Genomic DNA, 54875 nt, shown 5'->3' with positions numbered 1-54875 from the left:
GGGCTTGTTCCTTCGCTGGCCGGTCCTCGTGCCCGCGCGTGGGGACAGGGGGTGCCAGGGTCGCCATCACTTCACCTCGGTCTCGTAGAACACCCAGCGCCGGGTGGTGCGGAAGGCGATCACCGTGAACACCATGATCACCAGGAACAGCAGCCAGGAGATCGCCGAGGCGTAGCCCATGCGGTAGTAGCTGAACGCCTGGTCGAACAGGAGCGGCACCATGGTCTGGGCCGCGTCGTAGCCCGCGGGGTTCTTGCCCTTGGGGATGAGGATGTAGACCTGCGAGAAGATCTGGAACGCGTTGATCAGGCCCATGATCAGGTTGAAGAAGATGATGGGCGTCAGGTGCGGCAGCGTGATGCTCCAGAACTGCCGCGTCGCGCTCGCGCCGTCGACCTCGGCCGCCTCGTACAGCTCACGTGGGATGCCCTTCATCGCGGCGAGCAGCAGTACGGTCGAGGCGCCCGCGCCCCACGCCGACATCAGGATCAGGGCGGGCTTGACCCAGGGGCCGTCGAGCAGCCAGTCGGGGCCCGAGACTCCGAACAGGCCGAGGAAGTCGTTGATCGGGCCGCTCGGCGCGAGCACCATCCGGAAGATCATCGCTGTGGCGACCAGGGGGATCAGCGTCGGCAGATAGATCAGGGTGCGGAACAACTTGCGGGCCCTGATCTGCTTGTTGAGCAGGTTCGCGAGCCAGAGCCCGAGGACCAGGCCCAGCGGGACCGAGATCGCCGCGTAGTAGAAGGTGTTCCACAGCGCCTTCCAGAACGCCGGGTCGTCGGTGAGGATCCTGACGTAGTTCTGGAAGCCGACCCACTTCGGCGGGGTGAAGGAGTCCCAGTCGGTCAGGGAGTAGTAGATCGACGCGATCATCGGCCCGAGCAGGAAGACCAGGAAGCCGATCACCCATGGGGAGATGAACAGGTAGAAGGAGAGCGCCTCACGGCGTCGGCGCTTGGAGAGCTTGGGCTTTCCTGAGGAGGGGGGCTTCTCCGCGGCCGTGGGAGCGGCCTTCGGGACGGTCGAGGTTGCCACAGCCGGTCATGCCCCGGACTTGATGAGGGACTCGAGGTCCTTCTGCACGGCGGTCAGCGCCTTCTTGGCGCTGCGTTCCTTGCCGAGCCAGAAGTCGGCGAGGCCCTTCGAGAACACGTCCTGCATCTCGTTCCACTCGGGGATGAACGGCGCCCGGAAGACGAACGCGCTCGACTCTGCGAACACGCCCATGTCGACGTCCGTCTTCATCCACGACGGTTTGAGGAAGGCCTGGCTCTTCTGCACCTCCAGGTTGGCCGGCACGTCCTGGCCGGAGGCGATGATCTCCGTCTGCGCCGCGGGGGAGGTGAGGAAGTCGATCGCCTTGAAGGCGTTGTCGCGCTGTTTGGAGGTGCGGGAGATCGCGAGTCCGCTGCCGAACGCCGACACGGCCTGCTTCTTGCCGCGCCACATGGGCGCGATGTCCCAGCCGAACTTCACCTTCGTCAGGCCCGACATGACCCAGAAGCCGTTGGCGTGGGTGGCGACCTTCTGGTTGGGGAAGGCCTGGTCGCCGCCGATGTCGGGGCCCATGTCGGCGTAGTCCGCCTTGCTCGGCACCACCTTGTGCTTGAAGACCAGGTCGCCCGCCCACTGGAGCGCCTCGACGACCTCGTCGCTGTCGACCGCGGGCCGGCCCTGGGCGTCGATGATGGTGCCGCCGTTCTGGTAGGCGAGGCTCCACCACTGCGGAAACCATTCGGCACCGCTGTATCCCCACACCTTGCCGGGGACCGTCAGCTCCTTGAACGCGTCGAGGGCGTCGTCCCAGGTCCAGTCCGCCGTGGGCGCCTTGATGCCCTTCTTGTCGAACATGTCCTTGTTGTAGAACACGGTGACCGCACCGGAGCGGTCCGGGATCGCATACAGCTTGTCCTCGTACGTGTAGAGCGAGCCGACCGGGCCGAACCGCTGCCCGGGGTCGAGCTTCGCCTGCTTGGCGAGGTCGTCGAGGGGCAGCAGCTGACCCTTGCTGGAGTACGTGTTGACGCTTTCGGCGACCTGCATGATGTCCGGCCCAGTGCCGCCGGCGATCATCGTCTGCACCTTCTGCGCGTAGGAGTCGTTCGGCACCAGCTGCAGCTTGACCTTCAGGTCCGGGTGCTTCTTGACCAGCAGGTCGATGCGGGCCTGGTACGTCTTGCGGTCGGGGTCGCCGCCCCACACCGTCATCACCAGCGGAGCGTCGGCCGCACCGGCGCCGGAGCCGCACGCCGTCAGCGTGATGACCCCCGCCGCGACTCCCAGCCCCAGAAATCCCCGACGAGAAAACCGCGCACTGTCAAGCGTCATGGCACTGCCCTTCCTTGAGACATGCACACGCCTTGAGGTCGCCCGGATGATCAGGCCGGACTTCGAATGGCGGTTAAAATAACCGTCGTTTTAAGTGGGCGACAAGACCTTGTTTCGTGTGGGTTCCGTTGTGACCTGGAGCTCAAGGCCGCACAAAAGCGGGCATCGACGGGGTTGTTGCAGGTGGACCGGCGGCGCCGGTGGGACGCCTTTCAGCCGGACAGGAACGAAACGATCGCCTCGTAGAGGCGCTCCGGCTGATCCAGGTGGACGTCGTGGGCGGCGTCGGAAATGCGGATCAACCGCGTGTGCGGGCGGCGGCTGAGCATCTCGGCCGGCTCGCCGGGACGCATCGTGCCGCGTTCGCCCTGGATGAGGAGGGTCGGGCAGGTGATGCGAGACCACTCCTCCCAGTAGGCGGTGGTGGCCAGTTCGGCGACCGAGTCGACGATGGTGGTGCGGTCGAAGGCCGGGTACCAGCCGTCGGCCCGCTGCTCCAGCGTCCTCGTCCAGGCCTCGTGACCGAGGAAGGATTCCGCCTCCTCGAGGGACCTGAACGGCGTCGGCCAGCTGTCCAGCCAGGTCGCGATCTGGGCGGGGAGACCAGGGGCCGGACCCGCCGGGCCCGCTTCGATCAGGATCAGGGATTTCACCAGGTGGGGGTGGGACGCGGCCAGCAGCATGGCCGTGTGGCCGCCCAGGGAATGGCCGAGGAGGGTCACCGGGGCCAGGTCCAGTTGCCGGATGAGGGCCACGGCGTCCTGGACGTGGGCCTCGCGGGTCGTGGTCGCCGGTGTGCGGGTGCTGGCGCCGTGGCCTCGGGCGTCGTACGTCACCACGCGGTGGCCGTCGGCGGACAGTTGCGCGGCGAGGGTGTCCCACTCGCCCTGGTGGCCGGCCAGACCGTGCAGGAGGAGGAAGGTGGACGCGGGGTTCCCGGCGGGGTGGTGGTCCGTGTGGGCGAGGTGCGTGCCGTCCGGGGTGGTGAGGGTGGTCGACGTCGTACGGGTCAAGGAGGCTCCTGGCGGCAGCGGGTCGGGCGCCGTGACGGCCACCGCCGGTCCATGACCTGGGCGGTGGCCGTCGTGTGTCTTCGGAAGACTACGGCGCCGGGGTCAGGTCCGCTCGGCCGAACAGGAGGGCGTAGCCGGTGGGGAGTTGGGCCAGGATGCGGGTGACCAGATCGTCGCCGATGAGGGGCGGCAGCGCGCTCAGGACCGAGCTGACGTCCCAGCGGGCCGTGGCCGGCGTCGCCCCAGGCGTGCGTGAGGCGACCTCGTCGACGAACCGTGCGGCCGTGAGGCGGTCTGTGGCCGGGATCTGGGAAGCGATCAGCCGGGCGGCCTCCGCGGGCAGGGCGCGTGCCAGGTCGACGCGTTCGTCGCCGGTGACGTGGGTGCCGAGGGCGGTCAGGACGGTACGGGTGACCTGTTCCGCCTTCGTCCGGGTGGGGTAGAGGCCCGACTCGCGGACCGCGTCGACCAGGTGGGGCCAGCCGTCGTCGGCCGCCGCGGCGGCGGTGTGAGGGGCGTGGCTCGTCGTCACACGGGGCACCGTCGGCGTGCTCATGTGCGGGGTTTTCCTCCGGGTGTGTGCGGGGGGGTGCGTGTGGGGGTGCCGCGCCGCCGGGAGCTCGTACCGGCGGCGCGGCGTTCCTGTGGGCGGTGCGGTGAGGTCAGCCGCTGATCTGCCTGGGCGCGTCGCCGCCCGTGATCTGGATGCGGCGGGGCTTGGCCTGCTCGGCCACCGGGATGCGCAGGGTCAGGACGCCGGCCTCGTAGGAGGCGTCGATGCGCTCCGTGTCGAGTGTGTCGCCGAGGAACAGCTGGCGCGTGAAGGTGCCGGTGGGGCGCTCGGCGACGAGGGGTTCCGCGCCCTCGGGGGCGGGGGACCTGCGCTCGGCTCGGACGTTCAGGACGTTGCGTTCGACGTCCAGCTCGATCGTCTCGGGGTCGATGCCGGGGAGGTCGAAGTGGACGAAGAAGTCGTCCCCGGAGCGGTAGGCGTCCATCGCCATCGCCGTGGGGCGATTGGTGGCGGGGCCGAAGACCTGCTGGGTGAGTCGGTCGAGCTCACGGAAGGGGTCCGTGCGCATGAGCATCACGGGTCACTCCTCTCTTCAGGTGCCGTGGGTGCGATGCCATACGGTCTGCGTCTTCTTATATAGCTCGGAGGAGGAAACTTGACAAGCCCAGGCTCAGGTTCGGGTTCCGAAAGTCTGCGGGCTAGCCTCGGGATCTTGAACAGGTGTACGACGCAGGAGGCAGGTATGGCGAAGGTTCCCAGTGCGGTGGTCGCTGCGAGCGGGCTCGTGGGCGGGTACGGCGTGGCCCGCTGGACCCGGCAGCGGCCGCTCGGCGGGGTCGTGCTCGCCGTGGCCGGTGCGGCGGCCGCCCGGCAGTGGCGGCAGCAGGCCGGCGGGGTGGCGGCGGGGGCGTTGTCGGCCGCGTACGTCGCCGCCTTCGCCGGGTCCCATCCGCTGGCGAAGAAGGTGGGGGCCTGGCCTGCCGTGTTCGGTGTGGCGGGGGCCGTGGGGCTGGCGTCGTGGGCGGTCGCGGACCGGCGCGGCTGACCGGCTGACCGGCTGACCGAGGTGAGGTGAAGCGGCTCGGCCGAGCCGCTTCACCTCGGTCGATCGTTTCACCTCGGCCGACGCGGCGACCTCATGTGATGGTTCGGCACAGCAAAGAACCCGGCCCTGTTTTCCAGGGCCGGGTTCTTGTCGGAGCGCCGGGCAGGCCTTGCACCTGCATTTCCCCACAGGAAGTGGGGCGTCTTTCCTTGGACCACCAACGCATCGTCCCGCTACCGGAGTTCCGGCGGCTGGACACAGATCAACTATAGCGCAGTTTCTGTCGGGGGTTCGCACGGCCGAAGCGGTCCGGCCACAGCTGGCCGTCATATCCCTTGTGATGCACGGGAGTTGGAGAAAGGGTGTGATCCAACTGTGAACTCCTGATCCATGGAGGAACATTCGTGCCGTCCCACACCCCACCGGTCCCGCGTGTCATACGACGGCGCGGGAGACTGGCCGTAGGAGCACTGGCCACCGCGCTGTTCGGGCAGTTGATCAGCGGGACCGCGGTCGCCGCGCCCTCGGCCGAGGACACGGCCGTGTCCCCCACCCCCGGCTTACCCGGCCGCATAGCCTGGGCGCCCTGTGAGCCGCCGTCCGTCGGGGGTGAGGGCGTCTTCGAGTGCGCCACGGTCAAGGTGCCCGTGGACTGGAAGCGGCCGAAGGGAACCACCCTCGACCTGGCCCTCGCCCGGCACCGGGCCACCGACCCCGCCCGCAGGATCGGTTCGCTGCTGGTCAACCCCGGTGGGCCGGGCGGCTCGGGCGTGGACTTCGCGTTCAGCGCCCCCAGCAGCTTCTCCCCCGAGCTGCTCGCGCGGTTCGACATCGTGGGCTTCGACCCGCGCGGTGTCGCCCGCAGCACCCCGGTGGTGTGCGACGAGGACCGGGTGATGACCCAGAACGCGTTGCTCTACCCGGACAGCGCCGCCTCCTTCGCCGCCCTCCGCAAGGCCAACCGCGCGCTCGGCGAGAGCTGCCGCGAACTGTCGGGCCCGCTCGCCGACCACATGGACACCGGGAGCGTCGTCCGCGACATGGAGGCGATCCGCGCCGGTCTCGGCGAGCGGCGGATCAGCTACTACGGCGTCTCCTACGGCACCGCGATCGGCCAGCAGTACGCCGAGCGCTACCCGCACCGCATCCGCGCGATGACGCTCGACTCCAACATGGACCACAGCCTGGGCCCGTGGGGCTTCCAGAAGACCGAGGCCGTCGGGGTGGAGCAGTCGTACGGCCAGTTCGCCGACTGGTGCGCCCGTACCGCGAGTTGCGCTCTGCACGGCCAAGACGCCCGGGCCGTGTTCACCTCGCTCTACAAGCGTGCGGAGGCCGGTGAACTGGTGGTGCCGGGGGACCCGCCGCAGACCATCACGCCCCAGGACCTCCAGTCCGTGGCCCTGGGCAGCATGTACGACCCGGCCGTCTGGTTCGGGTTCGCCCGGATGCTCGCCGACCTGGACGCCGGTGCCGCCGGGGCGGCGGCGCGGTTCGCGCGGACGTACGGGGAGCCGATGGAGTACCCGTTCAACTCGGTGATGTGCCAGGACTACGACTTCGGTGTGTCCTCCTACCGCACTCTGGCCCGTTTCGAGCGTGAACTGGGCCGGCTCGCGCCCGTGATGCGGCTCAGCCCGCTCGGCTGGACCGTCCAGAACGGCTGCCAGGACTGGCCGTCCGAGGTGCGCAACCCGCAGCGCCGGCTGGACGTCGAGGGAACTCCGCCGATCCTGATGACCAACAGCCGCTTCGACCCGGCCACCCCGTACTCCTGGGGCGCCAACGCGGCCCGGCAGATCGGGCGGGAGGCCGTGTTCCTCACGTACGACGGTGTGGGCCACGGCGACTACTGGCTGAGCCCGTGTGCGCGGGACGCCATCGACACCTACCTCGTGACCCTGAAGACGCCGCGCAAGGGCACGCACTGTCCGGCGGTGTGGCCGTCCGGGCCCTCCGCGCAGCGGCAGTCGCCCTCCGGCGGCCTGGTCAACCCGCTGCCGGAGCTGCTGGGTACGGGCACGTACGGGCGGGCCGGGTGACGCGGACCGGTCCGGCACGGACGTGAGCGCGGGCGGGACCGGCCCCGGTCGTCATGAACCGGAGCCTGTCCCGCCCGCCTCGGGCCGCTACACCGTCGTCTTCTGCTCCGCCGCCGTCAGCGGTGTGGCGATGTCCTCCAGGGAGCGGCGTTCCGCCTTCACCGCGAGGAGGGCCGCCACCAGGCCGGCCAGGCACATCAGCGTCGCGCCGATCGAGAAGGCCAGGACCGTGTCGCCGACGACGCCGGATTCCGTGAGCTTGGCGAACAGCAGCGGGCCGCTGATGCCGCCGGCCGCGGTGCCGATGGCGTAGAAGAACGCGATCGACATCGCCCGGGTCTCCATGGGGAAGACCTCGGAGACCGTCAGGTAGGCGCTGGACGCGCCGGCCGAGGCGAAGAACAGCACCGCGCACCAGCAGGCCGTCATCGTGGTCGCGCTCAGGGATCCCTGGTCGAAGAGCCAGGCCGTGCCGAACAGGAGCAGGCCGGACAGGATGTAGGTGCCGGAGATCATGATGCGGCGGCCGACCGTGTCGAAGAGCTTGCCGAGGAACAGCGGGCCGCAGAAGTTGCCGATGGCGATGACGGCGAAGTAGTAGCCGGTGTTGCCGCTCGGGACGTCGAAGAACGTCGTCAGGATCGCGCCGAAGCCGAAGGTGATCGCGTTGTAGAGGAACGCCTGGCCGATGAAGAGGGAGAAGCCGAGGATCGCGCGGCGGCGGTAGTCGGAGAAGACCGTGCGGCCGATCTCGATGAAGGAGACGCTGCGGCGCTGGTGGATGGTGATCTCGCCCTCGGCGCGGGGCAGCGGCTCGCCCCTCTCCTCCTCGATCTTGCTCTCGATGGAGGAGACGATGCGTTCCGCTTCGTCGTCGCGGCCGTGGATCAGCAGCCAGCGCGGGCTTTCGGGGACGTGCCGGCGGACCAGGAGGATCACCAGGGCGAGGACCGCGCCGAGCGCGAAGGTGAGACGCCAGCCGACGTTCGCCGCGAAGATGTCCGTGTCCAGCGCGACGATCGACAGCAGTGAGCCGAAGACCGCGCCCAGCCAGAAGCTGCCGTTGATCATCAGGTCGGTGCGGCCGCGGTACTCCTTGGGGATGAGCTCGTCGATCGCCGAGTTGATGGCCGCGTACTCGCCGCCGATGCCGAAGCCGGTGAGGAACCGGAAGAGGAAGAACCACCAGGTGTCGAAGGAGATCGCGGTGAGGGCCGTGGCGGCCAGGTAGACCGCCAGGGTGATCATGAAGAGCTTTTTGCGCCCCCATCTGTCGGTCAGGCGGCCCCAGAACAGTGCGCCCAGGCAGGCGCCCGCCACGTACAGGGCGGCTGCCATGCCGGTGACCTCGCCGGACGTGATGGGCAGGCCGCTGCCGGGTTCCGACAGGCGGCTGGCGATGTTGCCCACGACGGTGACTTCGAGTCCGTCGAGGATCCATACGGTGCCGAGACCGATGACGATCGTCCAGTGCCAGCGCGACCACGGGAGGCGGTCGAGGCGGGCGGGGATGTCGGTGGTGACGGTGTGGCCGGTGTCGGCCTGGGCGGTGGTCATGGCCCCCTCCTCTTCGAGCGGAATCCCCGTCGGGTGCCCTGACCGGCTTCTCTTACGCCCGAAGCCTCACGCGCCCAGTGCGTGCGACACCGTGTAGATCAGCAGGCCGGCCAGGGAGCCGACGACCGTGCCGTTGATGCGGATGAACTGCAGGTCGCGGCCGATGTTCGCCTCGATCTTCTTCGTGGTGTGCTCGGCGTCCCAGCTCGCGACCGTGTCGGTGATCAGGGAGGTGATCTCCTTGCGGTAGGTGGTGACGACGTAGACGGCCGCGTCCTCCACCCACTGGTCGACCTTGTCCTGCACCTTGCGCTCGCGCGCCATCCGGGAGCCCAGCGACAGCAGGGACGCCCGTACGCGCAGCCGCAGCTCGCTGCGCTCGTCCTCGGCCGCTGAGACGATCATGGACCGTACGGCCGTCCAGGCGCTGGCGATGAGGTCCTGCACCTCGCCGCGGCCGAGGACCTCGCCCTTGAGCCGCTCGACGCGGGCGCGGGTGTCGGTGTCGGACTGGAGGTCGCCCGCGAAGTCGGTGAGGAAACGGTCCAGGGCGCTGCGCGCCGGGTGGCCGGGCATGTCGCGCATCTCGGTGGCGAAGCGCAGCAGTTCCCGGTAGACGCGCTCGCCGACCTTCCGGTCGACGAACTTCGGTGTCCAGCCCGGGGCGCCGCCCTCCACGGCGTCCATCACCTCGTCGCGGTGCAGCACAAGCCAGTCGTGCGCTCGGGTGACGATCAGGTCGACGACGCGTTTGTGACCGCCGTCGGCGACGACCTTCTCCAGCATCTTGCCGATGCCGGGTCCGATCTCCTGGGCGTTCGCGCGGCGGGTGATGGCCTCGCCGACGACGGCCTGGACGTCGGAGTCGCGCAGGACGGTCAGGGCGCCGCGCAGGGCCGTGGACAGCTCCGCGGTGACCCGGTCGGCGTGTTCGGGGACCGCGAGCCAGGCGCCCAGGCGGCTGCCGATGCCGACGGCGCGCAGCCGCTGCCGTACGACGTCCTCGGAGAGGAAGTTCTCGCCGACGAACTCGCCCAGGGAGACGCCGAGCTGGTCCTTCTTGGTGGGGATGATCGCGGTGTGCGGGATGGGGATGCCGAGGGGGTGGCGGAAGAGGGCGGTGACGGCGAACCAGTCGGCGAGCGCGCCCACCATGCCCGCCTCGGAGGCGGCGGCGACATAGGCCGCCCAGGACCCGGCGCCGGAGTTGTGTGCCCAGGTGGACAGGACGTAGACCAGCGCCACGAACACGAGAAGTCCGGTGGCGGTGAGCTTCATTCGGCGTACGCCGCGCTGTTTCTCCTGGTCCGCAGGGCTGAAGGTCGTCATCGCGCGGTTCACGGCGGCGCCGGGGCGGGCATGCTGCCCTCCGGCACCGGCACCCTTTTCCGCTGCTTTCGTCTGTTCCATCCGCTCCACCCGCTCGGTGATCCCGCACACACATTGTCCCTTCCTGACCGACTCCTGGAACGGAACAGCAGTTCCCGGCGTCTGTCGGGAGGGGTAATGCCACGGGGTGCTGTGAGCTTCCCCCGGCCCATGCCGCATCATGGGCACATCAGATCGGAGCCTTGGGCTCCCATCGCCCGAGGAGAACTGAACAGCATGACCCGAGGACGTGGCTACGCCCTCCTGGCCCTGGTCGTCGCAGCGATCGTGAGCCTTTCCACCGCCATATACGTCGGCGTGGCGCCCGACGACGGCCAGCGCATCCGCAACGCCCTCGGCGACGGCCGCGCCCCCCACAACTCCGCCGCCCCCGCCTCCACCGGCACCTGGGTCGGCACCTGGTCCGCATCTCCCTCCGCCGCCGAACCCGGCACCGAGACCGCGGGCATGGCGGACCGCTCGGTACGCAACGTCGTCCACACCAGCGTCGGCGGTACGAGTGCCCGCGTCACGCTTTCCAATCTCTACGGCCAGTCGCCGCTGAGCATCACGCGGGCGACGATCGCCGTCTCCGCGGGCAGCGGCACACCGGCGGCACTCGCCGACACCATGCGGCAGCTGACCTTCGGCGGCGGCCCCACGGTCGTCGTCCCGCCCGGCCGGCAGGTCATGAGCGACGCGGTACGGGTCGTCGTCCCGCACGACTCCGACGTCCTGATCACCACCTACACGCCCACCAGCTCCGGCCCGGTGACCTACCACCGGCACGCCCGGCAGACCTCCTACGTCGCCCAGGGCGACCACGCGCAGGACGCCACCGGCACGCCGTACACCGAGCGGATCGGGTCCTGGCGTTACCTGACGGCGCTGGACGTGCTGAGCAACGAGTCCGACGGCACGGTCGTCGCCCTCGGCGACTCCCTGACGGACGGCATCACCTCCACGCCCGACACCAACAGCCGCTGGACCGACGTGCTGTCCGACCGGCTGCGCTCCGAGATCGCCTCCGGGCGGGACCTGCCCCGCTACAGCGTCGTCAACCAGGGCATCAGCGGCAACCAGGTCCTCGCCGACGGCCTGGGCCGCCCGGCGGACAACCCCAGCGGCCTGAACCGCTTCCAGCGGGACGTGCTGGAGCGGACGAACGTCAAGGTCGTCGTCATCGACCTCGGCGTCAACGACATCCTGCGCAACCCGCGCCTGGCCGACCCGAACGCGGTCCTCACGGGGCTGCGCACGCTGGTGGGACAGGCCCACGCGCGCGGCGTGAAGGTCGTCGGAGCGACGCTGATGCCGTTCCAGGGGCACCGCGGGTACACGGAGGCGCGTGAGCAGGTCCGCCAGGCCATCAACGCGCAGATCCGCGCCGGGCGGGTGTACGACGCCGTGGCCGACTTCGACCAGGCGCTGCGGGACCCCTACAACCCGCGGCGGCTGCGGCCCGACTACGACTCGGGCGACCATCTGCACCCCAGCGACAAGGGGTACGCGCGGATGGCGGAGTCCTTCGACTTGTCGACGCTGAAGGGGTCGGCGCCGGCGGAGCTGTAGCCCTTCCCGCCCTGTGCCCCCCCCCCGCGCGGCGCCCGCCGGGCCGCGGGGACTCAGTTTCCGCGGTGCCGGTGCCGGGGGGGCCGCTCCCCCAGTTGCCCCCGCCCCGCCCGCCGCTCCAGCTTCTCCTGGCGGCGTTCCTCGCGGACCCGCAGCTTCTCCGCGCGGGTCAGCTTGCGCTGGACCCCGACGCCGCCCCACAGCGCGAACCCGGTCACGATCACCCGCGGTGCGCCCGGCTCGCCCGGCACGCCCTCCTCGCCGTGGTCGAAACCGCCCATGACGCCGATGCCGCGGACGACGACCTCGACCCCGGGCGGCACGATCACATCCACCCCGCCCATGATCGCGATCGCGTTGATCTCGACCTCACGGTCCGCGAAGGACGCCTCGCGCAGATCGATCTCCCCGCCGCCCCAGAAGGCGAGGCAGGTGAACCGCCGGGGCATCGTCCAGCGCCCCTTGCGCTGGAAGCCGGACATGACGGCGACGGCCCACGTGGAGGTGCCCTCACCGCCGACGATCCGCCCGGACCAGCCCGGCCCGGCGGCCGCGTCCTTCGTCAGGGACACCGACGGCACCGTGACACCCGCGGCCGGCAGGTCCCGGGTGATCGGCGCCAACTCCCCGTAGGTGCGCGCCTTGTACGTCGCGTCCAGCCGCTCCTCGAACTCCTCCATGTCCAGGCGCCCCTCCGCGAGGGCGTCCCGCAAAATTTCGGCGACCTGCTCACGGTCGGCGTCGGAGGCGCGGAGGTCCGGGACGGCGTCGTCGGTCATACACAGCAGACTACGAGTTCACCCCGTCGGGGGCTATGAGATCGCCCGCTCGGCCTGACCCCCGTACATGGTGGCGATCACCGCCTCGATGTCCGGCTCCCGCACCGACAGGTCCACCAGCGGGTACGCGGCGGCGATCCGCGCCACGAGCGGAGCCGCCGACTCCCCCGCCGGGAACGCCAGCCACTGCCGCGGACCGTCCACCCGCACGACCCGCGCGGGCGCCGGCGCCTCGATCGGCGGCAGTTCCCGCTCCAGGTCCACGACCAGGGTCCGCTCGCTCTCCCCGACCTCGTGCAGCCCGGCGAGCGGACCGTCGTACATCAGGCGCCCGTGGTCGATGACCATCACCCGCCGGCACAACTGCTCGATGTCCTGCAGGTCGTGCGTCGTCAGCAGCACCGTCGTGCCGCGCTCGGCGTTCAACTCCCGCAGGAAGTCCCGCACCTTCGACTTGGAGACGACGTCGAGGCCGATGGTCGGCTCGTCCAGGTACAGCACCTCCGGGTCGTGCAGCAGCGCCGCCACGATGTCGCCGCGCATCCGCTGGCCGAGGGAGAGCTGCCGCACCGGCACGTCCAGCAGGTCGCCCATGTCCAGGAGTTGGACCAGGCGGTCGAGGTTCTCCCGGTAACGGGCGTCCGGGATTCGGTACATGCGGTGCATCAGCCGGTAGGAGTCCAGCAGCGGCAGATCCCACCACAGCGTGGTGCGCTGCCCGAACACCACGCCGATGCGGTGCGCCAGGCGCGTCCGCTCCCTGGAGGGGTCGATGCCGGCCACCCGCAGCCGGCCCGCGCTGGGCGTGAGGATGCCGGTCAGCATCTTGATCGTGGTGGACTTGCCGGCGCCGTTCGGGCCGATGTAGCCGACCATCTCGCCGCGCTCCACACGGAAGGAGATCGAGTCGACGGCCCGCACCTGCCGCCGCTCCCGCTTCATGAAGCCGGTCTTCTTGCGCACCTCGAAGACCTTCTCGACACCGTCGAGTTCGATGAACGCGTCCTCCGGTGCGACGAACCCGCTTTCCGACTCGGTCAACTCAACTCCCTGTACTCCGGTACGAACGAAGCCCCGTCCGCCACGCCAGCCCGGCCAGGACGCAGCAGGCCACCGCCACCACCGGCGAGGCGAACGCCGCCCAGCCGGGCAGGGCGACCGGGTACGGCCGCCCCAGCACGTAGGCGGCGGGCACCCAGTTGACGAAGGCCAGCGGCAGCATGAAGGTCACACCCCGCACCAGGTCCTTGCCGAACACCGACGGCGGGTACTGCAGCAGCGTCGTCCCGCCGTAGGTGAACGCGTTCTGCACCTCGGCGGCGTCCTGCGCGTAGATCTGGAAGGCCGCGCCCGCCACGAACACCGCCGAGAAGATCACCGCGCCGCTGACCACCATCACCGGCACCAGCAGCACCTTCGCCGCGCTCCAGCCGACGTCCACCGACACCAGCGCCCAGCCCAGCACCACCGCGCCCTGGGTGATCCGGCCCAGCCGGCGCAGCGCGAACCGGTCGGCGCCGACCTGGGCCAGCACCGGCGCCGGACGCACCAGCAGCGTGTCGAACGAGCCGTCACGGATCCGGGCACCCAGCACGTCCATCGAGCCCAGCACCAGATCGGCGATCCCGAACGACGTCACCGACAGCCCGTAGAGGAAGGCCACCTCGGGCAGCGACCAGCCGCCCAGCGAGTCGACCTGCGAGAACATCAGCAGGATCCCCACGAAGTCCAGGCCGGTCACCGTCAGGTTGCCGAGCACCGTGACGACGAACGAGGTCCGGTAGGCCATGCTGGAGCGCACCCACATCCCGGCGATCAGCCGGTAGGCCCGCACCCCCTCCCGCAGGACACCCCGCTCAGCCACCCTGCACCACCACCCGCCGCGTCGCCGCCGACTGCAGCAGCCGCCCCGCCGCCAGCAGCGCCACCGCCCACGCCGCCTGGAAGGCGAACGCCCGCAGCGGGTCCGTCTCCCCCATCAGCACGTCCGCCGGCATCTGGATCTGCGCCGCCCACGGCAGCACCCGCACCACCTCGCCCAACACGCCCGGGAAGGCGTTCAGCGGCAGCACCATGCCCGAGAAGAAGATCCCCGTGACCACCAGCACCTGGTTGACGCCCATGCCGTCGAGGAGCCAGAACACACTCAGCGCCGCCAGAAAGCGGATCGCGAAGCTCACGACCGCCGCCAGCAGCAGGGTGACCACGAAGGCGGCCCAGGGGGTGACCGACGTCGGCAGCGCCATCGGGAAGAAGAGCGCACCGAACAGGAACGGGACCACACCTCGCCCCAGCATCTGGAACAACGCCCGCCCCATGTCCCCCGCCAGCCACCACAGTTGCAGATCCGCCGGCCGGTACAGGTCCACGGCGATCTCACCCGTGCGGATGCGGTCCATCAGGTCCTTCTCGGCGCCCCCGCCCTGGATCGCCAGCGTCGCGTAGAGGCACTGCCCCAGCCAGACATAGGTCACCGCCTGGGCCTGGTCGTACCCCCCGAGATGCGGCTTCTGGTCCCACAGGGCCAGATAGGTGTGGACGAGAATGACGCCGAAGACCGTGTTGGTGAACACCCCGGCCAGCGTGGCCGCCCGATAGGTCGCGTACCGCCTGAAACCCCCCGCCGCGACGGCCACGTACAACCGTCCCGAGCCCACATCCACAGCCCTCCTCGACGCCCGGCACCGAAGCGCAGGAGCCTAGTGGCCCCGCGAACCGGACTGCCACGCAATTTCGGGGAGCGGCGGGAGTGCCGCGGGGCGAGTGCGCACCGGCCCAGACGGTACGATCCGTTGCGTCCGCGCGGGCCGAGGCCCCGCGGCCGGGGCGAGCAGCGTGACGGCGATGCCGGCCGGGTCCCCCTTCGGGCGAACGTCGCGCAGGCGAGATCACGATTCGGGCAGGAGTGCGGCGCAACGCGTTTCGCCCTGTGCCCGCCCGCGCACCCGCCCGCACGCGGCCGCCTCACCGCACGGCTCACAGCCCGGCCCTCGATCAGGGAACTGATCAACGGATGGGACAGTCTTCATCACAGGGGCGCAAGAGCGAGCAGAGACGTACGGAACGACGTACGACGCGAAACAGGAGTCCGTGCACGACATGAGTGACGAGCCTCAGCCGCAGCAGCCGAACCCGGGCTGGGCATCGAGAGAGCCGCAGGCGGACGCCGACGGCGACCCGGGCACGCCCGAGGGCACGGCGGCCGGGAGGCCGAAGCGGACCGGCTGGCGCCGGGCGATCCCGACCTGGCGCATGACGCTCGGCGGCTTCATCGTCGTCGTGCTGCTGCTGGTCGGCGGCTTCTTCCTGGGCTACTCGCTCGTGAAGATCCCACCGGCCAACGCGCTCGCCACCAAGCAGGCCAACGTCTACCTCTACGCGGACGGCTCCGTGATCGCCCGCGACGGCGAGGTCAACCGGGAGAACGTCACCCTCCCGCAGATCTCCAAGGACGCCCAGCACGCGATCCTGGCCGCCGAGGACCGCGACTTCTACACCGAGTCCGCCGTCGACCCCAAGGCCATGGTCCGCGCCGCCTGGAACACCGCCCTCGGCAAAGGCAAGCAGTCCGGCTCCACCATCACCCAGCAGTACGTGAAGAACTACTACCTGCGCCAGGAACAGACCGTCACGCGCAAGGCCAAGGAGTTCTTCATCGCGATCAAGCTGGACCGCGAGGTCAGCAAGGACCACATCCTCGAGGGCTACCTCAACACCAGCTACTTCGGCCGCAACGCCTACGGCATCCAGGCCGCCGCCCAGGCCTACTACGGCATGGACGCCAAGGACCTCGACCCGGCCCGCGCCGCCTACCTCGCCGCGCTCGTCAACGCGCCCAGCCAGTACGACGTCGTCGCCCACCCCGAGAACCGGAAGGCCGCCGAGGCCCGCTGGAACTACACGCTGGACGGCATGGTCAAGAAGGGCTGGCTCAGCGCGTCGGAGCGGACCGGCATGAAGTTCCCCGTGCCGAAGGAGTCCACCCTCTCCACCGGCATGTCCGGCCAGCGCGGCTACATCGTCCGGATCGTCAAGGACTACCTGGTCCAGAACAAGATCATCGAAGAGAGCAAGCTCGACGCCGGCGGCTACCGCATCACCACGACCCTGCAGAAGGACAAGCAGGACGCGTTCGTGAAGGCCGTCAACGACAAGCTGATGTCCAAGCTCGACAAGAAGAACCGCAAGGTCGACACCTACGTGCGCGCCGGCGGCGCCTCCGTCGACCCCAAGACCGGCAAGGTCGTGGCGATGTACAACGGCATCGACTACGTCAAGCAGTACACACCCAACGCCACCCGCAGGGACTTCCAGGTCGGCTCCACCTTCAAGCCCTTCGTGTTCACCGCCGCCGTCGAGAACCACTCCGAGACGCAGGACGGCCGCGTCATCACCCCGAACACCATCTACGACGGCACCAACAAGCGCCCCGTCCAAGGCTGGACCGGCGACCCCTACGCCCCCGAGAACGAGGACCAGCACTCCTACGGCGACATCACCGTCACCGAGGCCACCGACAGCTCCGTGAACTCGGTGTACGCGCAGATGGCCGCCGACGTCGGCCCCGCCAAGGTCAAGCAGACCGCGATCGACCTCGGCATCCCCGAGGCCACCCCCGACCTCGCCGACGGCCCCGCCATCGCGCTCGGCACCGCCACGGCCAGCGTCCTCGACATGGCGGAGGCCTACGCCACCCTCGCCAACCACGGCCGGCACGGCACGTACACGATCGTCGACAAGGTCACCAAGGAGGGCACGCCGATCGAGCTGCCCGAACGGCGCACCCGGCAGGCCGTCAGCCGCGAGGCCGCCGACACCACCACCTCGATGCTGCGCAGCGTCGTCCAGAACGGCACCGCCTCCGCCGCTCAGGCCGCGGGCCGCCCCGTCGCCGGCAAGACCGGCACCGCCGAGGAGGACACGGCCGCCTGGTTCGCGGGCTACACCCCCGACCTCGCCACCGTCGTCTCCGTCATGGGCCAGGACCCGGTCACCGCCGCCCACAAGTCCCTGTACCGCGCCATGGGCCTGCCCCGCATCAACGGCGGCGGCGCACCCGCCGAGATCTGGACGCAGTTCACCCAGGACGCCCTCAAGGGCAAGCCCGTCAAGGAGTTCGACCTCAGGCTCCAGCCCGGGTCCGACGTCTCGCAGGCCCCCAGCAGTCAGGCCCCGGCCGACCCGAGCGCCTCCGCCCCCACCGACGGCGGCACGACCACCGGCGGCGAGGAGACCGGCACCCAGCCGCCCGAGCAGACCCCCAGCACCCCCGAAGGGCAGACCGAGGGCCAGACCGACGGCGGCACCACCACCGGCGGCACCACCGGCGGCGAGTCCCCCACCGGCGGCGGCACCGCGGACGGCGGCACGACCGACGGAGGAACGACCGACGGCGGCACCACCGACGGCGGCACGACGGAGGGCGGTGGCGGCGACGCGAGCGACGGCGGCGCGACAGGCGGCCCGACCGGCCCCGGCTGGGGCGTGGTCCCCCAGGGCGCACGCCGCGAGTAGCCCGGCGACGGCTCAGTGGCCGCTGGTCGCCTTCAGCCCCACCACGGCGACCAGCAGCAGGCACACGAAGAAGATCCGGGCGGCGGTCGCCGGCTCGCCCAGCACCGCCATCCCGAACACCGCCGCCCCGGCCGCGCCGATCCCCACCCACACGCCGTAGGCGGTGCCGATGGGCAGGGTCCTGGCCGCCTGCGACAGCAGCAGCATGCTGGCGACGATGCCGGCGCCGGTGAGCACACTGGGCAGCGGACGCGTGAACCCGTCGGTGTACTTCATGCCCACGGACCACCCCACCTCGAGCAGACCGGCGACGACGAGCAGAACCCAGGCCATGACGGGCGCCTCCGGGAAACGGGCTGACGGTGTCGGTGCGTCGTCTTTGCCTTGATCCCGGTACGGCGCGTCTCGTCGGGGGTGCCCCCAACGTAGCAAAGGTCATGGCGAAGGGGCCGGTGACGGTTGTCACCGGCCCCTTCTCCACGACCTGGGCCCTACAGGTACAGGCCCGTCGAGTCCTCGGCGCCCTCGAACCGGTCCGCGGCCACCGCATGCAGATCACGCTCGCGCATCAGCACGTACGCGATCCCCCGCACCTCGACCTCGGCACGGTCCTCCGGGTCGAACAGCACCCGGTCACCCGTTTCCACGGTCCGCACGTTCTGCCCCACCGCGACGACCTCGGCCCACGCCAGCCGCCGGCCGACCGCCGCCGTGGCCGGGATCAGGATGCCGCCACCGGAACGCCGCTCGCCCTCGCTGGTGTCCTGCCGCACGAGTACGCGGTCGTGCAGCATCCGGATGGGCAGCTTGTCCGGATGGGTGCTCTGCTCGTTTCTCTTGGCGCTCACGCCCTGAAACCTACCTGTCTCCTCCGCCGGCGAACGCAGTCGGGTCAGCCCTTGCGCCGCCGCGTGCTGACCGCGAGCAGCCCGACCACTCCCACCACGACGAGCGCGACCGGCACGACCCGCTCCAGCCGGGGCGCGCCCTCCTCGTCCACGAACCGGGACCGCACATCGGTGACGGCCCGGTTCACCTCCACGTAGGCCCGCCCGAGGGTGTGATCGATGTTGGACGCGACCTTGGCCTTGGCATCCCCGACGATCGTCTTCGGGTGCACCCGCACCCCGATCTCGTCGAGGGTCTCGGCCAGGGTCGCGCGGCGGCGCCTGATGTCCGCCTCGATCTGCGCCGGGGTCCTGGTGTCCGCCGTGTCCGCCACCGTGTCGCCTTTCGAAGTCGGTGTGAAGCCTCTGGGGGACAGTCTGTCAGCTCCACGGCTCATCACACTGTCAGCACCCCCGGTTACCCTGGCGGGATGAGCGAGCGACTCCAGCCGGGGGACGTGGCCCCCGCCTTCACCCTGCCCGACGCCGACGGCACCGAGGTGTCCCTGGCGGACCACAAGGGCCGCAAGGTCATCGTGTACTTCTACCCGGCCGCACTCACCCCGGGCTGCACGAAGCAGGCCTGCGACTTCACGGACAACCTGGAGCTGCTGGCGGGCGCGGGCTACGACGTCATCGGCATCTCCCCCGACAAACCGGAGAAACTGGCGAAGTTCCGCGAGAAGGAGTCCCTGAAGGTCACGCTGCTGGCCGACCCCGACAAGCAGGTCCTGGAGGCCTACGGCGCCTTCGGCGAGAAGAAGCTGTACGGCAAGACGGTCGTCGGCGTCATCCGCTCCACGATCGTCGTGGACGAGGAGGGCAAGGTCGAACGCGCCCTGTACAACGTCAAGGCGACGGGCCACGTAGCCAAGATCATCAAGGACCTGGGGGTCTGAGACCCCACTGATCGTTCCCGAGAGCGGCTCGTACCGGTGAAACTCCGGTACGAGCCGCTCCGCTTTTCGCACATATCCGGGCGTGACCGTCCGATAAACGGTTCGTTACTCCGTGCGAGACCACGAACGGGTGGTCGGGGAATGAGGAGAGGTGTCGTGCGGAACACAGCGAGCTCTTACGACGATGAGCGGCTGGCGGCGGCCGCAGCCAAGGCTCGCAACTGGACCGATCTGATGCGTCGGCTCGGCCTCAAAACCAGTGGAGGTCAACGGCGCGTGCTGCAAGAGAGAGTGGCGGCGCGCGGACTCGACACGAGTCACTTCGTCAAACGCAGCCCGTATCGGAAGTACCCGGACTCCGCCATCGCGGAAGCGGCAGCCTCGTCATCATCCCTGCGCGAAGTAGCTCTGAAACTCGGCGCCGCGCCGGCCAGCGGCACTCTGTCGCACATCCGTCGCCGCATTCACGCGGCGGGCATCGACGTCCGCCACTTCCCCGGCATCAACCGGACCGATCTGGACCTCCCCTTCACCCTCCAAGAACTCCAAAGAGCAACAGCGACGGCGACGAGCGTGCGGGGGGTGGCTCGTTCTTTGGGCGTACCGGACGACAGCCGTTCGCGGGCAACCCTGAGCCGCATGCTGCGGGGGCACGGGATCGACACGTCGCATTTCACCCACCGACGTGTAGCGATCTGCGAGGACAGACTCCGTGAACTCGTAGCACGCTCCACGAGCTACGCCGACGTGATGCGCGGTCTCGGCTTGGAGGTGAACGACACCAACCATCGACGCGTGAGGCGAGCGGCCTCCCGGCTCGACCTGGACACCGGCCACTTCACGCGCAGGACCTGGGCACGACCGGAGAGCCCGGCCCCCGCACCCGTCGCCCAACGAGTACTGGTCGTCCTGCCCTCCAGTGCAGGACGAACCAACAGGTCTCAGCTCCACCGTGCCCTGGTCGAGATCGGGGTGCCCTACTCATGCCGGACCTGCGGCAACGAGGGCGAGTGGCTGGGGCAACCGATCACGTTGCAGATCGACCACATCAATGGCGACTGGCGCGACAACCGCCGGGAGAATCTGCGGTATCTCTGCCCCAACTGTCACGCGCTCACTGAGACCTGGTGCCGCCGGAAAGCGAGGACACCTCTCGTCGCGTACCTTGCTCAGCCCGTACACTGAACGCTGCCGGTCGAGCACCATGACCGTTTTTGAGCGGCCGTGATGGAATTTGGCAGTCATGCTGGGTTTAGGTCCCAGTGGGTTCACACCCGTGTGGGTTCGAGTCCCACCGGCCGCACACGCAGAGGGGGCCACCCATCGGGCGGCCCCCTCTCACGTTCCTCAGCCCAACAGCTCCCGCACCACCGGCACCAACGCCCGGAACGCCTTCCCCCGGTGGCTGATCGCGTTCTTTTCCTGGGGGGTCAGTTCCGCGCAGGTGCGGGACTCGCCCTCCGGCTGGAGGATCGGGTCGTAGCCGAAGCCGCCCGTGCCCGTGGGCTCGTGGCGGAGGGTGCCGAGGAGCCGGCCCTCGACCACCCGCTCCGTGCCGTCCGGCAGGGCGAGGGCCGCCGCGCAGGCGAAGTGGGCTCCGCGGTGTTCCTCGGCGATGTCGGAGAGCTGGGCGAGGAGGAGGTCCAGGTTGGCCTTGTCGTCGCCGTGGCGGCCGGACCAGCGGGCGGAGAAGATGCCGGGGGCGCCGTTGAGGACGTCGACGCAGAGGCCGGAGTCGTCGGCGACGGCCGGGAGGCCCGTGGCCCGGGCCAGGGCGTGGGCCTTGAGGAGGGCGTTCTCGGCGAACGTCACGCCCGTTTCCTTGACGTCGGGGATGTCCGGGTAGGCGTCGGCGCCGACGAGTTCGTGGGGCAGTCCGGCTTCGGCGAGGATCGCGCGAAGTTCGGTGATCTTTCCGGCGTTGCGGGTGGCGAGGATCAGGCGACTCATGGGCCCAGTATCGCCGGGCGGGATCGCGCCCCGTCAGGGGCGCGGGGAACGGCGCGGGTCACCACGACGCACCCGCACCCGGCGACCACCTCGCAGTGCTACGGCGTGCACACCTTCGTCAACTCACCCGCCGCGTCCGTGACCGGGCTGATGTCGGGCGTCTCGTCGCCGTTCTTGATCGACGTGCGGACGTTGTCGACGGCCTTGTTCAGGTCGTCGACGGCCTTGCCGACGTCCGCGTTGTCGGTCTTGTCGCCGATCTCGCCGAGGTTCTTGTCGATGGAGTCGAGGGACTCGTCCAGCTGCGTCGGGTCGCTGGATGCGCTGTCGACGGCCTGCTGGAGTTCCGTGACGCTGTCGGCGATGGCGTCGGCGGTCTGGACGCAGTCCAGTGCCTTGTCGACGGCGGCGCAGCCGGTGGTGAGTCCGGCGGTCAGCGCGACGGCCGCCAGGGTGGCGGCGGCGGCTGCGGTGCGGCGTCGGCGGCTCGCGGCCATGGAGCGGTCCCTCTCGTTCGGTCGGGCCGGTCGGGCCCGCGGCTGGCCGGGCGCACAGGGGTGAGCCGTGCGCCCGTACTCCTTCAGACGCGCGTGTGCTCGGCGCGGTTGCCCGTGCCGGGCACTCTTCTTGGTGTGCCTTTTACTTTTCGAGGACGGCGTCGAGCGCGGTGCGCTGGTGGGCGGCGAGTTCGCCGCAGCCGGCGACGGCGAGGTCGAGGAGGGCGTTGAGTTCGTCGCGGGCGAAGGGTTCGGCTTCGGCGGTGCCCTGGACCTCGACGAAGCGGCCGTCGCCGGTGCAGACGACGTTCATGTCGGTGTCGGCCCTGACGTCTTCCTCGTAGCAGAGGTCGAGGAGGGGGACGCCTGCGACGATGCCGACGGAGACGGCGGAGACGGTGCCGGTGAGGGGCTTGCGGCCGGCCTTGATGAGTTTCCTGCCCTGGGCCCAGGCGATGGCGTCGGCGAGTGCGACGTAGGCGCCGGTGATGGCGGCCGTGCGGGTGCCACCGTCGGCCTGCAGGACGTCGCAGTCGAGGACGATGGTGTTCTCGCCGAGGGCCTTGTAGTCGATGACGGCGCGCAGGGAGCGGCCGATGAGGCGGCTGATCTCGTGGGTGCGGCCGCCGATCTTGCCGCGGACGGATTCGCGGTCTCCGCGGGTGTTGGTGGCGCGGGGCAGCATGGAGTATTCGGCGGTGACCCAGCCTTCGCCGCTGCCCTTGCGCCAGCGGGGCACGCCTTCGGTGACGGAGGCGGTGCAGAGGACCTTGGTGTCGCCGAAGGAGACGAGGACGGAGCCTTCGGCGTGCTTGCTCCAGCCGCGCTCGATGGTGATGGGGCGGAGCTGCTGGGGGGTGCGGCCGTCGATTCGAGACATGCGGCTGAGCCTATCCGTACCGCGGGAGGGGCCCTTCCCGTGGTGGGAGGGCCCCGGTGGGGGTGGGGGTCTCAGGGGGTGAAGCCCGGGACGATCCCGGCCCTTCACATCATGTCTTCGATCTCCGCCGCGATGGGGTCGGCGTCGGTGCCGATGACGACCTGGATCGCGGTGCCCATCTTGACGACGCCGTGGGCGCCGGCGGCCTTCAGGGCGGTCTCGTCGACCTTGGAGGGGTCCGCGACCTCGGTGCGGAGGCGGGTGATGCAGCCTTCGACCTCTTCGATGTTGTCGATGCCGCCGAGCCCGGCAACGATCTTCTCAGCCTTGGTGGCCATGTTCGTTCTCCCTGATCCGAACCGCTTTGTCGCAGTAACCCACAGTCGGCCCCTCTTCGCGAGTGGCGCTGTCGGGGTGCCGATGGGACGGTGTCACGTTCGTGCGACCGTCGGACGCCTGGTCTACACCACGAGTCCGCCTCTCGACAAAAGCGGAGGGCGTGATCGTGGCGGTGGGGGCGGAATCGGCGGGTTCCACTCGTTCGGTCTGCCGTGCTACAACTGGTCTACACCACTCACCGGTGGAGGTCGCGCGGTGGATACCGCGTTCCCCTTTCTTTGAGACGCCGCCGTCCCCCGTCGCATTCTTCCTGGGCGGCGCCGTGCCCCATGGAGGAAGTTCATGTCCACAGACACCGCCGCGCCCGCGAGCCCGAAGAGGGGCTCGGCCGTGATGGCCGTCATGCAGCGGATCGGCCGCAGCCTCATGCTGCCGGTGGCGGTGCTGCCGGCCGCCGCGCTGCTGGTCCGGCTCGGCAACCCCGACATGCTCGGGCGCGAGTCGTTCCCCGCGTTCCTCACCAAGATCGCGAGCTTCATGGCGGCCGGTGGCAACGCGATCCTCGACAACATGGCGCTGCTGTTCGCCGTGGGCATCGCGATCGGTTTCGCCAAGAAGTCGGACGGCTCCACGGCGCTCGCGGCCGTGGTCGGCTACCTGGTCTTCAAGAACGTGCTGGCCACGTTCACCGACCCGACCCTGCCCAAGGTGGCGGCGGAGGTCGACGGCAAGGCCGTCATGGTGGCGGCTCCGGCCGACGCCAAGGTGCTGGGCGGCGTGGTCATGGGCATCGTCGTGGCGCTGCTCTACCAGCGCTTCTACCGCACCAAGCTGCCGGACTGGGCGGGCTTCTTCGGCGGGCGCCGCCTGGTGCCGATCCTGTCGGCCTTCGCGGGCCTGGTCATCGGCATCGTCTTCGGTTACATCTGGCCCGTCCTCGGCACGGCCCTGCACAACTTCGGTGAGTGGCTGGTCGGCTCCGGAGCGGTCGGCGCGGGCATCTTCGGTGTGGCCAACCGTGCGCTGATCCCGATCGGCATGCACCACCTGCTGAACTCCTTCCCCTGGTTGCAGGCCGGCTCCTACGAGGGGAAGAGCGGCGACATCGCGCGCTTCCTGGCCGGTGACCCGACCGCCGGGCAGTTCATGACGGGCTTCTTCCCGATCATGATGTTCGCCCTCCCCGCCGCGTGCCTGGCGATCGTGCACTGTGCCCGGCCCGAGCGCCGCAAGGTCGTCGGCGGCATGATGTTCTCCCTCGCGCTGACCTCGTTCGTCACCGGCGTCACCGAGCCGATCGAGTTCACGTTCATGTTCATCGCCCCGGTGCTGTACGCGATCCACGCGGTGCTCACCGGTGTCTCCATGGCGTTGACCTGGGCGCTCGGCATGAAGGACGGGTTCGGCTTCTCCGCCGGCGCGATCGACTTCCTGCTGAACCTCGGCATCGCGACCAAGCCGTGGATGCTGGCCCTGGTCGGCCTGTGCTTCGCGGCGGTCTACTACGTGGTCTTCCGCTTCGCGATCACCAAGTTCAACCTGCCCACGCCGGGCCGGGAGTCCGACGAGGAACTCGCCGAGCTGCAGAAGGCGGAGGCGAAGTAGCCCACCGCACGCCGAAGGCCCCGGAACCGCTGTGGTTCCGGGGCCTTCGTGCTGGGGTGCTCAGATCTCGTACGTCTGCCCCGGCGCGGCCAGGTCCACCCGGCCGTCGTAGACCTGGCGGGCGTCGACGAGGTTGACCTGGGGGTCCGTCCACGGCGGGATGTGGGTGAGGACCAGGCGGCGGGCACCGGCCCGGGCCGCCGTCTCCCCCGCCTCGCGGCCGTTGAGGTGCAGGTCGGGGATGTCCTCCTTGCCATGCGTGAACGCCGCCTCGCACAGGAACAGGTCGGTGTCCCGGGCCAGTTCGTCCAGCGCGGGGCTCACTCCGGTGTCGCCGGAGTACGTCAGCGCCTTGCCGTCGTGCTCGATCCGGATGCCGTACGCCTCGACGGGGTGGGCCACCCGCTCGGTGTGCACCGTGAAGGGGCCGATCTCGAACGTGGACGGCTTGACCGTGTGGAAGTCGAAGACCTCGCTCATGGAGGAGGCGGAGGGGGTGTCCGCGTAGGCGGTGGTCAGCCGGTGTTCCGTGCCTTCGGGGCCGAAGACGGGGAGTGGATCGCAGCGGCCGCCGTCGTGGCGGTAGTAGCGCGCGACGAAGTACGCGCACATGTCGATGCAGTGGTCGGCGTGCAGATGGCTGAGGAAGATCGCGTCGAGGTCGTAGAGACCGCAGTGGCGCTGCAGCTCGCCCAGGGCACCGTTGCCCAGGTCGAGAAGCAGCCGGAAGCCGTCGGCCTCGACGAGGTAGCTCGAGCAGGCCGATTCCGCGGACGGGAACGACCCCGAGCAGCCGACGACGGTGAGCTTCATGAAGCAGAAACCTCCGCTGGCGGGATAAGTCTGAGAGGGGCGTCGGGGGTCGTGCGGTCCGTCGAGCGTAAGGCGCAAAACCTCCGGTAGCTCCTCCGCCAAGGCCTGTTGTGGGCGAACTCACCTGTGGTGTCACCGGTTCGGCTGGCATGGCCGGGGGTGATCCCTGTGAGGGGGGCGCGTGGCAGGGGCGGCGCCGGTAACGTCTTTCAGTATGGACACGTCCTGGTGGCTGGCGCTCGCCGCGGTGGTGCTGCTCGCGCTCATCGCCACGCTCGTCGACGGCTGGGGCCGGGGCCGGCGGCCGTCGGCCCGGCGCGGCCGGAGCGCGGGGGCCGTCCTCGCGGAGGGCCGGCCGCAGCCGGCGGAGATCTGGTGGGCCGACGTGCCCTACGAGGACGAGGCCCGGACGAAGGACCGGCCCTGTCTGGTGCTGGCGGTGCGCGGGGAGCGGGCGACGGTCGTGAAGATCACCACCCGGTTCCGTGACGGGCGCACCGGCGTGATCCCGCTGCCGCCGGGCTCGGTCGGCGATGCCCGGGGGCGGGCGAGTTTCCTGGAGACGGACGAGCTGCGGGAGGTCCCGGTGTGGGGTTTCCGGCGGCGGGTCGGCGTGGTGGATCCGACGCTGTGGGACCAGGTGCGGTACCTGGCGGGCTGAACACCGGCCGGAGAAGGGCGCAGAAGAGGGGAAAGGGCTGGAGTCGTGGACTCCAGCCCTTCGTGGTGCCGTCGGGCTGCCGCTGTCGGCTACGCCCAGAGCTGGCCCTGGAGGGTGTCGATGGCTTCCTCGGTCGTGGCCGCCGTGTAGACGCCGGTCGAGAGGTACTTCCAGCCGCCGTCGGCGACGACGAAGACGATGTCGGCCGGCTCCCCGGCCTTGACGGCCTTCTTGCCGACGCCGATCGCGGCGTGCAGCGCGGCGCCCGTGGAGACACCGGCGAAGATGCCCTCCTGCTGGAGCAGCTCGCGGGTGCGGGTGACCGCGTCCGCCGAGCCGACGGAGAAGCGGCTGGTGAGGACGGAGGCGTCGTACAGCTCGGGGACGAAGCCCTCGTCGAGGTTGCGCAGGCCGTAGACCAGGTCGTCGTAGCGCGGTTCGGCGGCGACGATCTGGACGTCCGGCTTGTGCTCGCGCAGGTAGCGGCCGACGCCCATGAGGGTGCCGGTGGTGCCGAGGCCGGCCACGAAGTGCGTGACGGACGGCAGGTCGGCGAGGATCTCGGGGCCGGTCGTGGCGTAGTGGGCGCCCGCGTTGTCCGGGTTGCCGTACTGGTAGAGCATCACCCAGTCGGGGTGCTCGGCCGAGAGCTCCTTGGCGACGCGCACGGCGGTGTTGGAGCCGCCCGCCGCCGGGGAGGAGACGATCTCCGCGCCCCACATGCCCAGCAGGTCCCGGCGTTCCTGCGAGGTGTTCTCCGGCATCACGCAGACGATGCGGTAGCCCTTGAGCTTCGCGGCCATCGCCAGGGAGATGCCGGTGTTGCCCGACGTCGGCTCGAGGATGGTGCAGCCCGGGGTCAGGCGGCCGTCCTTCTCCGCCTGCTCGATCATGTGCAGGGCGGGGCGGTCCTTGACCGACCCTGTCGGGTTGCGGTCCTCCAGCTTCGCCCAGATGCGGACGTCGGCGGACGGCGACAGCCGCGGCAGGCGCACCAGGGGGGTGTTGCCGACCGCGGCCAGGGGGGAGTCGTAGCGCATGGGTGATCAGACCATGCCGCCGGCCACGGCCGGCAGGATCGTGACGTTGTCGCCGTCCGACAGCTTGGTGTTGATGCCGTCGAGGAAGCGGACGTCCTCGTCGTTGAGGTAGACGTTGACGAAGCGGCGCAGCTGGTCGCCGTCCACGATGCGGGCCCGGATGCCGGCGTGACGGCTCTCGAGGTCGGTGAAGAGCTCGGCGAGGGTGTCTCCCTTGCCCTCCACTGCCTTCTGACCGTCGGTGTAGGTGCGGAGGATGGTCGGGATGCGGACCTCGATGGCCATGGCTTCAGGGCTCCTGTCGGGAGTAGTCGGTCGGGGCGCGCGGCAGCGCAGGAACAGCGGGTGGTGCGTGTGTGCGGCGCCGCGGCTCACGGCCGTACGGCGGCAGGGACGTGCGTCAACAGATGGCGCTGGCGAGCCTGCACAGGTCGACGTGCAGCCGCGCCACGAGCAGATCGCCCGGCGTCTTTTCGCTCACGTCGTGGAAAACCATGGGCTCATCGTATCGATTCCCGGTCCGGGTCCTGGAATGTGATCCCACATAGCGGACGTTTTCGGGCCGGGGAGTGAGACCGCCCTGTTCAGAGGTCCTCAGTAGGCCTCGACGACCTGGACCTCTTCCTCCGTGACCTCGCCCTCGACGATGCGGAAGGAGCGGAACTGGAACTCGCCCGCCCCGTCGGTGTCGGCGGTGGAGACCAGGACGTAGTGGGCGCCGGGCTCGTTGGCGTAGGAGATGTCGGTGCGCGAGGGGTAGGCCTCGGTCGCGGTGTGGGAGTGGTAGATGACCACCGGCTCCTCGTCGCGGTCGTCCATCTCCCGGTAGAGCTTGAGCAGGTCGCCGGAGTCGAACTCGTAGAACGTGGGCGACATGGCCGCGTTCAGCATGGGGATGAAGCGCTCGGGGCGGTCCGAGCCCGCCGGTCCGGCGACGACTCCGCACGCCTCGTCGGGGTGGTCCTTGCGCGCGTGGGCGACGATCTGGTCGACGAGGGCCTGGGTGATGGTCAGCATGCTCGCCAGGATAAGCAGAAGGGCCGTTCCGTACCGAGGGTTGGTACGGAACGGCCCGTATGCCGGACGCCCTGAGCGGCGGCCGCAGGGGGTGCCACGAGTACTCCCTGCGGCCGGGCGTCCTGCGGGGTGGTCAGCCGACCTGCTCGAACTCCGGGTCGCGGCGCTCGGTGAGCTGCGGGTTGCGGCGCTTGAGGAGCGCCCAGCCGATGCCGAGGGCGACGGCCCAGCCGGCGGCCACGTACAGGCAGACCCGGGCGTCCTTGTCGTAGGCGATCATGCAGGTCACGCCGATGAGGAAGAGGAGCGCGACCCAGCTGAACAGGGCTCCGCCGGGGGCGGGGAAGGACGAGGCGCGCAGCCGGCCCGCGTCGACGGCGGCGCGGTAGCGGATGTGGCTGACGAGGATCATCATCCAGGTCCAGATGCCGGCCGCGGTGGCGACGGAGGTGACGTAGAGGAACGCCTTCTCCGGGACGACGTAGTTCAGGACGACGCCGATGCCCATGAGCGCCACGGAGACGGTGATGCCGACGGCGGGCGTCTTGCGGGCGTTGAGCTTGCCGAAGGCCTGCGGTGCCTCGCTGTTGGCGGCCAGGTCGCGGAGCATGCGGCCGGTGGAGTACATGCCCGAGTTGCAGGAGGACAGGGCCGCGGTGAGCACCACGAAGTTGACGATGCCCGCGGCGAGCGGGATGCCGATCTTGCCGAAGGCGTGCACGAAGGGGCTCTCGCCGGCGGAGAACTCGGTCCACTTGACGACGGAGAGGATCACCAGCAGGGCGCCGACGTAGAAGACGATGATGCGCCAGGGCAGGGTGTTGATGGCCTTGGGCAGGGTCTTCTCGGGGTTCTCGGACTCGCCCGCGGTGACGCCGACGAGCTCGACGGCGAGGTAGGCGAACATGACGCCCTGGAGGGTCATCAGGCTGGAGCCGATGCCGTTGGGGAAGAAGCCGCCGTGCGACCAGAGGTTGGAGACGGTGGCGGTGTCACCGGCGTCGGAGAAGCCGAGGGTGAGCACGCCGAGGCCGATGACGATCATGCCGATGATGGCCGTGACCTTGATCATCGAGAACCAGAACTCGACCTCGCCGAAGATCTTGACGGAGATCAGGTTGACGCCGAAGAGCACCACCAGGAACACCAGGGCGCTGACCCACTGCGGGATCTCGGGGAACCAGAAGTGGATGTAGATCGCGGCGGCCGTGAGTTCGGCCATGCCGGTGACCACCCACATGAGCCAGTACGTCCAGCCCGTGACGAACCCGAAGAACGGGCCCAGGAACTCGCGGGCGTACTCGGCGAAGGAGCCGGAGACCGGGCGGTAGAGCAGCAGCTCGCCCAGCGCTCGCATGATGAAGAAGATGATCACGCCCGCGAGGGCGTACATGAGGATGATGCTGGGTCCGGCCTTGGCGATGTTCGCCCCGGCGCCCATGAACAGACCGACGCCGATGGCGCCGCCGATCGCGATCATCTGGACCTGACGGCTGCCGAGTCCGCGCTCGTAGCCCTCTTCAGGTGCTTTCTCCGTGTCGACCTGCGCAGAGGTCATGTGTGGTGCGCCTTTCTCCATGCCGACCCGGGCCTCTCGTCGGCCTCGGATCGGGTTTCGATCCCCCCGGAATGATGGAGCTGAGCGGGCCCGCGAGCCCGCTCGTGCCTGGCCGGCGGTCGCCGGCTCGGTGGCGCACCCGGCCGAACATTCGGGTGGTGTTCTGCCGGGCGGTCGTGAAGATTTATCACGCCCGAAACACTGATCACGAGGGCGCGATGTGGCGCACGACACAGGGAAAAGCAGACAAAACGCACCCGAAGTGGCCATAGAAGGCGGGTGCGGTGATGCGATCGTTATCCGGATTTGAGTGTCCTCTGAGCGAACACTTTTCGGTCACCCGGCCGTCACGGAATCTGCACCGATCAGGGCATAAGGGTTCCGACCAGCGTTTCCTGGAGTCCACCCAGCCACAGGTAGGCCATCACCATCGGCTTGCGCGGGTCGTCGTCCGGAAGGCGGTAGAGGAGGTCGGTGTCCTCGTCGTCGGTGATCTCCAGCCGGGAGCCGATCGCGAGCCGCAGGTCGTTCAGGGCCCCCAGCCACTGCTGGGACTCCGCCGTCGACAGCTTCAGCACGGCACCGCCCTCGCCGGCGGAGGCCGAGGAGAGCGCGTCGAGGGAGCGGATCACCGCGAGGGCGCTGTCCCGCTTGCCGGCCCGCAGGTCGTTCTCGGTGTAGCGGCGGAACTCCGCGGAGTGCGCCCGCTGCTCCTCGGCCTCCCGCGGCGAGGCGGGCTGCCCGGGGTCGCTGTAGGCGTCCGGGAAGAGCCGCCGGAGCACCGGGTCGCCGGGCGGCTCGCTCGGCCCCTCGGCGAACAGCTCCGCGAGCGGGTCGTCGGGGGCGTCCTCGGCGGGGCCGGGGCCGATGAGCTCCAGGAGCTGGACGGCCAGCGACCGGATGATGGAGATCTCGACGTCGTCGAGGGCGACGGCCGCGCCGCCGCCGGGGAGCGGTTCGAAGGTTCCGGGCATGAACGCCTTTTCGCTGCTGGGCGGGGAGCTGGCTACTTGCGGTCCTGCTGGAGGGTGGCCCACAGGCCATAGCCGTGCATGGCCTGCACGTCGCGTTCCATCTCCTCGCGGCTGCCGCTGGAGACGACCGCCCGGCCCTTGTGGTGCACGTCGAGCATGAGCTTGGTGGCCTTGTCCTTGGAGTAGCCGAAGTACGACTGGAAGACGTACGTCACGTAGCTCATGAGGTTGACCGGATCGTTGTGGACGATCGTGACCCACGGGACGTCCGGCTCGGGTACGGCGAAAACCTCCTCCGCCGACTCGGTCTGTTCGATCTCCAGGGGCGCGGGTGACGTCACACAGCCCATGCTGCCACCCGAGGGGGGTAGTCGCACAAACGGGCCTGGCCGCAAGGCGATCGCGTGTCCCCGGACCGCAATCGTCAGATTGACGAAATGGGGGTACGCTCATCATCATGAACACAGCGGACCTTGGGCTGCCGGTGGACGTCCCTTCTACGGCGCTCTTCACGGACCAGTACGAGCTGACGATGCTGCGGGCCGCCCTGGAGGCGGGCACGGCCGAGCGGCGGAGCGTGTTCGAGGTCTTCACCCGGCGGCTGCCGGACGGGCGCCGCTACGGCGTCGTCGGCGGCACCGGCCGCGTGCTGGACGCGGTGGAGAACTTCCGTTTCGACTCGGCCGTGCTGGACTTCCTGCGCGAGCGGGGGATCGTCGACGAGGAGACCCTGCGATGGCTGTCCGGCTACCGGTTCAGCGGGGACATCTGGGGCTATCCCGAGGGCGAGGTGTACTTCCCGGGGTCGCCGATCATGCGCGTGGAGGGCACCTTCGCCGAGTGCGTGCTGCTGGAGACCGTGATCCTGTCGATCCTCAACCACGACTCGGCGATCGCCGCGGCCGCCTCGCGCATGTCGGCGGCCGCGGGTGACCGGCCGCTGATCGAGATGGGCGCCCGGCGCACCCACGAGCTGGCGGCGGTGGCGGCCTCCCGCGCCGCGTACGTCGGCGGTTTCGCCACCACCTCCGACCTGGCCGCCGGCTTCCGCTACGGCATCCCGACCGTCGGCACCTCCGCGCACGCCTTCACCCTGCTGCACGACAGCGAGCGGGACGCCTTCCAGGCCCAGGTGAACACCCTCGGCCGCGGCACCACGCTGCTGGTGGACACCTACGACGTCGCCGAGGCCGTCCGCACGGCCGTCGAGGTCGCCGGGACCGAGCTGGGCGCGGTACGGATCGACTCCGGTGACCTGCTGCTGGTCGCGCACCGGGTGCGCCAGCAGCTGGACGAGCTGGGCGCGACCGACACGAAGATCGTGGTGACCTCGGACCTGGACGAGTACGCGATCGCCTCGCTGGCGGCGGCGCCGGTGGACGCCTACGGCGTCGGGACGCAGCTGGTGACCGGCTCGGGCCACCCCACCTCCTCGATGGTCTACAAGCTGGTCGCACGGGCCGAGTCCACCGGCCCGAAGGCACCGCTGGTGGCCGTGGCGAAGAAGTCCACCGGCGGCAAGACCTCGGTCGGCGGACGCAAGTGGGCCGCGCGGCGGCTGGACTCCCACGGGGTCGCCGAGGCCGAGGTGATCGGCACCGGGCCGGTGCCGGACGGGCTCGCGGACCGGCAGCTGCTGGTGGAGCTGGTCAAGGGCGGCGAGGTGGTGGCGCGCGAGCCCCTCGACGCGGCGCGCGAGCGGCACACGAGGGCGCGCGCCAGTCTCCCGATGTCGGCCACGCAACTCTCGCGCGGGGAGCCCGTCCTCCCCACGGAGTACCTGCACGAGACCTCGGGTAGCTAAAGGCGGTGTGCCGAGATGCGCCGAACCGTGCCCCCTCCCACCCGCTCCCCTCTGTCAATAGGCTCGGTGGTTCACCGGCCGGGCTTGCCGACCTCATAGCCGAAGGACACCGACCATGCGCCGCGCCTTGATCGTCGTCGATGTGCAGAACGACTTCTGCGAGGGGGGCAGCCTCGCGGTGTCCGGCGGTGCCGACGTGGCCGCCGCCGTCACGGAGCTGATCGGGCAGGCGGCCGGGTCCGGCTACCAGCACGTCGTGGCCACCCGCGACCACCACATCGCCCCCGGCGGCCACTTCTCCACGAACCCGGACTACGCCCGCTCCTGGCCCGCGCACTGCGTCGCCGGCACGGAGGGCGTCGGCTTCCACCCCAACTTCGCCCCCGCGGTCGCCTCCGGCTCGATCGACGCGGTGTTCGACAAGGGGGCGTACTCGGCGGCGTACAGCGGTTTCGAGGGCGCCGACGAGAACGGCACGCCCCTGGCCGACTGGCTGCGCTCGCGCGAGGTCACCGAGGTCGACGTGGTCGGCATCGCCACGGACCACTGCGTACGGGCCACGGCCCTGGACGCCGCCCGGGAGGGCTTCCGTACGCACGTTCTGCTGGACCTGACGGCCGGGGTGGCCCAGGAGAGCACCGAGCGGGCTCTGGAGGAGTTGCGCGAGGCGGGTGTGGAGCTGTCCGGCAAGCCGGTCGTGCAGCAGTAGTCCGGTCGTGCAGGTCTGCCGCACCCCGGCCGGCCCCTCGGGTCAGGTACGGGCCGTCGGGCGCCGCAGGAGCGCGCGGATCGGGCGCCACAGCTCCTGGGCCAGGTCCGGACTCGACGCGACACCGTTGTCGGGGGCCGTGCGCCATATGAGGCCGTCGGGGTGGTGCAGGACCGCGGTGATCTCGTCCGGGGTGGGCGGGGCGGCGTTGCCGCGCAGGTAGACCGACCGCAGACCGAGGTTGCGCAGCCTGGTCAGGGCCCGCGCGCGGTTCACGGAGTGGACGAGGACACGTACGGCGCCGGGGCCGTCGACGGCCGGGCTGGGCAGGTTCAGTGCCACCACCACCGTGCCGTTCGGCAGCTTGCAGAAGCCTCCTGCGGCCATGCGCTCATCCCCCCGTGTCGGTCGGTGTCAATAAGAGAGCCACAGGACGCACCTAAACACGGATCGGCGGTGACCCGCCAGTGGGTCACCGCCGATCATGTTCTGACCTGCAAGGATGCGGATTACCTACCCGCGGCGCCGACCTCCAGCTCGATCGTCGAGCCGTCCTTGGCTTCCTTGAGGATCTTGATCTTCGTGTTGGTGTCAGTGATCTTGACACCCGCGGTCGGGTTCGACTCGTCGTAGTAGTCGTTCTTCCGGTCGTTGAAGACCGAGACGCCCTTCGAGCCCGGGATGTACTTCGCCACGTCCGCCTTGTGCAGCGTCATGCCGTCGGTGCGGTAGAGGCTGAACGGCGAGTCGTAGGCCTGGATGCGGTTGCGCATCAGCGTGCCGTCGGCCCACTTCAGCTGGTCCGGGTGCGAGTCGATCGGCAGGACCAGACCGGTGCCCTGGTGCTGGCTGGTGTTGTTGTCCGCCTGGGAGGTGTCCCACTTCCAGATCAGCAGGCCGTTCTGGTACGCGTAGTGCTCCACCCAGTCCGGGCGCGCCGTGAAGCCGAAGTTGTACGGGCCGACCTTCAGCGTCTTGTCGTACGAGACGTACTGCCGGTTCTCGGCGATGTAGTACTGCGCGTAGTCCTTGGTGAAGGACGCGCCGATGCGGGAGAAGCCGTTGGCCTTCCACGCGGCGTCCGCGCTCTCGGCGTTGTCGGTGAAGACGGGGGCGCCGTCGGCGGTCACGGTGATCGAGTCGGCCGCGAAGCCCTTCTGGGCCACGCCGCCGTCGGTCTGGTAGCGGAAACGCAGGTCGACCTTCTTGCCGGCGTAGGCGTCGAGCGGGAAGGCGAGCTTCTTGTAGCCGTCGACCGTGCCGGTCAGGACCGGCTTGTCGCTGCCGTCGCGCGGGATCGGCTGGCCGTCCACCGTGCCGTCGAGGGCGGTCCAGTTGGCGCCGCCGTCGGTCGAGACCTCGGTGTAGAGGTAGTCGTAGTTGGCCTCGATGTCGTACCAGCCGTCGAGGGTCAGCTGCGCCTTGGACTTGCCGGTCAGGTCGACCGAACGCGTCAGGGTGTTCTTCAGGTTGTCGCCGCTGCCGCTCCACCACTGGGTCTTGCCCTCGGCGGGGGCCACGATCTCGGTGGTGACCGCCTTCTTGGGGAGGTCGACGACCAGGGCCTGCTTGTGCTTGGTGTTGTACTCGGCCACGCCCAGCTTGTGCCAGGAGTTGACCCCGGCCTTGGCCTTGTCGTAGTTCAGCCAGCCGAGCTGCAGCTTGTCCCAGGCGGTCATGTCGCCGGGCAGGTCACCGATCTCCTTCTTGCCGGTGCCGAGCCAGGAACCGGACGACATCAGCGTCCAGAAGCCGGTGGAGTTCTCGCCGCCCGAGGTGTCGTAGTGGTCCGGCAGACCGAGGTCGTGGCCGTACTCGTGGGCGTAGACACCGAGTCCGCCGTTCTCCGGCTGGACGGTGTAGTCGCCGACCCAGATGCCCGTGTCGCCGATCTTCGCGCCGCCGAGCTTGTTGTTCGCCGGGCCGGTGGCGCCGGCGTCGGTGCCGAAGGCGTACCAGCGGTGCGCCCAGATCGCGTCGGTGCCCTGGGCGCCGCCGCCCGCGGACTCGTCCTCGCCCGCGTGCACGATCTGGAAGTGGTCGATGTAGCCGTCGGGCTCGTTGAAGTCGCCGTCGCCGTCGAAGTCGTAACGGTCCCACTCGTCGAACCGGGCGACGTCCGCCTTGATCTGGGCGTCGGTGCGGCCCGCGGCCTTCTGCTGCGCGACCCAGGCGTTCAGACCGTCGCTGACGACGTTCCACACGCTCGGGCAGTTGGTGTCACCGCAGGCGTTGTTGCCGTAACGGGCCTCGTTGTAGGGGACCTTGACCCAGTCGGAGACCTCACCGTCGACCGAGTAGCGGCCCGAGGACTGCTTCTCGTAGTAGGTCTTGACCGAGTCGACGCCCTTGCCGTGACCGAAGTACAGGTCCTGGAAGTACTCCCGGTCATAGTCGGCCCGCCACGCCGTGGAGTTGTCCTTCTTGCGGTCGGGCTTGGGTATCGCGTTGTGCAGCGGACCCGCGGTGCCGCCGTAGCGGCTGTCGACCTTGTCCCCGAACTCGACCAGGATCGTGAAGATCTTGTCGGTCTTCTCGCGGCCGAGCTCGACGTACTTGGCGTCGCCCTTCTTGCTCTTGAGCTGGACGACCTTCGAACCCTCGCGGTTCTTGACCTTGTTCTTGCCGGATATGACCTGCTTCAGGGCCTCCTGGCGCTGAGCTTCCTGCGTCTTGCTCAGCGGGCCTTCGAGGTCGTGCTCGTCATGGTGACGATCCGCCGGGTCGTGCCGGTCCACGGTGGTGGACCGGGGGGCCGAGGCGTCGTCGGCCATCGCGTACGTCGACGCGGTGGCGGTGGCCGCCGCGAGCGCCACGCTTATGGCGGCCGCTCTGAACGTCCAAGTTCTACTGGTCACTTGAGATCCTCCCCCGCGTTCGTGCGCGCGGCAGGCGGGGTCCCGGTCGTGGAAGTCCGCGCGCGCGTGATCAACGCGTGTAGTCAAGTGACGACATTTGACTAGAGGTTTAGAAGAAAAGACAGACCTTGACTTGGACAGGTCAAGTGCATTATGCGGAGCCCACGTTCGTTTTACGGACAACCAAACGGTTGTCCCACGGCCCTCCCCACCGGCCGTGCAGGCGCGTGCGCATGTCCACTACGTGGACGTCATGACTCCGTGCGCCCCCTGTGCACCGCCCTTGTTGATTAGGTCACGCTTACCGCCGGTTCCGGTCGGGCACCCTGCCCGAGAGAATGTCGTTCGGCGGAACGCCCTCAAGCCGGCGGATCGCCGGGCCGACACCCCGTGGACCCCACATTCGAGGACATGATGGCCATGCCCCGTCCGACTGCCGCACAGCTCGCCTACGGTTCGTGCACCGTGATCTTCTCGACCCTCGCCATGCTGCTGCTGTCCCGGACGAGTTCGGGCGCGGGGATCGCGATCATCGCCGTCGCGGCACTCGCCCTCGGGTTGCTTGTCGCCATGACGGTGCCGCTGCCCGGCAAGCGCCCGGCGGCGGCGGAACAGCAGCCCGCGCCCGCCGAGCCGCTGCGCGCATCGGTCCCGGCACCGGCCCCGGAGCCGGTACGCGAGCGGGCGGTCTCCTGACCGCCCGCTGACCTTCCCTCACCGCCTCCTGCCTCTCGGCCGTCTCACCTGGTGCTGACCACGACCGTTTTCGCCGCCTTGTCGTGCAGGCCCTGCTTGTAGGGCCGGTCGAAGTAGCTCCAGCCGCCCGAGATGGCGATCCAGAAGCAGAAGCAGCAGAAGGCGAACGGGAGCCACAGCACCGCGGCGCGCAGCAGCGCCATCTGCACGGAGGGCGTCGCACCGTTGTCCAGATTGGCCACGCGCATGCGCAGCAGCTGTTTGCCGAGGGTCTGGCCGGTCCGCACGGTCAGGACGGTGTCGTAGGCGATGTAGAAGACGGCGGCGACCACCGCCTGCCAGAGCGAACTGCCCGCATCGAAGCGGTCGCTGTCCACGTCGTACTCGTCCACGTTCAGGGCCCAGCTGAGCAGCCAGACGACGGCGCCCACCAGGACCATGTCGATGATGCGCGCGAGCGTGCGCTGGACGCTGTCGGCGAGCGGGGGCATGCCGGCGAGGGGGTCGGTGGGATAGGAGCCGCCACCGTAGGGACCACCGCCGTAGGGGCCGCCGCCAGAGCCCTCAGGGCCCTCAGGGCCCCCCGGGTCGCCCCCGTACGGCGGGGGTTCGCTGCCGTGAGGCGTGCCGGTACCGTCGCCGGGCCGCTCGTCCGGGGGACGCTTCCTGAACGGGTCGTCTTCCGGCTGCTCCTGGCCGGAGCCGGGGGGCGGTTCGCTGCTCATGGGCCGAGTCGACCGCGAAGCACCGGCCTCCGCATCCGGCGGACGGCTGTCCGAGGGAGCTCAGCCCGCGACGAACGTGTGTGCCGCCTTGTCGTGCCAGCACTGGCGCCAGGGCCGGTCGAAGAGGCACCAGGCCATGCCGACGATCCCGACGACGAGGAGCCCGGGCACGCTGTAGACCAGCCAGCGGCGCAGGGCCGCGCCGAACTCCGGGGATTCGTGCCCCTCGATGTCCCGGACGTCGAGTCCCATCAGCTTCTTGCCGAGGGTGCGGCCCCACTTGGCGGTGGGCAGCACCTCGCACAGGACACCGGCGAGCAGCAGGACGGCCAGGATGATGCCGAGGTACACCGAGGTGGTGCCGTCGAGCAGCCAGACCGTGACGGTCTCGCCGGAGAGCCGGGCCGCGTCGATCTTCTCCTCGATGTGGTCGATCGCCTTGGTGCCGAGCGGTACGGCGGCCGTTGCGGTCAGGGCGGCGAGGACGACGGTGTCCAGCAGCCGGGCGACGAGCCGCTTGCCGAGTCCGGCGGGGCGGGCCTCGGCCTGACGCCGGGCGGCCGCCTGGAACACGTCCTCGACCGGCGGCTTCCAGGGCGCGACGGGCTGCTCGTCACCGCCGCCGGATCCGGCGAGCCGGTGCACCTGCTGCGCCCAGGAGGACTGGCCACCGCCGGGCCCGGGGCTGAGAGGGGCGGCGGAGGCGGCGGGTTGGGCGCTGGCGGGCCCGCCGGACTGCGGGGGGACCGTGGGGGCGGCCTGGGGTCCGGACAGTGCCGTCGGGGCGGCCCCGGAGGCCTGGGCCGCGGTGCTCCCGGCCGCTGCCTGTGCGGCGGAGGCCCGGGCGGCGGCCGCCTTGCCGGCACCGAAGCCGGGCCCCGCGGAACCGCTCCCGGAACCGGTCGGCCCGGCCTGCGCACCGAACGCGGGTCCCGACGGGCTCCCTGCGGTGCCCGGCGAAGCGGTCCGGCCGCCGAAGGCGGGCGCCGCCGGGCCACTGCCCGGGCCGGCCGGCCCGAAGCCACCGCCGGGTGCCCCGGCCTGCCCTCCGGCACCGGGCGCCGCCGATGCGCCACCGGACCCGGCCGGTCCGAAGCCGGAACCGCCGGCCCCGCCCTGCGCACCGAACCCCGACACCGCCGGACCGCTGCCCGGGCCATCCGCACCCACCGGACCGAAACCCGGGCCCGCGGAACCGCCTCGGGAGCCATCGGCCGCGGCCGCGTCCCCGCCCGGTTTCGCGCCCGCACCGGCCGGGCCCGGACGCGGCGGCACCGCGCGGAACGTCATCGTGCCGTCGTCGGGGGCATCGGCCGGGGCCGCCCCTCCCCCGGGCTGCCCCGCCGGGCGGCGGAACACGAACGTGCTGCCGCCCGCCGCGGCCTGCGCCTCCCGGTCGGCCGGGGGCACGTCGGCCGTGCCGTCGGCGCGGGCCGGCTCCTCGTCGGACCGCTGGTCGGCGTGCGGCAGCCGCGGGTCGCCACCGCGGGCGCCCTGCGGGGCCACGCCCTGCGCCCCCTGCGGCGCGCCCCACGAGATCCGGCGGTCCTGGCCGCCGCCGAAGCCGGACTGCCGGGAGCGGTCGGCACCCCAGGCGGAGGCCGGTTCGGGACGGTTGCCGTGCTGGGCGTCGGCGGCGGACGGTGTCTCGGCCGGCTCCTCGACCGGGTCCTCGTCGAAGAAGTGCGGGCCGGTCTCCTCGACCGAGCCGGGCTGCGCCGCGCCCGCTCCGGGCGGCGGCGCGAGCGACTCGCCGTCGCCGGGCGCCGGACGGCTGGTGCCCGGCACCCAGGAGGCGCCGTTCCAGTACCGGACATATCCAGGAATGGAAGGGTCCGGGTAATACCCTTCGCGGGGCCTGTCGTCACCGGGGGCCGGGGTTGGGGCGCTCATGTCCGTCGTCCCGTATCTGCTCGGGGGTCAAATGGGGGCCTCCACATCTATCAGACGAGCGCAAGCCCCACGGCCGCTCCCACCGGACCCACCCCTTTCGAGCACCGATGTGCTACGCACCGCGCCCCGTCGGCGGAGCCTCCGCGAAGAAACGTCCGGCAAGGCGCGTAATGCCGCGCCCGGGAACCGCTCTCTCCTGCTGACCGGCCCTCACGGGCAGCCGTCAGCAGAAGGGAAGACCGCCATGCGAACCGTGGTGGAGCGGGAGTTGGAGCTGAAACTCGTCCTGTCGCCCGCGCGCAGGATCCCGGTGCCCGCCCGGCTCGGGTACCTCAGCGACGACCCCTACGCCGTTCACGTCACCTTCCACACCGACGCCGAGCACCCGGTGCACTGGACGTTCGCCCGGGAGCTGATGGTGGAGGGCGTGTTCCGGCCCTGCGGGCAGGGGGACGTGCGGGTGTGGCCGGCGAAGACCGAGGGGCGCGGCGTCGTGCTGATGGCGCTGAGTTCACCCGACGGGGACGCCCTGCTGGAGGCTCCGGCGGCGGCGGTGTCGGCCTGGCTGGAGCGCACGCTGCGGGTGGTGCCGCCGGGGACGGAGGGAGAGCGGCTCGGGCTGGACGACGAGCTGGCCCAGTTGCTCGCCCAGTGAGCGCGAGGGCCTCAGAAGAGCTTGCCCGGGTTCAGGATGTTCAGCGGGTCGAAAGCCTGCTTGACGGCCCGCTGCATCTCCATGCCCACGGGGCCGATCTCGCGCGCCAGCCATTCCTTCTTCAGCACGCCGACGCCGTGCTCGCCGGTGATGGTGCCGCCGAGTTCCAGGCCGAGGGCCATGATCTCGTCGAAGGACTCGCGGGCGCGCCGCGACTCGTCGGGGTCCGCCGGGTCGAAGCAGACCGTCGGGTGGGTGTTGCCGTCACCCGCGTGGGCGACGACACCGATGGTGAGCCGGTACTTCTCGGCGATCCGGTCGACGCCTTCGAGCATCTCGGCGAGCCGGGAGCGGGGCACGCACACGTCGTCGATCATCGTCACGCCCTTGACCGCCTCCAGCGCGGTGAGCGACAGCCGCCGCGCCTGGAGCAGCAGTTCGGACTCGCTCACGTCGTCGGCGGGGACGACCTGGGTGGCCCCGGCCGCTTCGCACAGGGCTCCGACGGCGGCGAGGTCGGCGGCCGGGGCGGTGGTGTCGAACGCGGCCAGCAGCAGGGCCTCGGTGCTCTCGGGGAGGCCCATCCGCGCCATGTCGTTGACGGCCTTGACCGTCGTACGGTCCATGAGTTCGAGGAGTGACGGGACGTGGCCGCCTTCCATGATCCGGCACACGGCGTCGCAGGCCGCGGCGGCGGAGGCGAACTCGGCGGCCATCACCAGCTGCTCGGGCGGCTTGGGGCGCAGTCCGAGGACGGCCCGGACGACGATGCCGAGCGATCCCTCGGAGCCGACGAACAGCCGGGTGAGGTCGTAGCCCGCGACGCCCTTGGCGGTGCGGCGGCCGGTGGACATCAGGCGGCCGTCGGCGAGGACGACGTCGAGGCCGAGGACGTACTCGGCGGTCACCCCGTACTTGACGCAGCACAGGCCGCCGGAGGCGGTGCCGATGTTGCCGCCGATGGTGCACATCTCCCAGCTGGAGGGGTCCGGCGGGTAGCAGAGGCCGTGTTCGCCGACGGCCCTGGACAGGGCGGCGTTGACGACGCCGGGTTCGACGACGGCGATGCGGTCGACCGGGTTGATCTCCAGGATCCGGTCCATCTTGGTCAGGGAGAGCACGATGCAGCCGTCGGAGGCGTTGGCGGCGCCGGACAGTCCGGTGCGGGCGCCCTGCGGGACGACGGGGACGCGCAGGGCGGTGGCCGTGCGCATCACGTGCTGGACCTGCTCGGTCGTGCTGGGCAGCACGACCACGGCCGGGCTGCCGGCCGGGCAGAAGCTCGCCATGTCGTTGGCGTAGGAGGCCGTGACGTCGGGATCGGTGAGGACCGCTTCGGCGGGGAGGCCACCGAGCAGCAGGTCCAGGAGGTCGCCGGTCGCTGCGGTGTCCTCGGAGCGGGGCGCTTCGATACGGCTCATGATCACAGGTTCGCACCCGGGGCCGACGGTGTGAACCCCGTCGGCGGCGCCCTTGGGCTGCCCGGGTGGGCTCGTCGTACCGGCGGGTCGTGCGGGTGCCCCGTGACACCCGCACGACCCGGCGCATGCGCACGGCCCACGGCACCCGGACGACCCGCGGCACCGGCGGCTACAGGTTGCCGCGGCGCTCCTGCTCGCGCTCGATCGCCTCGAACAGGGCCTTGAAGTTGCCCTTGCCGAAGCCCATCGAGCCGTGACGCTCGATGATCTCGAAGAAGACGGTCGGACGGTCCTGGACCGGCTTGGTGAAGATCTGCAGCAGGTAGCCGTCCTCGTCGCGGTCGGCGAGGATCTTCAGTTCGCGCAGGGTGTCGATCGGGACACGGGTCTCACCGACCCACTCCCCCAGCGTGTCGTAGTAGGAGTCGGGCGTGTTGAGGAACTCGACGCCGGACGCCCGCATCGTGCGGACCGTCTGCACGATGTCGTTGGTGTTGAGCGCGATGTGCTGGACGCCCGCGCCGCCGTAGAACTCCAGGTACTCGTCGATCTGGGACTTCTTCTTGGCGATGGCCGGCTCGTTGATCGGGAACTTGACCTTCAGCGTGCCGTCGGCGACGACCTTCGACATCAGCGCGCTGTACTCGGTGGCGATGTCGTCGCCCACGAACTCCTTCATGTTCGTGAAGCCCATCACCTTGTTGTAGAAGCCGACCCACTCGTTCATCTTGCCGAGCTCGACGTTGCCGACGCAGTGGTCGATCGCCTGGAAGGTGCGCTGGGCGGGCGGTTCGACCATCGGCTTGGCCGCGACGAAGCCGGGCAGGTACGGGCCGTCGTAGCCGGAGCGCTCGACGAGGGTGTGGCGGGTCTCGCCGTAGGTGGCGATGGCGGCCAGGACGACCGTGCCGTGCTCGTCCTTCAGCTCGTAGGGCTCGGCGACGGAGCGGGCGCCGTGCTCCAGGGCGTAGGCGTAGGCGGCGCGCGCGTCCGGGACCTCGATGGCGAGGTCGACCACACCGTCGCCGTGCTCGGCCACGTGCTGCGCGAGGAAGCGGCCCCAGTCGGTGGTGGGCTTGATGACCGAGGTGAGGACGAAGCGGGCGGAACCGTTCTCCAGGACGTACGCGGCGGTCTCGCGGTTGCCGTTCTCCGGTCCGGAGTACGCGACCAGCTTCATGCCGAAGGCGGTGGAGTAGTAGTGCGCCGCCTGCTTGGCGTTGCCCACGGCGAAGACGACCGCGTCCATTCCCTTGACCGGGAAGGGGTCGGCCTGCCGGGCGGTGTCGGGAGTGTGGTGTGTGGTCTGCGTCATAGCCGCAGGGTCTCCCTGCCCGGCAAGGTGCGCAATAGTTTGCGTTTCGGCTGGGCAATCTGTTCAGCGATACGGCCGTGTCGGCGGCCCTTCTGTACAGGATGACCATGCCGGGAGGCTGCTGTGGCGATCGATCATCTGGACGGCCGGATCATTCTGCTGCTCGCCCGGGAGCCGCGGATCGGGGTGCTGGAGATGTCCCGGCGGCTGGGGGTGGCCCGGGGTACCGCGCAGGCGCGGCTGGACCGGCTTCAGTCGAACGGAGTCATCCGCGGATTCGGTCCGCAGGTGGACCCGGCCGCGCTCGGCTACCCGGTCACGGCGTTCGCGACGTTGCAGATCCGGCAGGGGCAAGGGCCGGACGTACGGGCCCACTTGGCGACCGTCCCGGAGGTGCTGGAACTGCACACCACCACCGGCACCGGAGACATGCTGTGCCGTCTCGTGGCCCGCTCCAACGCCGATCTCCAGCGTGTGATCGACCGGGTCGTCGGTTTTGATGGCATCGTCCGGGCCTCCACGGCGATCGTGATGGAGAACCCCGTTCCGCTGCGGATCATCCCGCTCGTGGAGCAGGCCGCGGAGGAGACCTGACGTGGAGGGGTGAGCGCATGTGAACTTCTGGGAGTACCTGGTCAACCGGCACCAGCAGCTGCTCACGGACGCCTACCAGCACGCGAGCGTGGTCTTCCAGTGCATGGTCGTGGCGACGGCGCTCGGGGTGCTGATCGGCGTGGTCACCTACCGCAGCGAGTGGGCCGGGAACCTCGCGACCACGACGACCGCCACCGTCCTGACCGTGCCGGCGCTCGCCCTGATCGGTCTGCTCATCCCCCTCGTGGGCCTCGGGGTGCCGCCCACGGTGATCGCGCTGACGCTGTACGGGCTGCTGCCGGTCGTGCGCAACGCGATCGTCGGGCTGCGCGGGGTCGATCCGGCGCTGGTGGACGCGGCCACGGGCATCGGGATGTCCCGGCCGGCCCGGCTGCTGCGGATCGAGCTGCCGCTGGCCTGGCCGCCGATCCTGACCGGGATCCGCGTCTCCACCCAGATGCTGATGGGCATCGCGGCCATCGCGGCGTACGCCTCCGGCCCGGGCCTCGGCAACGTCATCTTCCGCGGCCTCGCCTCGCTGGGCAGCGCCAACGCGCTCAACCAGGTCCTCGCGGGCACGCTCGGAATCATCATCCTGGCGCTGCTGTTCGACGCCGCGTACGTCCTGATCGGACGGCTGACCATTCCCAGGGGGATCCGTGCCTGAGACCGGTGACCACGGCGCCTCCATCGAGCTGGAGAGCCTGACCAAGCGCTATCCGGGCAGTGCGCAGCCGGCCGTGGACAACGTGAGCATGCAGATCAAGGCGGGCGAGGTCGTCGTCTTCGTCGGCCCCTCGGGCTGCGGCAAGTCGACGACGCTGAAGATGATCAACCGGCTGATCGAGCCGACCGGTGGCCGCATCCGCATCGGCGGCGAGGACGTCACCGACATGGACCCGGTCAAGCTGCGCCGCAAGGTCGGCTACGCCATCCAGTCCGCCGGTCTCTTCCCGCACATGACGGTGGCGCAGAACATCGGGATCGTCCCGAGGATGCTCGGCTGGCCGAGGGCGCGGATCAAGCAGCGCACCGAGGAGCTTCTCGACCTGGTCGGCCTCGACCCCGGGGAGTTCCACGGCCGCTACCCGCGCCGGCTCTCCGGCGGACAGCAGCAGCGCGTGGGCGTGGCCCGGGCACTGGCAGCCGATCCCCCGGTCCTGCTCATGGACGAGCCGTTCGGGGCGGTGGACCCGATCACCCGTGACCACCTCCAGGACGAGCTGATCCGTCTGCAGCACGAGCTGCACAAGACGATCGTCTTCGTCACCCACGACTTCGACGAGGCGATCAAGATCGGCGACCGGATCGCCGTGCTGCGCGAGCGGTCGCACATCGCGCAGTTCGACACGCCCGAGGCGATCCTCACCAACCCGGCGGACGACTTCGTGTCGGGGTTCGTGGGCGCCGGTGCGGCGCTGAAGCGCCTGAATCTGACCCGCGTACGGGACGTGGAGATCACCGACTACCCCACCGTCACGGTCGACGACCCGTTGCAGCAGATCTTCAACTCGCTGCGGACCAGCGGCAGCAACGAGATCCTGCTGCTCGACCGGCGGGGCCGTCCCTACAAGTGGCTGCGGCGCGGGGATCTGATGCGGGCCCGGGGCTCGCTGGCCCGCGCCGGGACCCTGGTGAGCGACACGGTCACCCGGGACGCCACCCTGCGCGACGCGCTGGAGGCGGTGCTCACCGACAACGCGGGGCGGGTGGCGGTGACCGGGCGGCGCGGCGAGTACACGGGCGTCGTCGACATGGAGACCCTCATGAACTCCGTGCACGAGATGCTGGAGGCCGACCGGCTCGACGCGATGGAGCATCAGCACGAACTCCAGTCGCTGCGGGCCTCGCAGACGCACGCCGAGCAGGAAGGGGCCGCGGGCCCGGCGGGCGTGGGCGGCGCCGGAGGGGAGCGGTGACCGCCACGGAGGCCGGCGAGACCTCCGAGCCCGTCGGGGAGACGCCCCCGACTGAGCGTCCGCCCGCACGTCTGACCTGGCAGAAGCTGACGTTCCTGCCGGCCGCCCTGATCGCCGTGCTGCTCGCCACCTGGCTCTGGTTCCAGCAGGCCGACCTGGACGCGCTGACCCGCAACGCCCTGTCGGGCGGCCAGGTCACCAAGGCGCTGTGGCAGCACATCCAGCTCACCGCGATCTCCACGTTCTTCGTGCTGATCATCGCGATCCCGCTGGGCATCCTGCTGACCCGCGGGGCGATGAGCAGGGCCACCCCGGTGGCGATGGCGTTCGCCAACACCGGCCAGGCGACCCCGGCGATCGGTCTGCTCGCCCTCCTGGTGATCTGGCTGGGCATCGGCCGCAGGGCCGCCCTGATCGGCATGATCATCTACGCGATCCTGCCGGTGCTCTCCAACACGATCACGGGCCTCAAGGCGAACGACCCGACCCTGCTGGAGTCGGCCCGCGGCATCGGCATGTCCCCCACGGGAGTGCTGAGGAAGGTGGAACTCCCGCTCGCCGTCCCGCTGATCCTGGCGGGCGTGCGCACGGCCCTCGTCCTCAACGTCGGTACGGCGACCCTGGCGGTCTTCGGCGGGGGCGGCGGACTCGGTGTGCTCATCACGACCGGGATCACCAACCAGCGGATGCCGGTGCTGGTGCTGGGATCGGTCCTCACGGTGGTGCTGGCGCTGCTGGTGGACTGGCTGGCGTCGATCGTCGAACTGCTGCTGCGCCCGCGGGGGTTGCAGCCATGAGAGGGCGTCCGTGCCTGGCCGCTGCGGGCCTGTTGCTGGCAGCGGCCGGCTGCGGCCTGACCAGCGGTTCTCCCCTGACCGACGATGTGAAGCCGGGCTCGATCGGCCGCGGTGAGCCGCTGAAGGGCGCGCATCTGACGGTGACGTCGAAGTCGTTCACCGAGCAGCTGATCCTCGGCTCGATCATGGGCATCGCGTTCGAGGCGGCCGGCGCCGACGTGGTCGACCGCACCGGCATCCAGGGCTCCATCGGCAGCCGCGAGGCGGTCCGCAAGGGCGACGCGGACGCCGGGTACGAGTACACCGGCACGGCGTGGATCACGTACCTCGGGCACGGCAAGCCGATCACCGACCCGCAGGAGCAGTGGGAGGCGGTGCAGAAGGAGGACGCGAGGAACGGGCTGGTCTGGCTGCCGCCGTCGAGGCTCGACAACACCTACGCGCTGGCGATGAACCAGCGAAACGCGAAGAAGTACGGCACGAAGACCATGTCGGACGTGGCGAAGCTGGCGAAGTCCGACCCTGGGGCCGTGAAGCTGTGCGTGGAGGTCGAGTTCGCCAACCGGGCGGACGGGCTGCCGGGCATGCAACAGGCCTACGGCATGGACGTGCCGGCGCGGAACATCACGCAGATGGACACCGGGATCATCTACACGCAGACCGCCAAGGGCAACTGCACGTACGGGGAGGTGTTCACCACCGACGGGCGCATCAAGTCGATGAACCTGGTGGTGATGGACGACGACAAGAAGTTCTTCCCCAACTACAACGCCGCGCCGATGATCAACGCCGGGTCCCTGAAGGAGTGGCCGGCGATCGCGGATGTCCTGAACCCGGTGACGGCGAAGCTGGACAACTCCGTGGCGCAGACGCTGAACGCGAAGGTGGATGTGGACGGGGAGGATCCGCACCAGGTGGCGCTGGACTGGATGGTGGAGGAGGGGTTCGTGGAGGAGTGAGTTACAAAGAGACCCTTGCAAAGGGAGCTTTGCAACGCTACCTTTGCATCGTGACCGAGCCTCAGAACCCGTCCGTACGGCAACTCGACGCCCGATCCCTGCGGGGACTGGCGCATCCCCTGCGCATGCAACTGCTGGACGCCCTGCGCTTCGGCGGCCCGGCGACCGCATCACAACTGGCCCAAAAACTGCGCGAGTCCAGCGGGGCCACGAGCTACCACCTGCGTCAACTCGCGGAGTACGGCTTCATCGAGGACGCACCCGAGCACGGCAAGGGGCGCGAGCGCTGGTGGAAGGCGGTGCACCGCGGCCTCCGCTTCGACGACGCGCTGCTCACCGACTCGGATCCGGCCGTACGCGGCGCGGCGGACCTCTATCTGCACGAGGTCGCCACCACGCAGGCCCGGGACCTGTCCACCTGGCTGGGCAACCGCGACTCGTGGCCCGAGGAGTGGAGCGAGTCCTGGGACATGAGCAGCGCGACCCTGAGCCTCACTCCCGATCTGACCCGCGAGCTCGTGGAGAAGATGCACGAGCTGGTCGAGGCCTACCGCGACCGAGCCGCCGCCGAGGACGCGCCCGGCACCGAGCAGGTCCGCGTCCACACGCACGCCTTCCCCGTTCGCACCGACTGAAGGGTTCGCCATGCACCCGGACATCCACCTCGCCCTGCACCACGCCCGCGCCGCCGAACTCCGTGCCGAGACCGAATCCCGTCCGGCGCACCGCCCCGAACTCCGTACGCGTCTGGGCTGGGCCCTGATAGAGGTCGGGCTGAAGCTCGCCGCCCGGCCCGGTCCGGTCCCCGCCCACTAGCAGCTGGGGACGGAGCCCTTCCCCGTCTCCAAGGCCACCAGTGAACTCACCGTGCTCTTCAGGGTGGTCACCGGAATCAGCCGCAGTCCCTTCGGAAGCTCGGCGCGAGCGTCCCCGCATTCCGCCTTGGGGACCAGGAACACCGTCGCCCCGTCCCGCCTCGCGGCTTGGGTCTTGAGGGCGACGCCCCCGACCGCACCGACCCGGCCGGCCGCGTCGATCGTGCCCGTACCGGCGATGACCCGGCCGCCGGTGAGGTCCCCACCGGTGCCGTCGCCGTCGAGCTTGTCGACGATGCCGAGGGAGAAGAGCAGCCCCGCACTGGGCCCGCCCACGTCCGCGAGCTTCAGGCTGACCTCGACGTCCTTGTCGTCGAGGCCGAGGTACCCCAGCGCGGCCCGCGTCGCCGCGTCCTGGGACTCCTTCATCTGCTTCTCGTTGTGTTGCTCGATCTCCTTGACGCTGTCCCCGCTCGGGTAGACCGCGTCGCGCGGCATGACCGCCTGGTCGGTACGGAACCAGCTGTCGATGACGTCGGGGAACGAGACCCGGGTGTCCGGGGAGGTCGCCTCGATGGTGGTCATCCGCAGCTGGCCCTCGGTGTCCCGGACCGGCGCACCGGAGATGGTGATCACCTCCGTGCCCTTGTTCTCGCCGAGCACGTTCGCCGTCAGCCCCGGCTGCGCCACCGAGAACGGCAGCGGCGCGAACGCCGCCGTCGCGAGCAGGGCCACGACGGGCAGGGCGCAGACGGCGATGGCCTGGGGGCGCGTGAGGCGAGAGAACACGGGATCAATCTAACGCGGGAGCGGGACACCGCCGGGACCAGGGCGCCCGGGGCCCCGGCGGGCAGGCCGCCGGCCGTCAGCGCAGGGCCTCCGCGACCTCCCGGGCCGCTTCGACGACCCGCGGTCCGACGCGCTCCGGCACCGCCTCCGCCAGCATCACCACGCCCACGCTTCCCTCGACGCCCGTCACACCCAGCAGCGGTGCCGCGGCACCCCAGGCGCCCGCCTCCAGCTCACCGTGGGTCAGCATGTACCCGGGCTCCGCCACCGGGTGCTGCCGGGCCGCGAGTATCGCCTTGCCGGCGGCGCCCCGGTCCAGGGGGTGCCGGAACCCGGCGCGGTAGGCGACGTGGTAGTCCGTCCAGGTCGGCTCGACGACGGCCACGGCCAGCGCGTCCGCCCCGTCGACCATGGTCAGATGCGCCGTCGCGCCGATCTCCTCGGCCAGTGACCGCAGCGCCGGCATCGCGGCCTCCCGCACCAGCGGATGGACCTGGCGCCCCAGACGCAGCACGCCGAGCCCGACCCGGGCACGTCCGCCGAGGTCACGGCGTATGAGGGCGTGCTGTTCGAGCGTGGCGAGCAACCGGTACACGACGGTCCGGTTCACGCCCAGCCGGACGGAGAGTTCGGTCACGGTGAGCCCGTGGTCCGTGTCGGCGAGCAGCTTGAGGACACGCAGTCCCCGGTCGAGCGTCTGGGAGGTCTCCGCGGTCACGACGCCCACTCCTTAGTGGTGAGGCCGGCGGCTCCCTGGTCGGCGGATGCGTCACCGAGTCCCGTCGGTGACGCGCTTCAGAGGCCGCCGATCGGTCGGCGGCCCGGCCTGTCCGGACCGCGTCGCTTCACGGCTGCGCTCCGCGGCGGCGCTGCCACGGGGCGTGTGCGTAGCCGGACAGTAGCGAAGCAGGTTCGCTGAGCGGAAGTCTCCGTCCAGAATCCGGGCACGGCCCGGGGCGTACTGCTTCCGTTTGCGGCGGTATGCACGCCCCCCAGGTTGTGAAGCCCCCGGCATGTCACTTCATGCGCGTGGCCCACTCCTGCACCTTGGCGATCCGCTGCCGCAGCTGCCCCGCCGTCGCCTCGGCCGCCGGAGGCCCCCCGCACACGCGCCGCAGCTCCGTGTGGATCACCCCGTGCGGCTTGCCGCTCTGGTGGACGTACGCGCCAACCATCGTGTTGAGCTGCCGCCGCAGCTCCATCATCTCCTTGTGGGAGACCACGGGCCGCCGCTCGGCGGGCACCTCGAGCAGGTCGGCCTCCGCGTCCGGCTTCCTGCGGCTGTGCGAGATCTGCTTGGCCTGCCGCTTCTGCAGCAGCAACTGCACCTGGTCCGGCTCCAGCAGACCCGGGATGCCGAGGTAGTCCTGCTCCTCCTCGCTGCCGGGGTGGGCCTGCATGCCGAACTCGGCGCCGTTGTACATGACCCGGTCGAAGACGGCGTCGGACTCCAGCGCCTCGAACGGGAGCATGTCCTGCTCGCCCGTGTCCTCGTCCTGCTCCCGGTTCGCCTCGTCCATCTCCTTCTCGGACTCGGCGTACGGGTCCTCCTCGCCCTCCTTCTTGGGCTTGTCGAGGACGTGGTCGCGCTCGCGCTCCATCTCGTTGGCGAAGGAGAGCAGGTCGGGCACGGTCGGCAGGAACACGGAGGCGGTCTCGCCGCGCCGCCGGGACCGCACGAAACGCCCCACGGCCTGCGCGAAGAACAGCGGCGTGGAGATGGTGGTCGCGTACACCCCGACCGCGAGCCGAGGCACGTCGACGCCCTCGGACACCATCCGCACCGCGACCATCCAGCGGTCGTTGCCGGCGCTGAACTCGTCGATCCGCTCGGAGGCGCTGGAGTCGTCCGACAGGACGAGGGTCGCACCCGTGCCGGTGATCTCCCGGATGAGCTTGGCGTACGCGCGCGCCGAGTCCTGGTCGGAGGCGATGACGAGGGCGCCCGCGTCCGGGATGGCCTTCCGCACCTCGGTCAGCCGCTGGTCCGCGGCGCGCAGCACCGACGGCATCCACTCACCGCGCGGGTCGAGGGCGGTCCGCCAGGCCTGGCTGACGGCGTCCTTGGTCATGGGCTCGCCGAGCCGGGCGGCGATCTCGTCTCCGGCCTTGGTGCGCCAGCGCATGTTGCCGCTGTAGGAGAGGAAGATGACGGGCCGCACGACGTTGTCCGCGAGGGCGTTGCCGTAGCCGTAGGTGTAGTCGGCGGCGGAGCGCCGGATCCCGTCGTCGCCCTCCTCGTATGTCACGAAGGGGATGGGGTTGGTGTCGGACCGGAAGGGCGTACCGGTCAGGGCGAGCCGTCGGGTCGCGGGCTCGAAGGCCTCGAGGCAGGCCTCGCCCCAGGACTTGCTGTCACCGGCGTGGTGGATCTCGTCGAGGATGACGAGTGTCTTGCGCTGCTCGACGCGGTTGCGGTGCAGCATGGGCCGGACGCCGACGCCGGCGTACGTCACGGCGACGCCGTGGTACTCCCGGCCGAGCGGCCCGGCGCTGTACTCCGGGTCGAGCTTGATGCCGATGCGGGCCGCGGCCTCCGCCCACTGCTTCTTCAGGTGCTCGGTCGGGGCGACGACGGTCACCTGCTGTACGACGTGGTGGTGCAGCAGCCAGGAGGCCAGCGTCAGCGCGAAGGTCGTCTTGCCGGCGCCGGGGGTGGCGACCGCCAGGAAGTCCCGCGGCTGCTCCTGGATGTACTTGTCCATCGCGCCCTGCTGCCAGGCGCGCAGCTTGCTGGCGGTACCCCAGGGGGCGCGGCCGGGGAACGCCGGGGACAGGTGGTGCGAGGCGGAACTGGTGCCGGCGGTGGTAGTCACGGTCTCCGTTGGGGGTCGGGCGGCTCGTGCGAGGGAGCCTGACGGCTCGGCTACGTATGACAACCGGGCCACCCTACCGGCGGCCCGGGCCGGTCAACGCGCGGACCGGGCCGGGTCACCTGTGGGTGGGACCGACGTCACAGCTCCCGCAGCCGCCCCGCGATCCTTTCGACCTCGCCCTCGGCCCCGGAGGCCACGTCGACGACCAGCGCGTAGGCCGTGTCCTGGTCCGCCCCGGCCAGGTCGACGCCGTTGAGGGCGAGGAAGGTGGCGGTGGCCAGCCAGGCGGTGCGCTTGTTGCCGTCGACGAGGGGGTGGTTGGCTGCGAGGGCGTGCAGGAGTGCGGCGGCCTGCTCGTACAGGTCGTCGTAGGCGGCCGTCCCGAACATCCGGGCGCGGGGGCGGTGCACGGCGGAGGCCAGCAGCCCGGGAGCACGCGCCTCGGGCGGCCTGCCGCCGAAGGCGATCTCCGCGATGCCGGTGACCTCGTCGACGGTCAGGTACCGGGTCATTCGCCGAGCCTCCTCAACAGGTCGGCGTGCTGCCGCGCGAGCCCCTCCGCGACGGCCCGCACACGTCCGCCCTCCTGGCGCAGGTGTTCGCGAACGGCCAGCAGGGCCATCTCTTCGGGCGCGAGGCCCTGCGCGTCCGCGAGGTCGTCCAGATCCGTCCGCAGGGCGGGGTCGAGGGGCAGCACGAGGTGGGACATGCGCAGAGGCTACGGCCGGAGGGTGGAGAGGGCGACCGCTTTACGGCCGGCTCTACGGCCGTCGTTCCCGCAGCCGCGTCGACACCCAGGCCCCGGCCAGCGCCACCCCCGCCATCGGCAGGAACACCGCGGTGAAGGCGGCCGGGTGGGAGCCGGAGGCCAGGGTGGTGGTGTGGGAGAGCGTGCCGCCGCCGAGCGCGGCGAAGGCGGCGCCGCCGGCGGACAGCAGGACCACGTTGGAGAGGCCGTCGGAGATCTGCAGGGCGGCGGAGTTGGTGCCGGCCTCCTCGGGGGCGGAGAGCTTGAGCAGGAGGACGCTCGTGGAGGAGATCACGAGCCCCATCCCGAAGCACCCGAAGGCCCAGGCGACGGCGACGGTCCAGACGGGCACCGCATCGATCAGCACGCTCGGCGCCGTGGCGATGGCAGCCGCCACCAGCAGCATCCCGACGGTGGCCAGCCGCTCCCGGTACGGCTCCACCCGCGAGCGCGACTGCACCCATGAGCCCAGCGCCCACGTCCCGCCGCCCGCGGCGAGCGAGAACCCGGCCAGCGTGGGACTGAGTCCGCGCTGCGTCACCAGCATCAGCGGCACGAACGACTCGGCGGCGATGAAGGATCCTGCGGCGACCCCGCGCAGCAGCACGACCGACGGCAGTCCGCGCACGGCCCGGTAGGTACCGGGCGGGAGCAGCCCGAGCACGGCCGGCACGAGCAGAGCCACGCCCACGGCACCGGGCAGGAGCGAGAGCGGCCGCAGGTCCTGGGCGGCGTACTGGAGCAGTCCGGCGCCCAGGGAGATGGCCAGGGCGAGCCGGATGCGCCGGCGGTCGAAGGAGGCCGGCGCATCCGCTGCGTCGGGAGCCCCCGCCGCGGCGGACCGCGCAGCCGTGCGTTCAGCCGGGCCGGACGCCCGGCGCCGTATCTGCGGCAGCGCGAGCGCGAGCGGGAAGACGACGAGCACGGGTATCCCCACGAACACCCACCGCCACCCCAGCTGCTCGGTCACCGTGCCGGCGGCGAGCGGGCCGACGATCGACGGCAGCACCCAGCTCGCGGCGAACGCGGCCATGATGGCGGGCCGCAGCCGCTCCGGGTAGGCCCGCCCTACGACGACGTAGAGCGCGACGATCACCAACCCGCCGCCGAGTCCCTGCACGGCCCGCCCCAGGATGAACACCCACATGGTCCCGGCGGTCCCGGACAGCAGCAGTCCGGCCCCGAAGGAGGCGATGCCCGCCGTCAGCGGTCCCAGCGGGCCGCGCCGGTCCGACCACTGCCCGGAGAGCACCATCCCGAACAGACTGGTCGTGAAGTACCCCGAGAACGCGAACGCGTACAGGGACACCCCGTCCAGCTCCCGGGCCGCGACAGGCATCGCCGTCCCGACAGCGGTCGCCTCGAAGGCGATGAGCAGCACGACGGAGACGATCCCGACACTCAACGCCCGGTGTCCCGGCCCCAGCACACCCTCATCCGCGTCGCCGAGGGAGGACGGGACGGCAGCACCCAAGACATCGGTGACATGCGGCTCGGAGTCAGGCATGCCCGCCAGCGTAAGGCCCACGCGGGCCTTTGACCCCTGTCGCGAGTCGGGCCCCCTCTGGGACTTTGGTCGTACGCCCCCCCCTTCTCGACCGGCCCCCTTCATGAACGGCGTATGGCAGTCACGTTGCATCCCGAGCGATGCCCTTGAGCCCCTGTCCCACCCCGGCCTACGGTCATTGCACCGAGTACGAACACGGCCGTGTGCCCGAGTGGTTCAGGGACTCGCCTGCAAAGCGAGTTACGCGGGTTCGAATCCCGCCGCGGCTTCTGCTTGTCTGACCAGAAAAAACGGAGGGGTGGCGCCCCGGCGGGGTGCCACCCCTCCGGCTGCCCGTCTCAGTTCTCGTCTATGTTTACGGATACGAGCGAGGAATGTGCGGTGCCCCGCACCGCAGGTGAGGGCGAGGCGCCACAGCGGGGCTACTCGAAGATGTTCCGGAGGGGAACGCGGTGACTCGACCGCTGACATCGCCACGCAGGATGACCTGCCCGTTCGTCAGGCGGTGTCACCCTTGGGCTTCGGCCATGCCTGTAGGGCGATATGGGCAAGCCACAAGGTGCGCAGCTGAATCCGGTCCTCGTCCCAGCGCTCGGCCCAACGCTCGTTGCTCCACTTGTCCCGAAGCTCCTCCGGCGCGGAGAGCACTGACGACGTCGTCAGCCGCAGAAGGCTGTGAGCACTCAGGCTGTCCTTCTTATGAGGCCATTCCCGGTTGCTCAACGACGGGTTGAGCTTCGTGGTGGTGAGCGTGAGATTGCCGAGCTGGTGGACTGCCTCATGTCGTTTCTTCAAGCTCTCCTCGCCGTCACCGTCGTTCAGCGGCCAGTGCGTCTCCCATTTCTGCGGCAGAACGTGCTCAATGTTCAGCCGAGGGTCCGCACTGGAAAGTGCCGGCGCGTGCTCGGTCTTCGGCGTCCGCAGATGATTCTCCAGTCCGACCAGCAGAGCCTTCAACCGGGCACGATAGGAACGACGGTAGAGATCGTTAGCGATCAGG

General features: G+C 70.2%; 59 protein-coding genes, 2 tRNA genes and 1 riboswitch (2 of these 62 cut by a window edge). Of the genes, 21 read left to right on the top strand and 40 right to left on the bottom strand.

Going from position 1 to position 54875, the window contains the following annotated elements; all coding sequences use genetic code 11:
* The 6 genes from ADK65_RS11625 to ADK65_RS11600 form a co-directional block, all read right to left on the bottom strand.
* Positions 1 to 67: the 5' portion of a carbohydrate ABC transporter permease gene (locus tag ADK65_RS11625; protein WP_078955917.1), read on the bottom strand. 851 nt of this gene lie to the left of the window's left edge; the window shows 67 of its 918 coding nt (coding positions 1-67); it begins with the start codon at positions 65 to 67; the stop codon falls past the left edge of the window.
* Positions 67 to 1038 (bottom strand): carbohydrate ABC transporter permease, encoded by a 972-nt coding sequence (locus ADK65_RS11620; protein WP_078955916.1) that lies wholly within the window; start codon positions 1036 to 1038, stop codon positions 67 to 69. The genes ADK65_RS11625 and ADK65_RS11620 overlap by 1 nt, the downstream gene beginning before the upstream one ends.
* 6 nt (positions 1039 to 1044) lie before the next feature.
* On the bottom strand, positions 1045 to 2331 hold the full coding sequence (locus ADK65_RS11615; protein WP_053669900.1) for an ABC transporter substrate-binding protein: 1287 nt from the start codon (positions 2329 to 2331) through the stop codon (positions 1045 to 1047).
* A 212-nt stretch (positions 2332 to 2543) separates the two neighbouring features.
* A complete protein-coding gene (locus ADK65_RS11610; protein ID WP_107092267.1) occupies positions 2544 to 3344 on the bottom strand; it encodes an alpha/beta fold hydrolase in 801 nt (266 codons plus the stop codon).
* Positions 3345 to 3432: 88 nt separating this feature from the next.
* A complete protein-coding gene (locus ADK65_RS11605; RefSeq protein ID WP_078955915.1) occupies positions 3433 to 3900 on the bottom strand; it encodes a DUF2267 domain-containing protein in 468 nt (155 codons plus the stop codon).
* 106 nt (positions 3901 to 4006) lie between these two features.
* The gene (locus ADK65_RS11600; RefSeq protein ID WP_199825607.1) at positions 4007 to 4432 is read right to left on the bottom strand and encodes an Hsp20/alpha crystallin family protein; all 426 of its coding nucleotides are present in this window, start codon (positions 4430 to 4432) and stop codon (positions 4007 to 4009) included.
* Positions 4433 to 4600: 168 nt separating this feature from the next.
* Between ADK65_RS11600 and ADK65_RS11595 the strand changes: the two genes are divergently transcribed.
* Both ADK65_RS11595 and ADK65_RS11590 read left to right on the top strand, forming a co-directional pair.
* A complete protein-coding gene (locus ADK65_RS11595) occupies positions 4601 to 4903 on the top strand; it encodes a hypothetical protein (RefSeq protein ID WP_053669897.1) in 303 nt (100 codons plus the stop codon).
* Between the two features lie 404 nt (positions 4904 to 5307).
* On the top strand, positions 5308 to 6945 hold the full coding sequence (locus tag ADK65_RS11590) for an alpha/beta hydrolase (RefSeq protein WP_053669896.1): 1638 nt from the start codon (positions 5308 to 5310) through the stop codon (positions 6943 to 6945).
* A gap of 87 nt (positions 6946 to 7032) precedes the next feature.
* Here ADK65_RS11590 and ADK65_RS11585 read toward each other — a convergent pair whose 3' ends face one another.
* The gene (locus ADK65_RS11585) at positions 7033 to 8502 is read right to left on the bottom strand and encodes an MFS transporter (protein WP_053669895.1); all 1470 of its coding nucleotides are present in this window, start codon (positions 8500 to 8502) and stop codon (positions 7033 to 7035) included.
* A gap of 66 nt (positions 8503 to 8568) precedes the next feature.
* A complete protein-coding gene (locus ADK65_RS11580) occupies positions 8569 to 9912 on the bottom strand; it encodes a DUF445 domain-containing protein (RefSeq protein ID WP_234352853.1) in 1344 nt (447 codons plus the stop codon).
* A 195-nt stretch (positions 9913 to 10107) separates the two neighbouring features.
* Here ADK65_RS11580 and ADK65_RS11575 point away from each other — a divergent pair, with 195 nt between their 5' ends.
* Positions 10108 to 11442 (top strand): SGNH/GDSL hydrolase family protein, encoded by a 1335-nt coding sequence (locus tag ADK65_RS11575; protein WP_053669893.1) that lies wholly within the window; start codon positions 10108 to 10110, stop codon positions 11440 to 11442.
* Between the two features lie 53 nt (positions 11443 to 11495).
* On the opposite strand, the gene ADK65_RS11570 is transcribed toward ADK65_RS11575, so the two are convergent.
* Genes ADK65_RS11570 through ADK65_RS11555 form a run of 4 tightly spaced genes read right to left on the bottom strand, consistent with a single transcriptional unit; the run spans position 11496 to position 14878 of the window.
* A complete protein-coding gene (locus ADK65_RS11570; protein WP_053669892.1) occupies positions 11496 to 12221 on the bottom strand; it encodes a DUF1707 SHOCT-like domain-containing protein in 726 nt (241 codons plus the stop codon).
* Between the two features lie 33 nt (positions 12222 to 12254).
* Entirely contained in the window at positions 12255 to 13262 is a 1008-nt protein-coding gene (locus ADK65_RS11565) for an ABC transporter ATP-binding protein (protein WP_053669891.1), read from the bottom strand.
* Between the two features lies 1 nt (position 13263).
* Entirely contained in the window at positions 13264 to 14085 is an 822-nt protein-coding gene (locus ADK65_RS11560) for an ABC transporter permease (RefSeq protein WP_053669890.1), read from the bottom strand.
* Positions 14078 to 14878 carry an ABC transporter permease gene (locus tag ADK65_RS11555; protein WP_053669889.1) on the bottom strand — a complete coding sequence of 267 codons (801 nt, stop codon included), beginning with the start codon at positions 14876 to 14878 and terminating at the stop codon, positions 14078 to 14080. The genes ADK65_RS11560 and ADK65_RS11555 overlap by 8 nt, the downstream gene beginning before the upstream one ends.
* A gap of 442 nt (positions 14879 to 15320) precedes the next feature.
* On the opposite strand from ADK65_RS11555, the gene ADK65_RS11550 reads away from it, so the two are divergent.
* Entirely contained in the window at positions 15321 to 17735 is a 2415-nt protein-coding gene (locus ADK65_RS11550; RefSeq protein ID WP_053669888.1) for a transglycosylase domain-containing protein, read from the top strand.
* 12 nt (positions 17736 to 17747) lie between these two features.
* Here ADK65_RS11550 and ADK65_RS11545 read toward each other — a convergent pair whose 3' ends face one another.
* From ADK65_RS11545 to ADK65_RS11535, 3 genes are all read right to left on the bottom strand, one after another.
* Positions 17748 to 18068 (bottom strand): DMT family transporter, encoded by a 321-nt coding sequence (locus tag ADK65_RS11545; RefSeq protein WP_053669887.1) that lies wholly within the window; start codon positions 18066 to 18068, stop codon positions 17748 to 17750.
* A 34-nt stretch (positions 18069 to 18102) separates the two neighbouring features.
* Positions 18103 to 18170, bottom strand: a riboswitch (guanidine-III (ykkC-III) riboswitch).
* Positions 18171 to 18226: 56 nt separating this feature from the next.
* Positions 18227 to 18583 carry a GroES family chaperonin gene (locus tag ADK65_RS11540; protein ID WP_053669886.1) on the bottom strand — a complete coding sequence of 119 codons (357 nt, stop codon included), beginning with the start codon at positions 18581 to 18583 and terminating at the stop codon, positions 18227 to 18229.
* 44 nt (positions 18584 to 18627) lie between these two features.
* Positions 18628 to 18957, bottom strand: coding sequence for a DUF3618 domain-containing protein (locus tag ADK65_RS11535; protein ID WP_053669885.1), 330 nt, complete (start codon positions 18955 to 18957; stop codon positions 18628 to 18630).
* A gap of 96 nt (positions 18958 to 19053) precedes the next feature.
* Between ADK65_RS11535 and bcp the strand changes: the two genes are divergently transcribed.
* The 3 genes from bcp to ADK65_RS11525 all read left to right on the top strand — a co-directional run bounded on the left by bcp (position 19054) and on the right by ADK65_RS11525 (position 20824).
* Positions 19054 to 19521, top strand: coding sequence for a thioredoxin-dependent thiol peroxidase (bcp, locus tag ADK65_RS11530; RefSeq protein ID WP_053669884.1), 468 nt, complete (start codon positions 19054 to 19056; stop codon positions 19519 to 19521).
* A 156-nt stretch (positions 19522 to 19677) separates the two neighbouring features.
* Positions 19678 to 20706 carry an HNH endonuclease signature motif containing protein gene (locus tag ADK65_RS38810; RefSeq protein WP_234352852.1) on the top strand — a complete coding sequence of 343 codons (1029 nt, stop codon included), beginning with the start codon at positions 19678 to 19680 and terminating at the stop codon, positions 20704 to 20706.
* A gap of 33 nt (positions 20707 to 20739) precedes the next feature.
* Positions 20740 to 20824 (top strand) — tRNA-Leu (locus ADK65_RS11525).
* 44 nt (positions 20825 to 20868) lie between these two features.
* On the opposite strand, the gene rdgB is transcribed toward ADK65_RS11525, so the two are convergent.
* The 4 genes from rdgB to ADK65_RS11505 all read right to left on the bottom strand — a co-directional run bounded on the left by rdgB (position 20869) and on the right by ADK65_RS11505 (position 23186).
* Positions 20869 to 21471 (bottom strand): RdgB/HAM1 family non-canonical purine NTP pyrophosphatase, encoded by a 603-nt coding sequence (gene rdgB / locus ADK65_RS11520; protein WP_053669883.1) that lies wholly within the window; start codon positions 21469 to 21471, stop codon positions 20869 to 20871.
* Between the two features lie 98 nt (positions 21472 to 21569).
* Entirely contained in the window at positions 21570 to 21968 is a 399-nt protein-coding gene (locus ADK65_RS11515) for a hypothetical protein (RefSeq protein ID WP_053669882.1), read from the bottom strand.
* Positions 21969 to 22110: 142 nt separating this feature from the next.
* Entirely contained in the window at positions 22111 to 22848 is a 738-nt protein-coding gene (gene rph / locus ADK65_RS11510; protein WP_053669881.1) for a ribonuclease PH, read from the bottom strand.
* 104 nt (positions 22849 to 22952) lie between these two features.
* Positions 22953 to 23186 carry a glucose PTS transporter subunit EIIB gene (locus tag ADK65_RS11505; protein WP_053669880.1) on the bottom strand — a complete coding sequence of 78 codons (234 nt, stop codon included), beginning with the start codon at positions 23184 to 23186 and terminating at the stop codon, positions 22953 to 22955.
* 343 nt (positions 23187 to 23529) lie between these two features.
* Here ADK65_RS11505 and ADK65_RS11500 point away from each other — a divergent pair, with 343 nt between their 5' ends.
* Positions 23530 to 24792 (top strand): PTS transporter subunit EIIC, encoded by a 1263-nt coding sequence (locus tag ADK65_RS11500; protein ID WP_053669879.1) that lies wholly within the window; start codon positions 23530 to 23532, stop codon positions 24790 to 24792.
* A 60-nt stretch (positions 24793 to 24852) separates the two neighbouring features.
* Here the strand turns inward: ADK65_RS11500 and ADK65_RS11495 are convergent, their stop codons facing one another.
* A complete protein-coding gene (locus ADK65_RS11495) occupies positions 24853 to 25605 on the bottom strand; it encodes an MBL fold metallo-hydrolase (protein ID WP_053669878.1) in 753 nt (250 codons plus the stop codon).
* A gap of 214 nt (positions 25606 to 25819) precedes the next feature.
* Here ADK65_RS11495 and ADK65_RS11490 point away from each other — a divergent pair, with 214 nt between their 5' ends.
* Positions 25820 to 26266: a type II toxin-antitoxin system PemK/MazF family toxin gene (locus ADK65_RS11490; protein WP_053669877.1), complete on the top strand. Its 447-nt coding sequence runs from the start codon at positions 25820 to 25822 to the stop codon at positions 26264 to 26266.
* Positions 26267 to 26355: 89 nt separating this feature from the next.
* Here the strand turns inward: ADK65_RS11490 and ADK65_RS11485 are convergent, their stop codons facing one another.
* The 7 genes from ADK65_RS11485 to clpS all read right to left on the bottom strand — a co-directional run bounded on the left by ADK65_RS11485 (position 26356) and on the right by clpS (position 31205).
* A complete protein-coding gene (locus ADK65_RS11485; protein ID WP_053669876.1) occupies positions 26356 to 27306 on the bottom strand; it encodes a PLP-dependent cysteine synthase family protein in 951 nt (316 codons plus the stop codon).
* 6 nt (positions 27307 to 27312) lie between these two features.
* Entirely contained in the window at positions 27313 to 27591 is a 279-nt protein-coding gene (locus ADK65_RS11480; protein ID WP_053669875.1) for a MoaD/ThiS family protein, read from the bottom strand.
* A gap of 115 nt (positions 27592 to 27706) precedes the next feature.
* Positions 27707 to 27802, bottom strand: a complete 96-nt coding sequence (locus ADK65_RS39770; RefSeq protein ID WP_311688247.1) for a putative leader peptide — start codon at positions 27800 to 27802, stop codon at positions 27707 to 27709.
* 98 nt (positions 27803 to 27900) lie between these two features.
* The gene (locus ADK65_RS11475; protein WP_031140077.1) at positions 27901 to 28323 is read right to left on the bottom strand and encodes a Mov34/MPN/PAD-1 family protein; all 423 of its coding nucleotides are present in this window, start codon (positions 28321 to 28323) and stop codon (positions 27901 to 27903) included.
* A gap of 133 nt (positions 28324 to 28456) precedes the next feature.
* Positions 28457 to 29881 carry an amino acid permease gene (locus ADK65_RS11470; protein WP_053669874.1) on the bottom strand — a complete coding sequence of 475 codons (1425 nt, stop codon included), beginning with the start codon at positions 29879 to 29881 and terminating at the stop codon, positions 28457 to 28459.
* 365 nt (positions 29882 to 30246) lie between these two features.
* Complete coding sequence (locus tag ADK65_RS11465) at positions 30247 to 30855, bottom strand: DUF2017 domain-containing protein (RefSeq protein ID WP_053669873.1); 609 nt, start codon at positions 30853 to 30855, stop codon at positions 30247 to 30249.
* 32 nt (positions 30856 to 30887) lie between these two features.
* The gene (gene clpS, locus ADK65_RS11460; RefSeq protein WP_053669872.1) at positions 30888 to 31205 is read right to left on the bottom strand and encodes an ATP-dependent Clp protease adapter ClpS; all 318 of its coding nucleotides are present in this window, start codon (positions 31203 to 31205) and stop codon (positions 30888 to 30890) included.
* Positions 31206 to 31312: 107 nt separating this feature from the next.
* On the opposite strand from clpS, the gene ADK65_RS11455 reads away from it, so the two are divergent.
* Both ADK65_RS11455 and ADK65_RS11450 read left to right on the top strand, forming a co-directional pair.
* Positions 31313 to 32659: a nicotinate phosphoribosyltransferase gene (locus ADK65_RS11455; RefSeq protein ID WP_053669871.1), complete on the top strand. Its 1347-nt coding sequence runs from the start codon at positions 31313 to 31315 to the stop codon at positions 32657 to 32659.
* Positions 32660 to 32774: 115 nt separating this feature from the next.
* On the top strand, positions 32775 to 33368 hold the full coding sequence (locus ADK65_RS11450; RefSeq protein WP_053669870.1) for a nicotinamidase: 594 nt from the start codon (positions 32775 to 32777) through the stop codon (positions 33366 to 33368).
* Between the two features lie 42 nt (positions 33369 to 33410).
* Here the strand turns inward: ADK65_RS11450 and ADK65_RS11445 are convergent, their stop codons facing one another.
* Both ADK65_RS11445 and ADK65_RS11440 read right to left on the bottom strand, forming a co-directional pair.
* Entirely contained in the window at positions 33411 to 33755 is a 345-nt protein-coding gene (locus ADK65_RS11445) for a hypothetical protein (RefSeq protein WP_053669869.1), read from the bottom strand.
* Positions 33756 to 33877: 122 nt separating this feature from the next.
* A complete protein-coding gene (locus ADK65_RS11440; protein ID WP_053669868.1) occupies positions 33878 to 36226 on the bottom strand; it encodes an immune inhibitor A domain-containing protein in 2349 nt (782 codons plus the stop codon).
* Positions 36227 to 36640: 414 nt separating this feature from the next.
* Here ADK65_RS11440 and ADK65_RS11435 point away from each other — a divergent pair, with 414 nt between their 5' ends.
* The gene (locus ADK65_RS11435; protein WP_053669954.1) at positions 36641 to 36922 is read left to right on the top strand and encodes a hypothetical protein; all 282 of its coding nucleotides are present in this window, start codon (positions 36641 to 36643) and stop codon (positions 36920 to 36922) included.
* Between the two features lie 44 nt (positions 36923 to 36966).
* On the opposite strand, the gene ADK65_RS11430 is transcribed toward ADK65_RS11435, so the two are convergent.
* A complete protein-coding gene (locus tag ADK65_RS11430; RefSeq protein WP_053669867.1) occupies positions 36967 to 37647 on the bottom strand; it encodes an RDD family protein in 681 nt (226 codons plus the stop codon).
* Positions 37648 to 37707: 60 nt separating this feature from the next.
* The gene (locus ADK65_RS11425) at positions 37708 to 39540 is read right to left on the bottom strand and encodes an RDD family protein (protein WP_078955914.1); all 1833 of its coding nucleotides are present in this window, start codon (positions 39538 to 39540) and stop codon (positions 37708 to 37710) included.
* Positions 39541 to 39784: 244 nt separating this feature from the next.
* Between ADK65_RS11425 and ADK65_RS11420 the strand changes: the two genes are divergently transcribed.
* Positions 39785 to 40195 carry an SsgA family sporulation/cell division regulator gene (locus ADK65_RS11420; RefSeq protein WP_053669865.1) on the top strand — a complete coding sequence of 137 codons (411 nt, stop codon included), beginning with the start codon at positions 39785 to 39787 and terminating at the stop codon, positions 40193 to 40195.
* A gap of 11 nt (positions 40196 to 40206) precedes the next feature.
* Here the strand turns inward: ADK65_RS11420 and ADK65_RS11415 are convergent, their stop codons facing one another.
* Positions 40207 to 41622, bottom strand: a complete 1416-nt coding sequence (locus ADK65_RS11415) for an FAD-binding oxidoreductase (protein WP_053669864.1) — start codon at positions 41620 to 41622, stop codon at positions 40207 to 40209.
* Positions 41623 to 41785: 163 nt separating this feature from the next.
* A complete protein-coding gene (hppD, locus tag ADK65_RS11410; protein WP_053669863.1) occupies positions 41786 to 42931 on the bottom strand; it encodes a 4-hydroxyphenylpyruvate dioxygenase in 1146 nt (381 codons plus the stop codon).
* A 123-nt stretch (positions 42932 to 43054) separates the two neighbouring features.
* Between hppD and ADK65_RS11405 the strand changes: the two genes are divergently transcribed.
* From ADK65_RS11405 to ADK65_RS38805, 7 genes are read left to right on the top strand one after another with little or no spacing between them, the layout of a single operon-like run.
* Positions 43055 to 43525: an Lrp/AsnC family transcriptional regulator gene (locus ADK65_RS11405; protein ID WP_053669862.1), complete on the top strand. Its 471-nt coding sequence runs from the start codon at positions 43055 to 43057 to the stop codon at positions 43523 to 43525.
* Positions 43526 to 43544: 19 nt separating this feature from the next.
* On the top strand, positions 43545 to 44192 hold the full coding sequence (locus tag ADK65_RS11400; RefSeq protein ID WP_053669861.1) for an ABC transporter permease: 648 nt from the start codon (positions 43545 to 43547) through the stop codon (positions 44190 to 44192).
* Positions 44185 to 45444 (top strand): betaine/proline/choline family ABC transporter ATP-binding protein, encoded by a 1260-nt coding sequence (locus ADK65_RS11395; protein WP_053669860.1) that lies wholly within the window; start codon positions 44185 to 44187, stop codon positions 45442 to 45444. The genes ADK65_RS11400 and ADK65_RS11395 overlap by 8 nt, the downstream gene beginning before the upstream one ends.
* Complete coding sequence (locus ADK65_RS11390) at positions 45441 to 46241, top strand: ABC transporter permease (RefSeq protein ID WP_053669859.1); 801 nt, start codon at positions 45441 to 45443, stop codon at positions 46239 to 46241. The genes ADK65_RS11395 and ADK65_RS11390 overlap by 4 nt, the downstream gene beginning before the upstream one ends.
* Positions 46238 to 47200 carry a glycine betaine ABC transporter substrate-binding protein gene (locus ADK65_RS11385; RefSeq protein WP_053669858.1) on the top strand — a complete coding sequence of 321 codons (963 nt, stop codon included), beginning with the start codon at positions 46238 to 46240 and terminating at the stop codon, positions 47198 to 47200. The genes ADK65_RS11390 and ADK65_RS11385 overlap by 4 nt, the downstream gene beginning before the upstream one ends.
* A gap of 50 nt (positions 47201 to 47250) precedes the next feature.
* The gene (locus tag ADK65_RS11380; protein ID WP_053669857.1) at positions 47251 to 47835 is read left to right on the top strand and encodes an ArsR/SmtB family transcription factor; all 585 of its coding nucleotides are present in this window, start codon (positions 47251 to 47253) and stop codon (positions 47833 to 47835) included.
* A gap of 10 nt (positions 47836 to 47845) precedes the next feature.
* Positions 47846 to 48016, top strand: a complete 171-nt coding sequence (locus tag ADK65_RS38805; RefSeq protein WP_199825606.1) for a hypothetical protein — start codon at positions 47846 to 47848, stop codon at positions 48014 to 48016.
* Here ADK65_RS38805 and ADK65_RS11375 read toward each other — a convergent pair.
* The 6 genes from ADK65_RS11375 to ADK65_RS11350 all read right to left on the bottom strand — a co-directional run bounded on the left by ADK65_RS11375 (position 48013) and on the right by ADK65_RS11350 (position 53875).
* The gene (locus ADK65_RS11375; protein WP_053669856.1) at positions 48013 to 48804 is read right to left on the bottom strand and encodes a S16 family serine protease; all 792 of its coding nucleotides are present in this window, start codon (positions 48802 to 48804) and stop codon (positions 48013 to 48015) included. The genes ADK65_RS38805 and ADK65_RS11375 overlap by 4 nt on opposite strands.
* A gap of 76 nt (positions 48805 to 48880) precedes the next feature.
* On the bottom strand, positions 48881 to 49522 hold the full coding sequence (locus ADK65_RS11370; protein ID WP_053669855.1) for an IclR family transcriptional regulator: 642 nt from the start codon (positions 49520 to 49522) through the stop codon (positions 48881 to 48883).
* Positions 49523 to 49820: 298 nt separating this feature from the next.
* Positions 49821 to 51620: a DEAD/DEAH box helicase gene (locus ADK65_RS11365; protein ID WP_053669854.1), complete on the bottom strand. Its 1800-nt coding sequence runs from the start codon at positions 51618 to 51620 to the stop codon at positions 49821 to 49823.
* A 137-nt stretch (positions 51621 to 51757) separates the two neighbouring features.
* Complete coding sequence (locus ADK65_RS11360) at positions 51758 to 52132, bottom strand: type II toxin-antitoxin system death-on-curing family toxin (RefSeq protein WP_053669853.1); 375 nt, start codon at positions 52130 to 52132, stop codon at positions 51758 to 51760.
* Positions 52129 to 52329, bottom strand: coding sequence for a hypothetical protein (locus ADK65_RS11355; protein WP_053669852.1), 201 nt, complete (start codon positions 52327 to 52329; stop codon positions 52129 to 52131). The genes ADK65_RS11360 and ADK65_RS11355 overlap by 4 nt, the downstream gene beginning before the upstream one ends.
* A gap of 52 nt (positions 52330 to 52381) precedes the next feature.
* Positions 52382 to 53875 (bottom strand): MFS transporter, encoded by a 1494-nt coding sequence (locus tag ADK65_RS11350; protein WP_053669851.1) that lies wholly within the window; start codon positions 53873 to 53875, stop codon positions 52382 to 52384.
* Positions 53876 to 54072: 197 nt separating this feature from the next.
* On the opposite strand from ADK65_RS11350, the gene ADK65_RS11345 reads away from it, so the two are divergent.
* Positions 54073 to 54144: transfer RNA gene (locus ADK65_RS11345), tRNA-Cys, on the top strand.
* Positions 54145 to 54373: 229 nt separating this feature from the next.
* Here the strand turns inward: ADK65_RS11345 and ADK65_RS11340 are convergent.
* A protein-coding gene (locus ADK65_RS11340) for a DUF262 domain-containing protein (RefSeq protein WP_053669850.1) crosses the window boundary here: on the bottom strand, positions 54374 to 54875 show its final stretch. It continues 1361 nt past the right edge of the window; 502 of the gene's 1863 nt are visible here — the last part of the coding sequence; the start codon falls outside the window, past its right edge; its stop codon occupies positions 54374 to 54376.

The sequence above is a fragment of the Streptomyces sp. NRRL B-1140 genome (assembly GCF_001280065.1).
Lineage (GTDB): Bacteria > Actinomycetota > Actinomycetes > Streptomycetales > Streptomycetaceae > Streptomyces.
This window is presented reverse-complemented; position numbering and strand designations above follow the sequence as displayed.

Excerpts from the sequence above, each read along its gene's own strand:
- ADK65_RS11615 (WP_053669900.1), bottom strand. The coding sequence starts at position 2,331 with ATGACGCTTGACAGTGCGCGGTTTTCTCGTCGGGGATTTCTGGGGCTG.
- ADK65_RS11605 (WP_078955915.1), bottom strand. The coding sequence starts at position 3,900 with ATGAGCACGCCGACGGTGCCCCGTGTGACGACGAGCCACGCCCCTCAC.
- ADK65_RS11600 (WP_199825607.1), bottom strand. The coding sequence starts at position 4,432 with ATGCTCATGCGCACGGACCCCTTCCGTGAGCTCGACCGACTCACCCAG.
- ADK65_RS11595 (WP_053669897.1), top strand. The coding sequence starts at position 4,601 with ATGGCGAAGGTTCCCAGTGCGGTGGTCGCTGCGAGCGGGCTCGTGGGC.
- ADK65_RS11585 (WP_053669895.1), bottom strand. The coding sequence starts at position 8,502 with ATGACCACCGCCCAGGCCGACACCGGCCACACCGTCACCACCGACATC.
- ADK65_RS11580 (WP_234352853.1), bottom strand. The coding sequence starts at position 9,912 with ATGGAACAGACGAAAGCAGCGGAAAAGGGTGCCGGTGCCGGAGGGCAG.
- ADK65_RS11575 (WP_053669893.1), top strand. The coding sequence starts at position 10,108 with ATGACCCGAGGACGTGGCTACGCCCTCCTGGCCCTGGTCGTCGCAGCG.
- ADK65_RS11570 (WP_053669892.1), bottom strand. The coding sequence starts at position 12,221 with ATGACCGACGACGCCGTCCCGGACCTCCGCGCCTCCGACGCCGACCGT.
- ADK65_RS11550 (WP_053669888.1), top strand. The coding sequence starts at position 15,321 with ATGAGTGACGAGCCTCAGCCGCAGCAGCCGAACCCGGGCTGGGCATCG.
- ADK65_RS11545 (WP_053669887.1), bottom strand. The coding sequence starts at position 18,068 with ATGGCCTGGGTTCTGCTCGTCGTCGCCGGTCTGCTCGAGGTGGGGTGG.
- bcp (WP_053669884.1), top strand. The coding sequence starts at position 19,054 with ATGAGCGAGCGACTCCAGCCGGGGGACGTGGCCCCCGCCTTCACCCTG.
- rdgB (WP_053669883.1), bottom strand. The coding sequence starts at position 21,471 with ATGAGTCGCCTGATCCTCGCCACCCGCAACGCCGGAAAGATCACCGAA.
- ADK65_RS11515 (WP_053669882.1), bottom strand. The coding sequence starts at position 21,968 with ATGGCCGCGAGCCGCCGACGCCGCACCGCAGCCGCCGCCGCCACCCTG.
- rph (WP_053669881.1), bottom strand. The coding sequence starts at position 22,848 with ATGTCTCGAATCGACGGCCGCACCCCCCAGCAGCTCCGCCCCATCACC.
- ADK65_RS11505 (WP_053669880.1), bottom strand. The coding sequence starts at position 23,186 with ATGGCCACCAAGGCTGAGAAGATCGTTGCCGGGCTCGGCGGCATCGAC.
- ADK65_RS11500 (WP_053669879.1), top strand. The coding sequence starts at position 23,530 with ATGTCCACAGACACCGCCGCGCCCGCGAGCCCGAAGAGGGGCTCGGCC.
- ADK65_RS11495 (WP_053669878.1), bottom strand. The coding sequence starts at position 25,605 with ATGAAGCTCACCGTCGTCGGCTGCTCGGGGTCGTTCCCGTCCGCGGAA.
- ADK65_RS11490 (WP_053669877.1), top strand. The coding sequence starts at position 25,820 with ATGGACACGTCCTGGTGGCTGGCGCTCGCCGCGGTGGTGCTGCTCGCG.
- ADK65_RS11485 (WP_053669876.1), bottom strand. The coding sequence starts at position 27,306 with ATGCGCTACGACTCCCCCCTGGCCGCGGTCGGCAACACCCCCCTGGTG.
- ADK65_RS11480 (WP_053669875.1), bottom strand. The coding sequence starts at position 27,591 with ATGGCCATCGAGGTCCGCATCCCGACCATCCTCCGCACCTACACCGAC.
- ADK65_RS39770 (WP_311688247.1), bottom strand. The coding sequence starts at position 27,802 with ATGGTTTTCCACGACGTGAGCGAAAAGACGCCGGGCGATCTGCTCGTG.
- ADK65_RS11475 (WP_031140077.1), bottom strand. The coding sequence starts at position 28,323 with ATGCTGACCATCACCCAGGCCCTCGTCGACCAGATCGTCGCCCACGCG.
- ADK65_RS11470 (WP_053669874.1), bottom strand. The coding sequence starts at position 29,881 with ATGACCTCTGCGCAGGTCGACACGGAGAAAGCACCTGAAGAGGGCTAC.
- ADK65_RS11465 (WP_053669873.1), bottom strand. The coding sequence starts at position 30,855 with ATGCCCGGAACCTTCGAACCGCTCCCCGGCGGCGGCGCGGCCGTCGCC.
- clpS (WP_053669872.1), bottom strand. The coding sequence starts at position 31,205 with ATGGGCTGTGTGACGTCACCCGCGCCCCTGGAGATCGAACAGACCGAG.
- ADK65_RS11455 (WP_053669871.1), top strand. The coding sequence starts at position 31,313 with ATGAACACAGCGGACCTTGGGCTGCCGGTGGACGTCCCTTCTACGGCG.
- ADK65_RS11450 (WP_053669870.1), top strand. The coding sequence starts at position 32,775 with ATGCGCCGCGCCTTGATCGTCGTCGATGTGCAGAACGACTTCTGCGAG.
- ADK65_RS11445 (WP_053669869.1), bottom strand. The coding sequence starts at position 33,755 with ATGGCCGCAGGAGGCTTCTGCAAGCTGCCGAACGGCACGGTGGTGGTG.
- ADK65_RS11435 (WP_053669954.1), top strand. The coding sequence starts at position 36,641 with ATGGCCATGCCCCGTCCGACTGCCGCACAGCTCGCCTACGGTTCGTGC.
- ADK65_RS11430 (WP_053669867.1), bottom strand. The coding sequence starts at position 37,647 with ATGAGCAGCGAACCGCCCCCCGGCTCCGGCCAGGAGCAGCCGGAAGAC.
- ADK65_RS11425 (WP_078955914.1), bottom strand. The coding sequence starts at position 39,540 with ATGAGCGCCCCAACCCCGGCCCCCGGTGACGACAGGCCCCGCGAAGGG.
- ADK65_RS11420 (WP_053669865.1), top strand. The coding sequence starts at position 39,785 with ATGCGAACCGTGGTGGAGCGGGAGTTGGAGCTGAAACTCGTCCTGTCG.
- hppD (WP_053669863.1), bottom strand. The coding sequence starts at position 42,931 with ATGACGCAGACCACACACCACACTCCCGACACCGCCCGGCAGGCCGAC.
- ADK65_RS11385 (WP_053669858.1), top strand. The coding sequence starts at position 46,238 with ATGAGAGGGCGTCCGTGCCTGGCCGCTGCGGGCCTGTTGCTGGCAGCG.
- ADK65_RS38805 (WP_199825606.1), top strand. The coding sequence starts at position 47,846 with ATGCACCCGGACATCCACCTCGCCCTGCACCACGCCCGCGCCGCCGAA.
- ADK65_RS11360 (WP_053669853.1), bottom strand. The coding sequence starts at position 52,132 with ATGACCCGGTACCTGACCGTCGACGAGGTCACCGGCATCGCGGAGATC.
- ADK65_RS11355 (WP_053669852.1), bottom strand. The coding sequence starts at position 52,329 with ATGTCCCACCTCGTGCTGCCCCTCGACCCCGCCCTGCGGACGGATCTG.
- ADK65_RS11350 (WP_053669851.1), bottom strand. The coding sequence starts at position 53,875 with ATGCCTGACTCCGAGCCGCATGTCACCGATGTCTTGGGTGCTGCCGTC.